The organism is Chromatiaceae bacterium (genome assembly GCA_024235395.1).
Classification (GTDB): domain Bacteria; phylum Pseudomonadota; class Gammaproteobacteria; order Chromatiales; family Chromatiaceae; genus Thiosocius.
Map to the genome: position 1 here is coordinate 1,670,113 of JACKMK010000001.1, position 57,671 is coordinate 1,727,783.

49 protein-coding genes (1 of these 49 running past the window's edge) are annotated in these 57,671 nt (G+C 61.2%); 17 read left to right on the top strand and 32 right to left on the bottom strand.

The genetic code is table 11. The annotated features are described in order from the left end of the window. Positions 1-459, bottom strand: the 5' end (the start) of a protein-coding gene (locus tag H6955_07735) for a histone deacetylase family protein (GenBank protein ID MCP5313432.1). 1,299 nt of this gene lie to the left of the window's left edge; the window shows 459 of its 1,758 coding nt (coding positions 1-459); its start codon is at positions 457-459; the stop codon falls past the left edge of the window. A gap of 135 nt (positions 460-594) precedes the next feature. Here H6955_07735 and H6955_07740 point away from each other — a divergent pair, with 135 nt between their 5' ends. The 3 genes from H6955_07740 to H6955_07750 all read left to right on the top strand — a co-directional run bounded on the left by H6955_07740 (position 595) and on the right by H6955_07750 (position 4,080). Next, on the top strand, positions 595-1,272 hold the full coding sequence (locus H6955_07740; protein MCP5313433.1) for a hypothetical protein: 678 nt from the start codon (positions 595-597) through the stop codon (positions 1,270-1,272). A 181-nt stretch (positions 1,273-1,453) separates the two neighbouring features. Beyond that, positions 1,454-2,617 carry a type III PLP-dependent enzyme gene (locus H6955_07745; GenBank protein ID MCP5313434.1) on the top strand — a complete coding sequence of 388 codons (1,164 nt, stop codon included), beginning with the start codon at positions 1,454-1,456 and terminating at the stop codon, positions 2,615-2,617. A gap of 596 nt (positions 2,618-3,213) precedes the next feature. Further along, positions 3,214-4,080: a transglutaminase family protein gene (locus tag H6955_07750; protein MCP5313435.1), complete on the top strand. Its 867-nt coding sequence runs from the start codon at positions 3,214-3,216 to the stop codon at positions 4,078-4,080. 49 nt (positions 4,081-4,129) lie between these two features. On the opposite strand, the gene H6955_07755 is transcribed toward H6955_07750, so the two are convergent. Genes H6955_07755 through H6955_07765 form a run of 3 tightly spaced genes read right to left on the bottom strand, consistent with a single transcriptional unit; the run spans position 4,130 to position 7,666 of the window. Next, positions 4,130-5,392: an SLBB domain-containing protein gene (locus H6955_07755; protein ID MCP5313436.1), complete on the bottom strand. Its 1,263-nt coding sequence runs from the start codon at positions 5,390-5,392 to the stop codon at positions 4,130-4,132. A gap of 4 nt (positions 5,393-5,396) precedes the next feature. Continuing rightward, positions 5,397-7,016, bottom strand: coding sequence for an FAD-binding protein (locus tag H6955_07760; GenBank protein MCP5313437.1), 1,620 nt, complete (start codon positions 7,014-7,016; stop codon positions 5,397-5,399). After that, positions 7,013-7,666, bottom strand: coding sequence for a (2Fe-2S)-binding protein (locus H6955_07765; GenBank protein ID MCP5313438.1), 654 nt, complete (start codon positions 7,664-7,666; stop codon positions 7,013-7,015). The genes H6955_07760 and H6955_07765 overlap by 4 nt, the downstream gene beginning before the upstream one ends. 707 nt (positions 7,667-8,373) lie before the next feature. Between H6955_07765 and H6955_07770 the strand changes: the two genes are divergently transcribed. Next, positions 8,374-9,957, top strand: a complete 1,584-nt coding sequence (locus H6955_07770) for a GNAT family N-acetyltransferase (protein ID MCP5313439.1) — start codon at positions 8,374-8,376, stop codon at positions 9,955-9,957. Positions 9,958-9,995: 38 nt separating this feature from the next. On the opposite strand, the gene H6955_07775 is transcribed toward H6955_07770, so the two are convergent. The 7 genes from H6955_07775 to H6955_07805 all read right to left on the bottom strand — a co-directional run bounded on the left by H6955_07775 (position 9,996) and on the right by H6955_07805 (position 15,927). Next, positions 9,996-10,724: a methyltransferase gene (locus tag H6955_07775; protein MCP5313440.1), complete on the bottom strand. Its 729-nt coding sequence runs from the start codon at positions 10,722-10,724 to the stop codon at positions 9,996-9,998. 212 nt (positions 10,725-10,936) lie between these two features. Continuing rightward, positions 10,937-11,695, bottom strand: coding sequence for a sulfite exporter TauE/SafE family protein (locus tag H6955_07780; protein MCP5313441.1), 759 nt, complete (start codon positions 11,693-11,695; stop codon positions 10,937-10,939). Positions 11,696-11,795: 100 nt separating this feature from the next. Then, positions 11,796-12,524, bottom strand: a complete 729-nt coding sequence (locus H6955_07785) for an amino acid ABC transporter ATP-binding protein (protein ID MCP5313442.1) — start codon at positions 12,522-12,524, stop codon at positions 11,796-11,798. Beyond that, positions 12,521-13,177 (bottom strand): ABC transporter permease subunit, encoded by a 657-nt coding sequence (locus H6955_07790; protein MCP5313443.1) that lies wholly within the window; start codon positions 13,175-13,177, stop codon positions 12,521-12,523. The genes H6955_07785 and H6955_07790 overlap by 4 nt, the downstream gene beginning before the upstream one ends. Before the next feature lie 4 nt (positions 13,178-13,181). Continuing rightward, positions 13,182-13,898, bottom strand: a complete 717-nt coding sequence (locus H6955_07795) for an amino acid ABC transporter permease (GenBank protein ID MCP5313444.1) — start codon at positions 13,896-13,898, stop codon at positions 13,182-13,184. Between the two features lie 67 nt (positions 13,899-13,965). Continuing rightward, the gene (locus H6955_07800; GenBank protein MCP5313445.1) at positions 13,966-14,838 is read right to left on the bottom strand and encodes an amino acid ABC transporter substrate-binding protein; all 873 of its coding nucleotides are present in this window, start codon (positions 14,836-14,838) and stop codon (positions 13,966-13,968) included. Positions 14,839-14,868: 30 nt separating this feature from the next. After that, positions 14,869-15,927 (bottom strand): D-cysteine desulfhydrase, encoded by a 1,059-nt coding sequence (locus H6955_07805; protein MCP5313446.1) that lies wholly within the window; start codon positions 15,925-15,927, stop codon positions 14,869-14,871. A 107-nt stretch (positions 15,928-16,034) separates the two neighbouring features. Between H6955_07805 and H6955_07810 the strand changes: the two genes are divergently transcribed. The 3 genes from H6955_07810 to H6955_07820 all read left to right on the top strand — a co-directional run bounded on the left by H6955_07810 (position 16,035) and on the right by H6955_07820 (position 20,475). Then, positions 16,035-16,913, top strand: a complete 879-nt coding sequence (locus tag H6955_07810; protein ID MCP5313447.1) for a LysR family transcriptional regulator — start codon at positions 16,035-16,037, stop codon at positions 16,911-16,913. Positions 16,914-17,286: 373 nt separating this feature from the next. Then, positions 17,287-19,092 carry an ABC transporter ATP-binding protein gene (locus H6955_07815; protein ID MCP5313448.1) on the top strand — a complete coding sequence of 602 codons (1,806 nt, stop codon included), beginning with the start codon at positions 17,287-17,289 and terminating at the stop codon, positions 19,090-19,092. Positions 19,093-19,248: 156 nt separating this feature from the next. Next, on the top strand, positions 19,249-20,475 hold the full coding sequence (locus H6955_07820) for a methyltransferase (GenBank protein ID MCP5313449.1): 1,227 nt from the start codon (positions 19,249-19,251) through the stop codon (positions 20,473-20,475). A gap of 113 nt (positions 20,476-20,588) precedes the next feature. Here the strand turns inward: H6955_07820 and H6955_07825 are convergent, their stop codons facing one another. The 5 genes from H6955_07825 to H6955_07845 all read right to left on the bottom strand — a co-directional run bounded on the left by H6955_07825 (position 20,589) and on the right by H6955_07845 (position 27,057). After that, entirely contained in the window at positions 20,589-21,785 is a 1,197-nt protein-coding gene (locus tag H6955_07825) for an ATP-grasp domain-containing protein (GenBank protein MCP5313450.1), read from the bottom strand. 369 nt (positions 21,786-22,154) lie between these two features. Next, the gene (locus tag H6955_07830) at positions 22,155-22,688 is read right to left on the bottom strand and encodes a hypothetical protein (GenBank protein MCP5313451.1); all 534 of its coding nucleotides are present in this window, start codon (positions 22,686-22,688) and stop codon (positions 22,155-22,157) included. 76 nt (positions 22,689-22,764) lie between these two features. Then, on the bottom strand, positions 22,765-23,406 hold the full coding sequence (locus H6955_07835; protein MCP5313452.1) for a hypothetical protein: 642 nt from the start codon (positions 23,404-23,406) through the stop codon (positions 22,765-22,767). Then, positions 23,403-25,352, bottom strand: coding sequence for a hypothetical protein (locus H6955_07840; protein ID MCP5313453.1), 1,950 nt, complete (start codon positions 25,350-25,352; stop codon positions 23,403-23,405). Before H6955_07840 ends, H6955_07835 begins: the two co-directional genes overlap by 4 nt. Positions 25,353-26,289: 937 nt before the next feature. After that, a complete protein-coding gene (locus H6955_07845) occupies positions 26,290-27,057 on the bottom strand; it encodes an isoprenylcysteine carboxylmethyltransferase family protein (protein MCP5313454.1) in 768 nt (255 codons plus the stop codon). A gap of 182 nt (positions 27,058-27,239) precedes the next feature. Here H6955_07845 and H6955_07850 point away from each other — a divergent pair, with 182 nt between their 5' ends. Then, the gene (locus tag H6955_07850) at positions 27,240-27,923 is read left to right on the top strand and encodes a helix-turn-helix transcriptional regulator (GenBank protein MCP5313455.1); all 684 of its coding nucleotides are present in this window, start codon (positions 27,240-27,242) and stop codon (positions 27,921-27,923) included. A 192-nt stretch (positions 27,924-28,115) separates the two neighbouring features. Here the strand turns inward: H6955_07850 and H6955_07855 are convergent, their stop codons facing one another. The 7 genes from H6955_07855 to H6955_07885 all read right to left on the bottom strand — a co-directional run bounded on the left by H6955_07855 (position 28,116) and on the right by H6955_07885 (position 38,379). Beyond that, positions 28,116-28,949, bottom strand: a complete 834-nt coding sequence (locus tag H6955_07855; GenBank protein MCP5313456.1) for a transporter — start codon at positions 28,947-28,949, stop codon at positions 28,116-28,118. Positions 28,950-29,099: 150 nt separating this feature from the next. Further along, positions 29,100-30,992, bottom strand: a complete 1,893-nt coding sequence (locus H6955_07860) for an amidohydrolase (GenBank protein ID MCP5313457.1) — start codon at positions 30,990-30,992, stop codon at positions 29,100-29,102. 128 nt (positions 30,993-31,120) lie between these two features. Next, a complete protein-coding gene (locus H6955_07865) occupies positions 31,121-32,668 on the bottom strand; it encodes an arylsulfatase (protein MCP5313458.1) in 1,548 nt (515 codons plus the stop codon). A 494-nt stretch (positions 32,669-33,162) separates the two neighbouring features. Next, a complete protein-coding gene (locus H6955_07870; GenBank protein ID MCP5313459.1) occupies positions 33,163-34,008 on the bottom strand; it encodes a hypothetical protein in 846 nt (281 codons plus the stop codon). Positions 34,009-34,045: 37 nt separating this feature from the next. Then, on the bottom strand, positions 34,046-34,240 hold the full coding sequence (locus H6955_07875; protein MCP5313460.1) for a ribbon-helix-helix protein, CopG family: 195 nt from the start codon (positions 34,238-34,240) through the stop codon (positions 34,046-34,048). An 18-nt stretch (positions 34,241-34,258) separates the two neighbouring features. Continuing rightward, positions 34,259-36,298, bottom strand: a complete 2,040-nt coding sequence (locus H6955_07880) for an alkaline phosphatase family protein (protein ID MCP5313461.1) — start codon at positions 36,296-36,298, stop codon at positions 34,259-34,261. After that, entirely contained in the window at positions 36,295-38,379 is a 2,085-nt protein-coding gene (locus H6955_07885) for an alkaline phosphatase family protein (GenBank protein ID MCP5313462.1), read from the bottom strand. Before H6955_07885 ends, H6955_07880 begins: the two co-directional genes overlap by 4 nt. 221 nt (positions 38,380-38,600) lie before the next feature. Between H6955_07885 and H6955_07890 the strand changes: the two genes are divergently transcribed. Next, the gene (locus tag H6955_07890) at positions 38,601-39,215 is read left to right on the top strand and encodes a sulfotransferase domain-containing protein (protein ID MCP5313463.1); all 615 of its coding nucleotides are present in this window, start codon (positions 38,601-38,603) and stop codon (positions 39,213-39,215) included. Positions 39,216-39,352: 137 nt separating this feature from the next. On the opposite strand, the gene H6955_07895 is transcribed toward H6955_07890, so the two are convergent. Next, the gene (locus H6955_07895) at positions 39,353-41,122 is read right to left on the bottom strand and encodes a sulfatase (GenBank protein ID MCP5313464.1); all 1,770 of its coding nucleotides are present in this window, start codon (positions 41,120-41,122) and stop codon (positions 39,353-39,355) included. A gap of 117 nt (positions 41,123-41,239) precedes the next feature. Then, entirely contained in the window at positions 41,240-41,815 is a 576-nt protein-coding gene (locus H6955_07900) for a hypothetical protein (protein ID MCP5313465.1), read from the bottom strand. 571 nt (positions 41,816-42,386) lie between these two features. On the opposite strand from H6955_07900, the gene H6955_07905 reads away from it, so the two are divergent. Both H6955_07905 and H6955_07910 read left to right on the top strand, forming a co-directional pair. Next, on the top strand, positions 42,387-44,351 hold the full coding sequence (locus H6955_07905) for a PEP-CTERM sorting domain-containing protein (protein ID MCP5313466.1): 1,965 nt from the start codon (positions 42,387-42,389) through the stop codon (positions 44,349-44,351). Between the two features lie 390 nt (positions 44,352-44,741). Next, positions 44,742-45,140, top strand: a complete 399-nt coding sequence (locus H6955_07910; GenBank protein ID MCP5313467.1) for a GFA family protein — start codon at positions 44,742-44,744, stop codon at positions 45,138-45,140. Between the two features lie 266 nt (positions 45,141-45,406). Here H6955_07910 and H6955_07915 read toward each other — a convergent pair whose 3' ends face one another. Next, positions 45,407-46,030 carry a hypothetical protein gene (locus H6955_07915; protein ID MCP5313468.1) on the bottom strand — a complete coding sequence of 208 codons (624 nt, stop codon included), beginning with the start codon at positions 46,028-46,030 and terminating at the stop codon, positions 45,407-45,409. A 163-nt stretch (positions 46,031-46,193) separates the two neighbouring features. After that, positions 46,194-46,709: a transposase gene (locus H6955_07920; GenBank protein MCP5313469.1), complete on the bottom strand. Its 516-nt coding sequence runs from the start codon at positions 46,707-46,709 to the stop codon at positions 46,194-46,196. Between the two features lie 305 nt (positions 46,710-47,014). Between H6955_07920 and H6955_07925 the strand changes: the two genes are divergently transcribed. Continuing rightward, complete coding sequence (locus H6955_07925) at positions 47,015-47,293, top strand: hypothetical protein (GenBank protein ID MCP5313470.1); 279 nt, start codon at positions 47,015-47,017, stop codon at positions 47,291-47,293. A 543-nt stretch (positions 47,294-47,836) separates the two neighbouring features. Here the strand turns inward: H6955_07925 and H6955_07930 are convergent. Next, a complete protein-coding gene (locus H6955_07930; GenBank protein ID MCP5313471.1) occupies positions 47,837-48,394 on the bottom strand; it encodes a hypothetical protein in 558 nt (185 codons plus the stop codon). Between the two features lie 16 nt (positions 48,395-48,410). Next, positions 48,411-49,097: a toll/interleukin-1 receptor domain-containing protein gene (locus tag H6955_07935; GenBank protein ID MCP5313472.1), complete on the bottom strand. Its 687-nt coding sequence runs from the start codon at positions 49,095-49,097 to the stop codon at positions 48,411-48,413. Positions 49,098-49,794: 697 nt separating this feature from the next. On the opposite strand from H6955_07935, the gene H6955_07940 reads away from it, so the two are divergent. Next, entirely contained in the window at positions 49,795-50,232 is a 438-nt protein-coding gene (locus H6955_07940) for an FKBP-type peptidyl-prolyl cis-trans isomerase (GenBank protein ID MCP5313473.1), read from the top strand. On the opposite strand, the gene H6955_07945 is transcribed toward H6955_07940, so the two are convergent. After that, entirely contained in the window at positions 50,148-50,426 is a 279-nt protein-coding gene (locus tag H6955_07945) for a transposase (protein MCP5313474.1), read from the bottom strand. The genes H6955_07940 and H6955_07945 overlap by 85 nt on opposite strands. Before the next feature lie 99 nt (positions 50,427-50,525). Continuing rightward, positions 50,526-50,816 carry a nucleotidyltransferase family protein gene (locus H6955_07950; GenBank protein MCP5313475.1) on the bottom strand — a complete coding sequence of 97 codons (291 nt, stop codon included), beginning with the start codon at positions 50,814-50,816 and terminating at the stop codon, positions 50,526-50,528. A 253-nt stretch (positions 50,817-51,069) separates the two neighbouring features. Here H6955_07950 and H6955_07955 point away from each other — a divergent pair, with 253 nt between their 5' ends. After that, positions 51,070-52,089, top strand: coding sequence for an SIR2 family protein (locus tag H6955_07955; GenBank protein ID MCP5313476.1), 1,020 nt, complete (start codon positions 51,070-51,072; stop codon positions 52,087-52,089). Here the strand turns inward: H6955_07955 and H6955_07960 are convergent. After that, entirely contained in the window at positions 52,058-53,095 is a 1,038-nt protein-coding gene (locus H6955_07960) for an IS5 family transposase (protein ID MCP5313477.1), read from the bottom strand. The genes H6955_07955 and H6955_07960 overlap by 32 nt on opposite strands. A gap of 61 nt (positions 53,096-53,156) precedes the next feature. On the opposite strand from H6955_07960, the gene H6955_07965 reads away from it, so the two are divergent. The 3 genes from H6955_07965 to H6955_07975 all read left to right on the top strand — a co-directional run bounded on the left by H6955_07965 (position 53,157) and on the right by H6955_07975 (position 57,486). Beyond that, the gene (locus H6955_07965; protein ID MCP5313478.1) at positions 53,157-55,919 is read left to right on the top strand and encodes a DUF4020 domain-containing protein; all 2,763 of its coding nucleotides are present in this window, start codon (positions 53,157-53,159) and stop codon (positions 55,917-55,919) included. A gap of 164 nt (positions 55,920-56,083) precedes the next feature. After that, positions 56,084-56,869, top strand: a complete 786-nt coding sequence (gene rsmA / locus H6955_07970) for a 16S rRNA (adenine(1518)-N(6)/adenine(1519)-N(6))-dimethyltransferase RsmA (protein ID MCP5313479.1) — start codon at positions 56,084-56,086, stop codon at positions 56,867-56,869. After that, positions 56,866-57,486: a DUF479 domain-containing protein gene (locus H6955_07975; GenBank protein ID MCP5313480.1), complete on the top strand. Its 621-nt coding sequence runs from the start codon at positions 56,866-56,868 to the stop codon at positions 57,484-57,486. The genes rsmA and H6955_07975 overlap by 4 nt, the downstream gene beginning before the upstream one ends. The last annotated feature ends 185 nt before the right edge of the window (positions 57,487-57,671 follow it).

Sequence of the window (57,671 nt, forward strand, 5' to 3'; positions counted from 1 at the left end):
GATTGGCCGGGCACCCAGCCGCTCGTAGAACGCCATCCGCTTGCGATTCGCAGCCAACAACGTCGAATCGACGTTGTCTCCAGGATCGTCCGGCAATGAATCCAGGAACAGGCGTCGCGCCCCGCGCTCCTTCATGTCTTCGCGCATGGTTTCGTACAGCGCCCCGCCGATGCCGCGTGCGGCCCGACCCGGATCGCTGGCCAGGTAGTCGAGGTAGGCTGCCTTGAGGTCGGCGAAATAGAACGTCACGGTGAAACCGATGACGTTCCCACGCGGACCGGTGGCCGCCATCAATACCGACTCGGCGCCGGAGGGATGTTGACCGGCGGCGTAGGCCTCCAGTTTATCCAGATAGGGCGCGTTGAACGGAAAGACGCGCGCGAACAGTTGCTTCACGCCATCGAGGTGCCGCTGATACTCGTTGTCGGCACCGGCAATCACGCGTACGAACTTGAACATTGCAAACTCCCACCCAATCGCCGCATCACGTCACACCTACCCGCCCGCCGCTCCAGCGGTGGCCGGAGGCGCTGCCTGTCGGTTTCGAAGATGTGGTATCGTGCCACGGTAAACCGGCCTTCACCACATGCGGCAATGAGTGCAGAAAGCGACCGCCTGGCGTTCACCCGCCACGACCTTTTCGCAACACCCATCCTCCTTTTCGATGTCAGCCGACCGGATATGAACGACCGGCTGCGCGCCTACTTCGAGTCCCACCCGCGATTCAGCCGTGACGACCAGGCGCAGACCGCTGACCAGAACGATCTGGTCGCGCTTGCTGCCGCGGAAGAACCCGCGTTTACCGAGCTGGATGCGATATTCCTGGATGGCCTCGGCACGTACTGCGAAGAGATCGGCTGGAGAGGAGAATTCGACCTGGATTACCAGCTGTTTCCCAATGTGGCGCCCAAGGGCCACTATGTGCCGTCACACAACCACGTATCGCATATCTCGGCCGTGTACTACGTTCATGCCGAGCCGTCGGATCGCCCAACCCTGGTTCGTGACGAATCCGTTTCGGAGTACTGGCGCCCCGAGGAGGGTGCGCTGATCCTGCACGACCCCCGTTTCAACGCCTCGCTGTGCGGCGGCTGGCACCAGCACGCGAAAGTGTTTCCGCGTCCCGGCACGATGATCTTCTTCCCCTCCTACCTGTGGCACGAAGTCACCCCGCACTCGTCCGAGCGCACCCGGCTCTCGGTGGCGGCCAACTTTTTCCTGACATTCCGCGACGTTCCGCCCTACCAGCGGCATCAGACGTTCCGCGTCTAGCCCCGGTCCGGTTCGCGACAGCCATCCGTCGTTTTCCACCACCGCCGCGAGGATCCAGGCTACCCGGGCCTCTCTCCCGCAGGGTTCGAAGTGCCTGATTTGCGACGAAACACTAGGAATTGGCCCGCCTTCGTCCTACTATCGCGCGTCCGTTTACCAACTCTCCGGAGCCCGCGCTTCCGTGCTACCCGTCATCACCGATTTCTACGACCAAGCCACGTTCGACCGCATCAAGGCGCTGGCCGACACGCTCCCGACGCCGTGCCTGATCGTCGATACCGCCACCATCCAGCGCCAGTATGACGAACTCGTCGCCGCGTTGCCTTTCGCCAGCGTCTACTATGCCGTGAAGGCCAATCCATCGGTGGAGGTGATCACGCTGCTACGCGACAAGGGTGCGAATTTCGATATCGCGTCGGTCTACGAACTCGACAAGGTCATGGGGCTCGGTGTAACGGCCGACCGCCTGAGCTTCGGCAACACCATCAAGAAGAGCCGCGACATCCGCCACGCCTACGAAAAGGGGGTTCGCCTGTTCGCGACCGACGCCGAGACCGACCTGCGCAACATCGCCAAGGCAGCACCGGGCTCGCGCGTCTATGTGCGGATCCTGACCGAGGGCACGCAGACCGCAGACTGGCCGTTGTCACGCAAATTCGGCTGCCAGACCGACATGGCGATGGATCTGTTGATCATGGCCAGAAACCTCGGGCTGGAACCCTACGGCGTCTCGTTCCATGTCGGTTCGCAGCAGCGTGATATCGGCACATGGGATGCTGCCATAGCCAAGGTCAAGGTCATTTTCGAACGCCTGCGCGACGAAGACGGTATCGAGTTGAAGATGATCAACATGGGTGGCGGCTTCCCGGCCAACTACACCACTCGCACCAACGATCTCGCCACCTACGCAAGTGAGATTGCGCGCTATCTGCACGAGGACTTCGGCGAAGACATGCCGCACATCATCATCGAGCCGGGTCGGTCGCTGATATCGAATGCCGGCATCCTGGTCAGCGAGATCGTGCTGATCTCACGCAAGTCGCGCACCGGACTGAATCGTTGGGTCTACACCGACGTCGGCAAATTCTCCGGCCTGATCGAGACACTCAACGAAGCGATCAAGTTTCCCGTATGGACCGACAAGAAGGGCGAGCTCGAAGAGGTCGTACTGGCCGGGCCGACCTGTGACAGCGCCGATGTCATGTACGAGGATCACAAGTACGCGCTGCCGCTCAATCTCTCGATCGAAGATCGACTGTACTGGTTTTCCACTGGCGCATACACGACGAGTTACAGTTCCGTCGAGTTCAACGGCTTTCCACCACTCGCGACCTATTACATCTGATCGGCGTCCCTATCCAACGGCGCAGGCCCAGCCAGCTTCGGCCAATCAGACGGCACCTGGGCGGCCTGCGCAATCGACCTGATCGTGCGGATCGCCCGCCGTCATCGTGGAGCATCATCTCCACCAGGCGGGTAATGGGACATCGTTCACCCTAGCTGCGGCGCGCGACGACGACCCACCTGGCGGAAGCGATCGGCCCCTGTCAGCGTCCGAGGTCAATGCCAGACGCACAGGGATGGGCGTGACCAGGCCCGTCCGGACATGGCGCCACCTGGACGCATGAGCATCGCGGCACGCATGGTCGTGGGCTGCCGGTACCCGCCAGGGCCAATGGACCCGCACGCCTGGTTCGAGGCCTGTGTGGGTGGCCGCTGGCATCCTATCGACGCGACACAGGTCGGCACGCATGGCGACTGTGTTGCAGTAGGTCAAGGCCGCGACGCTGCGGACATCGCCGTCTACAGCCAATCCGGGCCGCCGGTCTATGCACGCACGCAGACGATCGAAGTTGCGCAGCTTCGCCGCTGACCTTGCGTCAATCGAGCGGATTACCCTGTACTGTTCGAACACACCGCATACCGGGGGGCACCAGCAGAATGCGATTCAACATTCGGCATCACACGCAGTACCGCTACTCGAAGCCGGTGCGACTCAGTCCGCACGAACTGCGTTTTCATCCCCGCGATGATGGCGCACAGCGTGTCCTCGCACATCACCTGGAGATCTCTCCGACGCCGCTGGGCCGCAACGATCACATCGATCTCGAGGGCAACCGGGTGTCCCAGGTCTGGTTCGGATCCGATACCGATCACCTGGCAATCACCCTCACGATGCGAGTGGAAACCCTGCGGCGCAACCCCTTCGACTTCATCCTGAACCCTGAGGCAACGTCATTACCCATCGGTCATTCGCATGACGTGATCAGCGCACGCGCCTACCTGGAGCGCATCGAGGCCGACGACGCCGTCACAGCCTTCGCTGCCGAGCTTAGTCTGGCGGTTGACCGTGACACGCTACGTTTCATCGATCGCCTCAACCGCACACTGTTCGCCGACTTCAGCCACATCCATCGCGAAATGGGCAGCCCGCAATCCCCGGCCACCACACTGCAAACCCGCCAGGGTGCCTGCAGGGACCTGGCGATGCTATTCGTCGACTGCTGCCGAGCAGAAGGGGTCGCTGCCCGTTTTGCCAGCGGTTACCAGAAAGGCAACCTGCGAAGCGAGCGACGCCACCTGCATGCCTGGCCGGAGGTCTATCTACCAGGTGCCGGCTGGCGGGGTTTCGATCCCACGCACGGCGAAGCGATCGCCGATACCCACGTGACCGTCGCCGCTGCCGCTCATCCGCAAGACACCATGCCGGTGAGCGGCACCTTCACCGGCCAGGGCGTGAGCAGCGCGCTGGATTACGCGCTGCGCATCGAGGTAACGGACGAGGAGCTACCTGTTGCCGGTAAATGAGCGCGCCATCCTTGCAGACCGCTGCACGCGGTCCCGCAATGATTCGGGGTCAGCGGCTGTGGCGCAACTGGACCGCCTTCTCGTATTCACTGCCGAAGTGATAGAGCGAGCTGTCGACGACCTTGACCGCGCCGTCCAGCAGTTGGCAGCGGCCCGCCCCCGGCAGCAACTGGCAGAGACTGATCAGGGTTTCCAGGTCGGAACGACTGCCGTTGCCGGTATCGATGCGGCTGAGCAGGCGCGAGATGTAATAGGTGCCGGTCTTGCAGGCGGGACATTGGCCGCAGGAGTTGTCGGCGAAGAAGTTGACGTATTCGGTGACCCGCTTGACGATGCCGGTTCCTTCCGATACCACGATCATGGCGCCGGTACCCAGCGCGGAGCGCCGCTCGGCCACCGAATCGAAGTCGAGGGGCACGTCGAGAACCTTCGGCGTGAGAATGGTGTTGGAGGGCCCACCGGTGAAGATGGCCTTCAGTTTCAGGCCCACCAGCATGCCACCGCCGTGGTCGAAGATCAGTTCCTTCAACGGAGTGCCCATCGGCAGCTCATAGGCACCGGGTCGTAGCACGTCGCCGCTGAGGCAGTAGATCTTGGTGCCGGTGGCAGCGCCCAGTCCCATCCGCTGGAACCATTCCACGCCGTTGCGCATGATGTGCGAAACGTTGGCCAGTGTTTCAACGTTGTTGACCAAGGTCGGAAGGCCATGCACACCGGATTCGGCTGGATACGGGGGCTTGTGTCTGGGAAAGGGAAACTTGCCCTCCACCGACTCGATGGCAGCGGTCTCCTCGCCGCCGATGTAGTACCCGGACGATGCCATCACGCGCAGCTCCACCGGCCGCCGCAGGTGTTTGACTAGAGCGCAGTAAAGATCGGAGTCCCTCCACTGGGTGACCGCGGCGTGCATGGCGGCCAAGGCCGTCGTCAGGTCCGGGTTGATGTAGAACACGACGTGGTTGATGCCACAGGCGATGGCGCAGATCACCGCCCCTTCGATCACCTGATGGGGAGTCTCGGCCAGCAGGATGCGGTCTTTGAAGGTGCCGGGCTCATCTTCATTGCCGTTGACGATCAGGTATCTGTCACCGGTTTCGCCTTGGCCGGCGAGGAACTCCCACTTGCGAAAAGTCGGATAGCCGCTGCCGCCAAGGCCACGCAGGCCGGCGTCTCGGACCATCGCGATCATCTCCGCCGGCTCTTTGCCCAGCGCAACCCGCAGCCCCTCCCCACCACCGCCGGCCCGCCACGCATCGAAATCGGCGCCGACCCGCTGCTTCGGATGCAGCAATACCTGGTTCAGTACTGACATGGACTCATACCTTTTTCGTACGGTGCAGGCCGTCGTAGTCGGAGTCGGTATCGAACTTGGCGTACTTGGGGAACAACAGCGGGCCCTCCTCGTCCATCGGCAGGCCGGCCAGGGTCAGCGCACGGCGCAGGTCGCTCAGGTGTTCGATGGAGATCTTGGTATGAGGGCGATCGTGGGCATGTTCCGCCGCATGCCTACCGGCACGCCGGCCGAAGCTGACGATCTCCAGCAAGGAGTTGCCCATCAGACGGTTCCTGCCATGGATGCCGCCGGTGACCTCGCCGATGCAGTACAGCCCAGGCACGGTCGAGCGGCCGTGCACGTCGATCACCACACCGCCGTTCTGATAATGCAAGGTCGGATAGATCAGCATCGGTTTCTGCACCAGATCCACCTGCGCCTTGCGTCCCAGCTCTAGCAGCTTGGGGAAGCGGTCCTGCAGGATGCCGGGGTTGCGCAGTTCCAGCCCGGGGGTATCGAGCCAGACACCGACGCTGTCGTCGTTGACGCGGATGCCGCGCCCTTCGCTGCACTCGCGGATGATAGCGGCGGCGACGTGATCGCGCGGCATCAATTCATCCACGAAGCGTTCGCCGTGGGCGTTGAGCAGGTAGGCGCCGGCCGAACGCACACCCTCGGTGATCAGGGTGCCCGCCAGGTGCTGCGGGTAAGCCAGTCCGGACGGGTGGTACTGGAAAGAATCGAGGTCGCGCAACTTTGCGCCCAGGCGGTAGGCCATCACCAACCCGTCGCCAGTGGCGCCGAAGTGGTTGGACGTGGGAAAGCCGTTGAGGTGCATGCGGCCAATTCCGCCGGTAGCGAGGATCACCGCCTTGGCCTTCACCAGCGTATAGCTGCAGTTCTTCAGGGAAGAAATCACCGCGCCCGCGCAATGGCTGTTTTCGTTGGAGAGCAGCTCCACGGTGGGGCTATAGTCGAGCACCTCGATATTGCTGTTGCTCACCGCCTCGCGGAGCACCCGCATCATCTCCAGGCCGGTATAGTCGCGAAAGTGAACCACCCGTGGCGCAGAGGTGCCGCCGGCCCGCCGGGTGAGCAGGTCGCCGTACTTGTCGACGTCAAACTGCATGCCCTGCTGGATCAGCCAACGAATCACGTCGGGGCCATCCATCACCATCTGCGCGGCGAGGGGTTTGTCGACATGGTGATGGCCGCCCTTGATGGTGTCCTCGAAGTGCATCTGCGGGGTGTCACCCTTTTCCACCGAGGCCTGGATGCCACCTTCTGCCATCACCGTGTTGCTGTCGCCGAGGCGCAACTTGGTCGCGAGCATTACCCGCGCGCCGCGCTTGGCCGCGGTCAGCGCCGCAGCGCAACCGGCCCCACCACCGCCGATCACCAGCACGTCGGTCTCCACCGTTTGGGCGCCAGCCAGGTCGGCCTCATCGATGCGTCCGTCCGATTGCAGCAGCCGGGCCAGTTCAGTGTGACAGGTGTCGCCGGCATTGGGGCCGATGCGCAGTTGTGCCATGGAGCCGGCGATGTGATCGGGATGAAAGCCGCGCAGCAGCGTCTCGGTGGCGGTCGCGTCCGTACTGGGCTCACGGAACTCGCACGGCGCATAGGTCGCCAGTGCCTCGCCGTAGGGGATGCCCTGGGTCATGCTGGCTGGTCCCGGGCAGGTTGCTCGATGTCGACCTGCAGTTCGCCCTTGCGCAGTTTCTCCAGGCGGTTGATCAGGTTCGATGGACGGATGTGGAAATAGGCGCTGACCCGGCGGGAGAAAAGCCCGACGTGGTTCGGCGAGATGTGCTCCGGGCACGCGGTCATGCACAGATCGCACATCACACACTCGATGAACAGCTCGCCGGCCTCGCTGAAGCGCCCCTTGGCGGCCAGCTCCACACCGCGCTCCACCTGGATGCCCTTCGGGCAGGAGACATCACAGCCACCGCAATGGCGACAGTGGTCGGCTTCGGGAAAGATCTCGTGGAACCTCGCCTGGACCTCCCAGGAGTTCCTGATCCCGGTGAGCTCATAGGTATGGTGGGTCGGGTTCGGGAAAACCAGGAAGCTGACCTGCATACCCTCTTCCACCAGCAGCTGACAGGCCAACGCCATCTTCACCTCATGGCTGTCGGCACGGCGCACCATCACCCGGCAGGAGCCGCAGACTCCCTGCAGGCAGCCGATGCTCTTCACCCTTGGGTAGCCTGAGTGCCATAACGCCTGGATTACGGACAGGGACTCCGGAGCGGCAATCGACCTGCCGTTGATGTTCAGATTGACCCGCTTTTCGCCTGTTTCGCTCATGGCATCGAATTCCAGTTTTCGCCAAGTCTGTCTCGACCACGTAGCCGTAGGCGCGGCATATGGCCTTCCGCCCCCCGGCCTTTACACCGCGACCCAGCTTCTTTGCCAGCCCAAAAACGGCTGCATCATCGCACACTCGTGTCACCGTCATGCGGGTCGGTTCATCGATCCTGGACGCGGACTTGCGGCCAGCCAGTTCCCAGCGATCCGTCTTCTCTCTCCGCGCCAAGCTGGGCATCGCCCACCTCGGTCGTCACCGGCCAAAACAAACTTGTAACGAACTGTTTTATTTCCATATTGCTTGGTCCCCCATGTTCCACGTCCTTGTAAACGCTGCGGTCGAGACTACCGCAGGGCGAAATCCTCCCGCGGTCACGCGAGCGTTGGCGTGATGCGAACGAGTACGACAACGGCGACCACGTTGCCGACCCATGTGAAAGATTCGTGTTGTTTCTCGACATGACCGCCATCTGCACATTCAGACCCTCCCCCCGGGTTTCAGGCTTTGACCGACGAGCAGCGGTCGAGAAGAGACCGGGCGAAGCCGGGCAGCCGGGCGAACACCCCAGCGAGGATGACATCCCGGCGGCCGCCGACTCGGTCGATGTTCGCGCTGCTACTCAACAACACGGGGAAATGCTCCGTCCCTACTTGGTCCCGCGATAAACTGCAGGGCTGGGCAGACTATTCAACTCGGGAGTAAGAAAATGTCGGAAAAAGACTCGAGCAACGCGCTGGACAATCCCCGCAGCCGCCTGTGGGTCCGCAAGGCAACGGCAAGCGATATCCCGGCAATTGTTCGCCTCAACGAAAAGGTATACGGCAAGACCGGCATTGCGCCCTATACCGAAGGCCCTGTGAAGGGGCAGATCAACAACTTTCCCGACGGGCAGTTCGTTGCGGTGGTCAACGAAGACGTGGTCGGTCATTGCGCGACCTTCCGCATACGGCAGGAGATCGGTCTGAAGGCACACAACTGGGCCGAGATCACCGGCAATGGCTATGCATCGAGGCACGATCCCCAGGGCGACTGGTTGTACGGCATGGAGGTATGCGTCGATCCCGACTACCGGGGATACCGCATCGGCCAACGCCTGTACAACGAGCGCAAGGCACTCTGCCAATCGCTCGGGTTGAAGGGAATCGTCTTCGCCGGACGGCTGCCAAGCTGGTCCCGACGAGCGAAGCGATTTGCCACTATCGAGGACTATGTCGAGCAGGTGAAGCAGAAGAAACAGCGCGACCCGGTGCTGTCGTTCCAGATGCGGAACGGTTTCGAGGTCATCGGCATCCTCCGGGACTATCTGCCGGCCGATCGTGAGTCACTGGGCTTTGGCATGCACATGGTATGGCGCAATCCGAAGGTGAGGCAGGACGAGGCATCGGGCCCGGAGAAACGTTACGGTGGGCGGTCACAGGACACTGTGCGCGTTGGCGCGGTGCAGTACATGCAGCGGCGGGTCAAGTCTTTCGAGGAGTTTCTGTCGTTCGTCGAGTATTTCGTCGACGTAGTCGCCGACTACAAAGGCGATTTCGTTGTCTTCCCCGAGATGTTCGCATTGCAGCTGTTGTCGATCGAAGACCAGGAACTCAATCCGGCGGAGTCGATCGAGGCACTCAGCCGGCATACGCCCCGTTTCAAAGAGGCGCTGCGTGACATGGCGATCCGCTACAACATCAACATCATCGGTGGTTCGCATCCCACGCATATGCCCAATGGGCGGGTCGAAAACATCGCCTACGTGTTCCTGCGCGACGGTTCGATCCACGAACAGCCAAAGATCCATCCGACGCCAAACGAGGCCTACTGGTGGAACATCGAGGGCGGCAGTTCACTGAACGCGATCGAGACCGACTGCGGACCGATCGGCGTGCTGATCTGTTACGACTCCGAATTCCCCGAACTCGCGCGCCATCTCACCGACCAGGGGGTACAGATACTGTTCGTACCCTTCTGTACCGACGAGCGGCAATCGTACCTGCGAGTGCGCTATTGCTGTCAGGCGCGCGCGGTGGAGAACCAGTTCTACGTGGTCATGTCGGGAAATGTCGGCAACCTGCCGGGTGTGGCCAACATGGATATCCAATACGCGCAGAGCTGCATACTCACACCCTGCGACTTCCCGTTCTCGCGCGACGGGATCGCGGCCGATACCACGCCGAATGCCGAGATGGTGGCTTTTGCCGACCTCCGCCCAACCACGCTGCAAATGGCACGCAACGGCGGCACCGTACAGAACCTGCGCGATCGGCGGCATGATCTGTACAGCGTGGTGTGGCGCGGCAAGTAGCCGCTCCGTAGGTTCGGCCCGAGCAGTCCGAGCCGAACCTACTCGTTCGCGAACCTCAGTAGAAACGGCCTGAGGTAGTGCGTGCTTCGAGGGGTGTATTCGCGTCTTTCCCGGTAGATGACGAGCGTTTCACGCCGGGAGGTCCGGGCGTGACGGGCGAAGGTCAGGGCGCTCACCCTGATCGGGCTGTCTGCGCGATGCTGCAGGTCGGTCTGCCCCATACACTCGAGGCCACTGTGTCGACTGAGCCGTATGAACCTGTCGGTGGCGTGGCTCGGCAGCAGCACGTAGAAAAGTCCATGCGCCGACAACAGCCGCTGCACACCGTCGATCAGCTCCTCATGCGGCAGGCTGTCCGAGTGCCGCGCGTTGCGGCGGCGGGCATCGCGGGTCTTGCTGTGTCGCTCGAAAAATGGCGGATTGCTGATGACCAGGTCAAAGTGACCCGACGGACTCGTGCTGAATGCCTGGAAGGACATGGGCACACAGTCGATCTGCTCCGCCCATGGGCTGCAGGCAACGTTGTGCGCGGCCTCCGCACAGGCGTCGCGGTCGATCTCTATCGCGGTTATCCGTCCTGCACCCAGCTGCGCAGCCATCAGCGCCAGCAGTCCGGTACCCGTGCCAATATCCAAGACCCGCTCGCCACCGCGTATGGGTGCCATGGCGCCGAACAGCGTGGCCACCGTGCACACCTTCATCGCGGCGGATCTCTGGCGTACCGAGAAACGTCTGAAACGGAAGGTCTGATCGTCTGACGCGTGCATGGGATTTGACCGGGCAGGGAACCCTGCCCTGCATCGATGCGGTTGCGGCTCAGGTTGTCCGGGTGGGTCCATTATCACCCTTTACGGTTACTGCGGGGGTCGCCAAGAGGCTGCCGGAGACGCAATTTACCGGTTGATCCGCGGCCTTGCCCGGCTGTGTGCTACCGCGTGGAGAAGACACCGGCCACGAGGCGGCGACCCTGCCTGGGGGATCAGGCGAAGACCGCCCGCCTCAGCAGATTCAAGCCAAGTATCGCCAGCAGCATCAGCACGATCATGCGGAACAGGCTGGCATCCACGTGTTTCGACAGACGCCGGCCGAGCCACATCCCGGCAGCGGCCGGCGCCGCCATCAGCACCCCAATCAGCGCGAGCGGCGGCGACAGAAAGCCAATGGATGCGAAAGCCAGCGTCAGCATGAAGCCAACGACAAGGAAGAACAGGCCGAGCGCGGATCTGAATGTTTCCGGCGAGGCTTTCGCGGCGAGTAGATACATCACCAAAGGAGGGCCCGTGACAGTGGTGAGCGAGCCAAAGAAGCCGGACACGAAACCGGTCGCCAGACCCGCAGGCGAGACCTGTGCAGGAGAAAGCTGCAACCGCCACCCCGCGAACTCGCTGAGACAGAAAGCCAGGGTCACGGCACCGACCGCACCGACCAGCCAGCTGGCGTCCAACACAGCGGCGAACACCGCACCGATCGCGATGCCCATCGGCAGACCGATCAGCACGGGCGAGTATCGCTTCCAGGTCGCTGCTGCGCCCTGCGCCCCACCCATCTGCCAGAGATTGAGCACGAAAGGCGGGATGACGTTGATCGCCAGCGCGACCTCGATGGGCATGAAGGTCGACGTCAGCGAGATGACGACGAGCGGCAGCCCGAAACCTGCCACGCCCTTGACGAGGCCACCGAGCACAAACGCGGAGGCGGCAAGCAACAACATCCAACCGCTTGTGCCGTCAACGATCATTTACGGTTACGCCCGATGATATACAGGTTCGTCAACGCCGGCGGTCCGCTCCAACGGAGCATCGCCGGTCGGCACGCGGTTGATACGGTCGGGCCTGCTGTCAGTGATTGAGGATCTTGCTCAAGAAATCCTGCGCACGCGGACTCTCGGGGGCGCTGAAGAACACCTCTGTCTGCCTGTCCTCGACGATGCGGCCCCCATCCATGAACACCACGCGGTCGGCCACCTTGCGAGCGAAACCCATCTCATGGGTCACGACCATCATCGTCATGCCGTCGCTTGCCAAGCCTACCATGACGTCCAGTACCTCATTGATCATCTCGGGGTCGAGCGCCGAGGTCGGTTCATCGAACAACATGGCAACGGGATCCATCGCCAACGCACGGCAGATTGCGACGCGTTGCTGCTGCCCACCCGACAGCGCTCCCGGATGCTTGTCGATGTGGTCCGACAGACCCACCCGCTCGAGCAGTGCTTCGGCCTTGGCCGATGCTTCGTCGCGGCTGCGCTTGAGCACTTTCTGCTGCGCCAGGCAAAGATTGTCGCGCACGGTCAGGTGCGGGTAGAGCTCGAAGTGCTGAAATACCATGCCGATCCGCGCACGTAGCCTGGTCAGGTTCGTACGCCGCGCGGTGACCTCGACATCCTCCACCGTAATGGATCCCTGCTGCACAGGCTCCAGTCCGTTGACGCATTTGATCAGTGTCGACTTGCCGGATCCCGAAGGCCCGCAGACCACGACCACCTCGCCCTTTTCCACATGGGTCGTGCAGTCGGCGAGCACCTGGAAATCTCCGTACCACTTAGAGACATCTCTTATTTCAATCATGCCGGTCGAGCCTTCTGAAGCCGTCGGACGAATAGCGACCCTGCAAAGCAGATCACAAAGTAAACCAGCGCTGCGAAAACGTACATTTCGACCAATCGTCCCTCTGTCCGGGCGACGATCGAAGACACCGTCATGAAGTCCCTGAGCGAGACGACAAAGACCAGGCTGGTGTCCTGAAAAAGGATAATCCCCTGGGTTACGAGGATGGGAATCATGTTGCGGAATGCCTGCGGCAGAACGATGAAACGCTGAATCTGCCAGTAGCCGAGCCCCGTTGCCTGGCCTGCATGCACCTGGCCCTTGCGCACCGACTGGATTCCGGCCCGGATGATCTCGGAGTAGTAGGCCGCTTCGAACAATACGAACGCGATCAGCGCCGAGTAGAAACTGCCGATCGGGCGGCCGATTGCCAACGGCACCAGAAAGTAGAACCAGAAGATCACCAGGATCAGTGGAATCGAACGGATGAGGTTCACGTAGCCCGCGGCGAACAGCGACAGCGGCAGAAAGCCCGACAGGCGCATCAACGCCAGGAGTGTTCCCAGAACGATTCCGCCGAGGATCGCGAGCACCGTCAGCAGCAGGGAAAGCTGCAGCCCCTCCCAGAGGAATGGCAGGTTGTCCCAGATGACGTTGAAATCGAATCCAGACATGGCCTTACTTCGAACCCATGTAGCCCGGAATGCGGGTGTAACGTTCGAGCACCTGCATCAGCACCGTCGCCATCAGGGCAATCGCGACGTAGATCACCGTGGCGGCCGTGTAGGCCTCGAAACCCTGGAAGGTATACTCGGCGATCTGCTGACTCTGTGCCGTCAATTCGAGCAGACCGATCGTCAACGCGAGCGAGGAATTCTTGAAGATCGTCAGGAACTCGGAGGTCAGCGGCGGCACGATGAGACGGAACGCGATCGGGAGCAGCACATAGCGGTACGTCTGGGCAACTGAAAAGCCATTCGCATGGGCCGCGCTCGACAGGCCCTTCCCGACCGACTCGATGCCGGCGCGAACCTGCTCCGCCACCCGGCTCGCGGTATAGAGTCCAAGCGCGATGACCGCGGTGACGTACTCCGGATTGGGCATGTCACGCTTCATCCAGCGACCGACATCGTCGGGCACCAGCTCCGGTACGACGAAGTACCAGAGGAACATCTGCACTAGCAGCGGGACATTGCGAAACAGCTCGACATAGCCGGTCGCGAGCGCGGCGACGAATCGATTGGGCAGCGTCCGACACACGCCGACGACGACACCGACGACCAGCGCGATCACCCAGGCCGCCAGTGCCACCGCGAAGGTCCACTGCACGCCGAGCACCAGCCATTCGAAGAACGGCTCTTGGAAAAGGACGCCCCAATTCCAGTTGTAGTCCATCAGCGCGCTCCCGATGGTGTTCGGCGACGACGCAGACCATGGGGGCACACCCCCATGGCGACGCCCCTTACTTCGGCAGCGCCTGGATGCGGAATGCCGCCTTCAACAGGTCGGTCTGCTCGACCCCGAGCGGCCCAAACCACTTGTCGTAGAGGGTGTTGATCTCGCCGCTGCCGAACACCTCGGCCAATGCACGTTTGCCGACCAGTTCGAAGTCACTCTCGTTGCGCGGGACCATCAGCGCATAGGGATCGTAGGAGAGGAAGTCGCCGACCACGGCATACGCCTCGGGCGTACGCGATTTCGCGATCAGGCCGAACAACAGGATGTGATCCGTCGAATAGGCGTCCACCCGGTCGGTCTCGAGGGTGAGCATGCCCTCGGCGTGGTCGCGGACCGGCAGGATCTTGACGTCCAGACCGCGCTTTTCCACCTCCGCCTTGATGACGCGCTCGTTGGTCGTACCCTGCGCAAGTGCAATCGACTTGCCATTCAGATCGTCGATCGACGAGATGCCCGAATCCTTGCGGGTCAAGATCTTGGTGCCGGTGATGAAGGTAATGGGAAGATACTCGACCTGTTCCTGGCGGGTCAGGTTGTTGGTGGTCGACCCGCATTCGAGGTCGATCGTCCCGTTGGCCATCAGCGCGATGCGCGTCTTCGGATTGACCGGCACAAACTTCACGTCCAGATCGCGACCGACGGCTTTCTTCACCTCATCGACCACTTTCATGCACAGGTCGATGCTGTATCCCACCGGCTTCTGGTTTTCGTCGAGATAGGCGAACGGCACCGAGCTCTCGCGATGCCCCAGCACGATGGTGCCACGTTCCGCGATCTGCGCGAGCCGGCCAGTCAGGTCCTGTGCAAAGGCACTGGCAGTCGTGGCGACGGTCACTGCGGTCGCCACTAAGAGTTTCGTGACCAGTTTCATTGTCATCTCCTCATCGGTTTGTTTTTTGGCGGACTGCTAAAAAAGACTGGGGTACCCGAACAACGATGCACTGCCGCCCGTGTGCAGAAACACGACGTTTTCGGCTCCGGCGAAGTGTCCCTTACGCACAAGATCGATCAGCCCGGAAAGCCCCTTCCCGGAATAGACCGGGTCGAAGAGCAGGCCCTCGAGCCGCGCCAGCAGCTGCACGGCATCACGCATGGCATCGGTCGGCAGTCCATAGCCCGGGCCGACGTAATCGCTGTTGGCGCGCACGCTGTCGCGCGCAATCTCGACCTCCAGCCCGAGATGCTCCATCGTGCGCTTCGCCAGATCGAACACCATGGCCTCCTGCTTTTCCCGTGGCGCGCGCACACCGATGCCGAGCAGGTCGATGTCCGATCCGATCGCTGCCAAGCCCGCCACCAACCCGGCCTGGGTACCGGCGCTGCCGGTCGCGTGGACGAGTGCATCGATGCGCAGCCCCAGCGCATCGGCCTGATCGACCAGTTCGAGTGCGCAGTTGACGTACCCGAGCGCACCCACCGGCGTCGAACCACCACCGGGCATGACATAGGGGCGGCGGCCTTCGCCGCGCAAGCGTTCGGCGACCGCCTCCATCTCGGCCTGCATGTCGGCGCCGCCGGGACGATGCTCGATGGTGGCACCGTGCAGGCGGTCGAGCAGGACGTTGCCGTTGCTGAGGTAATCGGGATCCGTATAACCGGTCCGGTCCTCCAGCAGGATGTGACAGTCGAAACCGAGACGGGCCGAGGCCGCGGCCGTCTGCCGCGCGTGGTTGGATTGCGTCGCGCCCTGCGTGATCACGCAGTCCGCACCCATCTGCCGTGCCTCCGCCATCAGGAACTCGAGCTTGCGCGTCTTGTTTCCCCCGGTGGACAAACCGGTGCAGTCGTCACGCTTGACCCAGATGCGCGGGCCTCCGAGTTCTGCAGTCAGCCGGTCCAGGGGCTCGAGCGGCGTCGGCAGGTGGCCCAGCCGGATACGCGGAAAACTGTCCAGCCTCGCCTGGACGACTGCGCAGCGATCCTTAATAAGTGTATGAGTACTTGATGGATTAGTGACAGTGCCCATGCCCGACGAATCTCCGGAAAGCCGATATTTTCGCGTTATCCGCGTGTTTGCAGCGCATGTAAACTGCGGCTATCTTCGAGCAGACAAAGAAAAAGTATGAGTGACGCATGGATACCCGACTGTTTGAAGACGTCCTGGTGTTGCTCGAGGAGGGCAATCTCAGCGCCGCGGCGGCGCGCAGAAACCTGACACAACCGGCGTTTTCGCGAAGGATTCGCAGCTTCGAGGAATGGGTGGGGATTCCACTGCTCGACCGGTCAGCCAACCGCATCGCGCTGCATCCACGCCTGGCGGCGAACGCCGACGAGATCCGCGCGACCATCGGCCGGATAGAGACGCTACGGGGGCGCCTGCGCAGCTCCCCCCCGGGCAAACGCGGCTATGTCTTCGCGGTCCAGCATGCGCTGGCCACCACGGCGTTCCCCCTCGTGCTCGGCGTGTTTCACCAGGTCGACGAGACCATCTCGGCGCGGCTGCGTGCCATGGACCGCGAGGAGTGCGTTTCTCTTTTCGTTCGCGGCGAAGCCGATTTCCTGATCGTCTACGAGGCGCGCGGGCTCCCTCCTCTCCCGTTCGACGAATCCATCCGCCGGCACATCTGGACGCGCGACACGCTGATCCCGGTCTGTGGCGGCCCCCTGCGCTATCAACTCGGCCCGGACAGCCGACCGCGTGGCGGCTTTCCGCTGATCACCTACCCGACAGAAAGCCATTTCGGACGGCTTCTGCACCGCGACGGCCTGGAGACAGCGATGATCAGCGACGGCGCTTACCAGTCCGTCGAGACTGCGTTCAGCGTCGGTGTTCACCGACTCGTCGAGGCCGGCAGGGGCGTGGGCTGGCTGCCGCATTCGATGTGTTGCGACGACCTCGCCTCGGGAAACCTCGTCGACCTGGGCGATGCCTATGGCCAGGTGCCGCTCGATATCAGCATCTTCTTCATGGCCAACGACGACGAGGCACACGACCTGATCGCCAGCCTTTGAAACAGCATCGCGGCCATGGAAGCCGGCGGAGAACAGCGGATTCGACTGCCGCGAAAATGCCAGCGCACCATTCCCGGCCTTCGACAACATGCATGAACGCAACCACCTTGGGCATTCTCTACCTGCTCCGCCATAATCCGCTTAGTGTCTTCGCGACAATCAGGACAGTCCCGTGAACCTTCGCACCAGTAAGAGGCCCGGACAGCGCCGGGGCCCGACATCGCTTCTCGCGTCTCCAAAGACGAGGCATCGTTCGGATCTGCTGTCTACCGAATCGAAGACACCCTGTGGATCCTCACCAGGGGATATCCTCCGTTACGTCTGATTCGCTTCACGCGGCGATCAGGAGATCAACGCTTCGGTTTCTTGCCCAGTGGACAGAACATTTACCATCGCAGACGACGCGCCCCCGCTTTCCCGGTCACCGTTGCGGTTCGTGCTGCATTTTTACCTGAAGGCGCGGATCGCGTTGGTCGCGATCTTTCTGTTCGAGGCTGGACAGGCCGCCTGCACGATCCTGCTGCCATACGCGGTAAAGGAGATCATCGATTCGGTCACCCTGGCGAACGATACCGGCGCATCCGTGTTCGCGACCGCGCAAAACGCCCTGATACTCTTCGGCCTGTTGAACCTGGGCATCGTGCTGTTCAGTCGTGCGAGTGGTGCAGTACTGGTGATGACGGGCCCGCGTCTGCGCGCCGACATCCGCAAGTCGCTGTTCAGCTACCTGCAGCATCACTCGCATCGCTACTTCATCTCACACTTCGCCGGCTCACTGGCCAACCGCATTGCGGAGGTGTCGATGAGCAGCATGCACGCACTGTGGGCGATCACCTTCGATTTTTATCCACTGATCATAAAGTCGGCCGTGGCGTTGATCATCCTGTTCACGACCAGTTCACAACTCGCGATGGTGCTGACGGTTTGGCTGACCATCTATGTCTACGCGTCATACATTCTGGCCCGGCGCTGTCGGGTGTATGCGAAAGATTTCGCCGAGGCACGATCGCTGGTTACCGGCAAGATCGTGGACTCGGTCTCGAACGTGATGAACGCCAAGATGTTCGCACGACGCCGCTTCGAGGAAGACTATCTGACCGATTACCTGAACCACGAGGTGAACCATGCGCTGCGCACGTTCTGGTATATGGAAAAGCTGCGCTGGTTCCAGTTCAGCGCGGCGATGGTGTTGATGATCGCCATGGTCGGCTACGCGCTGAAGATCTGGTCCGACGGGGGCATGAGCGTCGGGGACTTCTCGATGGTCGCGGGCCTGGCGATCATGCTCATCGAGGCGGCGCGCGGACTCAGCCGGAGTTTCCTCGAGTTCTTCGAATACATCGGCAACATCAGTGACGGGGTGTCGACTTTCATTCAGCCCCACGAGATTGTAGACAGCGCCGGCGCCAGCGCGTTGCAGGCGACGCATGGCGAGATTGCGTTTCGCGACGTGTCGTTCGCTTACAAGGAAGGCCTGCAGGTGTTCGATCACCTGACGGTAACGATCGAGCCAGGTCAGCAGGTCGGCCTGGTGGGATTTTCCGGCTCGGGCAAATCGACCTTCGTCAATCTCATACTGCGCCTGTTCGAGCCACAGGCCGGCGTCATTGCGATCGACGGTCAGGACATCCTCGCCGTGACCCAGGACAGCCTGCGCGAGAGCGTGTCCATGATCCCGCAGGACCCGATGCTGTTCCATCGCTCGCTGATGGAGAACATTCGCTACGGTCGACTCGATGCCAGTGATGAAGAGGTTATCGAAGCGGCGAAGAAGGCGTACGCGCATGACTTCATACTTCAGACAGAACAGGGCTATGCATCACTGGTCGGTGAGCGCGGCGTCAAACTGTCCGGCGGGCAGCGCCAGCGTATCGCGATTGCACGCGCCATCCTCAAGAATGCCCCGATCCTGATCCTGGACGAAGCGACCTCGGCGCTGGATTCGGTCACCGAGAAGCAGATTCAGCAGGGGCTGGACTTCCTGATGCGAGGAAAAACCGTGGTCGTGGTGGCCCACCGCCTGTCGACGATCTCGCACATGGACCGCATCCTGGTCTTCGATGAAGGCAAGGTGGTCGAGGACGGCAGTCATACCGAACTCCTACAACGCGGCGGGCACTATGCACGCCTCTGGAACATGCAGGCCGGCGGCTTTCTACCGGAAACAAACGAGGCATGAGATCGTTCCAGCTCGTTGCTCTTGCCAGGCATTTCCGGGAGGATCCCGGGGATCACGCATCGACGCCCGCGGCAGATCGCTGGTGGAATCCCATGCAATCGCTACCGCCAGGTGTTCGGACCGAATGAAACGGATCCCATTGATTGGATTCCGGCATTGAACGCCACGCAGGCCCCGTCGTTTCGCAACCATTTTCGCGAACTGGACAAGCTTCTGTTCGCGTGGCACTGGCTGTGGCGCGAGGTGCCTTTCAAGCAGCCACACCTTTCATGGTATGACCGTCATCCGCATTGGCGGCACATACTGCGGGACATCGATGACAGTACGCTCGAGGCACTGACCGCCGATCCAGCGCTGCTGAGTGCCTTTGCGCAAGAAGAACTGGATATCCGGTTACCCGACCTTCCCGACTACTCACCACCGGACGATGGCTCACCGCCTGGTCCGTTCGATGCGCCCGACGGCGTGAAACCCCGGAAATGGGCGCAGCTTGAGCATTTCGTGACCGCGCGTGAACGGCTGTCGGACGATACAAGTGGGCAATTGGTGGAATGGTGTGCGGGCAAGGGGCATCTGAGCCGAAGGCTGCTCGCGCGCGACGGTCGTCGCGAGGCCATCGCGCTGGAGAAAGACCCGGTGCTGATTGGGCACGGGAACAAGATCGCGGCTGACCTGGGGCTGAAGATCACGTTTGAACAGCAGGATGTTCTCGCGGCCAGCGTTGCCCGCTTCTGCTCGGGCGAATCCAGTCATGTCGCGCTGCATGCCTGTGGACGGCTGCATCTCAGCATGCTGCGCCATTGCTGCGCAGGCCGCGTGGCGCAGATCGATCTGGTGCCCTGCTGTTATCACCAGACCGACGACAACCCATATCGGCCCCTGTCGGATTTCGTGCGGCAGAACACGCACCTGCGTCTGGACTACGAGGCGCTCAAACTGGCCGTGCAGGAAACCGTGAGCGCGGCGCCCAACGCGCGTCGCAACCGTACGCGACTTCAGCAATGGCGCCTCGGATTCGACAACCTGTTGCGCCTGAACTGCGGCTACCAGGACTACCTGCCGGTCCCGTCGCTGTCATCGTCCGAAGCGGGTGGGGATTTTCGGAGCTTTTGCCAGCATGCGGCGATGATCAAAGGGATCGTGCTGCCGGACGCTATCGATTACGCGTATGCGGAGCAGCTTGGGCGCCAACGTTTTGCCCAGGTCTCCCGCGAGGACCTGGTGCGCCAGCTGTTTCGCAGGCCGCTGGAACTGTGGCTGGTCCTCGACCGGTGTCTGTACCTCGAGGAACACGGCTACGCGGTCTCGTTGCGCGGGTTTTGCCCACGCCATGTCACCCCACGCAACCTCTGGATTCACGCCCGGAGATCGGTGCCGGAGTAATTGTTCTCCCGTTCGCGCGGAAAAGGTTCGGAGGCCGCCCTGGCTCGCGCCTTGCGCCAGACAACCGATCGCCTTGCATCGCGAGGCTGTTCGGCTCGACGCTTCTCGGAGACTCACGCGCTTCTTTCACCCAGCTCGATCGACAGGTTCTGGCGGAACTCATCGAGCAGCGCCAGCCGTTCCATTGGAGAGGAACTCACATGCAACAGATAGCCGACATCCTGGCCGGCGCCCTGCCGCTCACCGATCACGTCGCCCGGACGGACCTTGAGGCGGAACTCACGCGTTGCGGGATGCCCCCGCACGAACTGTTCGCCACGTACCGCCGTGACCACTCCGGTACCCGGATGCAGCACCTCGACACACGCATACCCGGAAGGCGCCTGCGGGAAATCGAACCGCTCGTTCAGCTCCATCGCGACGAATGCCGCCCAGGGGTCGAAACCGTAGGCATGGCGCATCGCGTTCATGATGTAGCCACCTGGCGGGCGCAGCGCGATCTCACCGAACAGCAGGCCGGCGTCGGTCAGGTACACCTCGAGGTGCGTGATTCCCCAGTTGATCTTCAGCGCCTTGAGGACGCGACGATTCAATTCGAGCATTGCCGCCAGGACCGCCTCGTCGAGATCGGCGGGCACGAAATTGACGTGACGTTTCTCGACGTAGCGGGTGGTGTTGACGAAGCGGATCTCACCGCCGTTCAGGTATGACTCGATGCTCGCCTCCGGCGCCGAGACGAAGCGTTCCAGGATGTTGCGGCCGTCCTTCTGCAGCACCAGGTCCTGCTCACGGTGGACGAAGCTCAGTTCCCGGCCGCCGGAAGACTTGCGCCGTTTGCGCACCACCGGGGTGCCCAGGCGCGCAAACACCTCCGCTGCCGAACGCGCCGACGACTCGGCGAGAAAGTCGGTCATCGGGATATCGAACTCGTCCAGGTACTCTTTCATTGCAAGCTTGTCACGGCAACGCAGCGCGGTGGTCGCGGGGGATAGCCTGGCGCCGAGTAGCCTGCGCGCCAGTGCGGCGGGGTACACGGCGCCTTCGACGCCTGCGATCACATGGCTGTAGCGCCCATCACCGAACGCCTCGGCGATGGTGCGCTTGAGCTTTTCCGTGGTGTTCCAGAAGGGGGCGGTCAGCACCTGCTGCGCATCCGCCAGCTCATAGCTGGCATGTTCCCGCCATACGCTGAAGGGAATGCCACGCTCGCGCAGGTGATCGATCAGGGCGCGGCGCGGGCCTATGACCAGCACACGGTAGCCAGCGCTGTCGGCGTGTTCCGAAGATGATGGGGCGGCACCGGCTGTCATGGCGTCTTGGCGTGGCGCAAGTGAACTTCAGCGAACATGCTCGACCGTGCTCCTGGTCTCAGGGTGCCGGTCGAATTCTACCGAATCGATGGGGCGTCTTTCCTCTCCCTGGCCACCCGCCACGGCAATGTGCATTGAAACACTTCGGGCGTTCCGGACATCTCAAACCCCGGGGAGGGCCCAACATGAGCACGCAGTCGACACCAGGTCACCGAACAGATCGTCCGCGTCGCCCAGATGCCGGAAACGGGGCGTCCGCATGGCCTCCGGGTCGCCAAGCGAGTCTTGCGCGTGCAGTATCATGTTAACGGCGGCGGGCGACGCCGGATCGCCCGGGGCCGAGTGGCATACCCATGCCTGCCGCCAAGACTACCGACCGTATTTCCGTTCCATCTGCGTTCCGAGTTTTTCCAGTTCCTCGTCGGACATATTCATGAGCTGCTCCATGGATTTGCCGGTCATTTCCTTGACCCCGGCCTCGATCTGCGGACGGTTCGCCTCGGTTTGCCGCATCACGGCGGCGGCGTCGCGTTGCGACTTCGCCGAGTACAGCGCCATGACCTCGTCATCGGACTTGCCGTCGGCCTCCTTGCCCAGTGCCCTGCGCATGTCGTCCATACCCTTGGCGCGCGCCTGATTCGCCGCATCCGCTCTCCGCTTGTTGGCGGCCTCGAATTCCCGGATCACCTGCTCATCGGACTTGCCGCGGGTGTCGATACCGTCGCGCTTCATCTCCCCGCGGATACCGTCCGCATATGCCCTGCGTTGCTGGGCCTTCTCCGCTGCCGCGGCGCGTTCACGCGCGGCCTGCTCACGTTTCTCGGCCGCCTCATCCCAGTCGGCGTATGCAGGCATCACAAAGTGCAGACTGACCAGGACCAACAGGACAGACAGTGTTTTCATGATTGACTCCGGAACAGGTTAACTGTGATTGCGACCGACTGGCGGGCACGCGGTAGGACAGGCGGCCCAAAAAAGATCACCTATCGACACGGCGTTGAACAAAGCGCGCACCGCTGGATTGATCGCGGGGGTTTGCCCAACCGGGGTGCCAGTTGCCTTCACCCGATCCTTGCCGCGCCCACCGAAAGTGCCCAAAGCGTCTCATGCGATGCCAACGCCAGATGGATACCAACAGACCCGCTGCCAGCAGCGCTGCAGTGGGTGGCACCGGCACGGCGCGTATCGCAGCCGCGCGCAGCTCAGCCACGCTCCAGGCCGGGTCGACACCTTCGAGCATCAGCCAGTCGGCGGGACGCGGCGAATCCGGGCTGCGCGCCAGATACGCCGCGTCGAGCAGCGTGTACGCGAGCCCGTCCATGGTTTCTGCGGCGTATGCGTCGTATTCGAGCCACACCAGGTCCGGCAGCTCAACGGCCACCCTGGACCCCAGGTCCGTCACCGCGAATGCGAACAGCCCAAGCAGAGTTATCCCGGGGTCGTGCGTGTTGTAATCGGTCCAACCGGGTGCGTATTCGGGGATCCTTGCCTGGATGGCGCTGCGCAGAAATGCGTAGTCCGCTTCATCCAGCGGCGGCGGGATCAACCCGGCATCGGCCGTGAGCGTCACCGACCAGAGTAATACCGCACCAAGGCTTCGCCGCCATACGTGCCTTGTCATATCGCCTCCCACCGTTGGCAGACCGTGTTGGGGACGCCACGGGCAATCCGCCCCCGGGGCCGTGCCAACGCGCTGGCGCCAAGACCGAAGATCAGCAGCAGAACAGTCGACGGTACCGGCACGCTGAACGGGTAATAACCGGGGAAGGGGCGATCGACGAGTACGTTCGGCGCATCGGGGACGAAGCTGTAGCGCTGCACCACCTGCGACAGCAGCGGGTCACAGGCGAAGCAAAGATCCGGCAGCTCCAGTTCATGCGCGTAGGGTGAGAAATAAAACAGCTCACCATCATCGGCGGCCACCGCAAGGGCGGTGAAATCATCCAACGACAGGCCCGTGCAGCTGATGCAGAAGATCTCGCCCAGGTTCAGGCCATCGGGAAAGAAATCGCTGTCGTAGATGACCAGTGGCTGGTCGGGCAGGAATACCACGTCGAAGTCGCTGCCGTCGCAGCCCGGACAGGTGCGCAGAAACACCTGCTCCCTGCCGGTCACCAGGTACTGCAGCGTTGCCTCGGGCAGATCGACGAGCAGGCGATAGACCGCGCTGCCGTCGCTGTTGGCACTTTCCTGCTGCCAGAGCATCTGGTTTTCCGTGACGTCACCAAACAGGTCGAACTGGAGGTCGAACCTCGATCCCAGCACGGGCGCGATGTCCACGCCGAACTGGTTCGTGTAGAAAGGAATCTGCAGCGGCGGCGGCGCCACCGTGCCGGAGAATGCGTAGCCGGTTGACTCACCGATCGCGCTCGCCGACAGCAGGCTGACGTCGAGGCGTCCGTCAATCTGCAACCCGGTGGTGTTCGCCAGCTCGTTCGGCATGGCGTAAAAGGGTGTCACGCCCAGTGTGGAGCGGAACACCGTCGGTGCAAGCGTGACGAGATCACCCGGCTCGAAGGTCAATGCCTGCACCGCACCCAATGACTGGCCATTGACCGTTGCCTTGACGTAGTCGTCGAAGATGAGCCCGATCGATGGCCTCGGCGTGAATTCCAGATCCTGATAGAGGCCGCTGGCAACGGTCGCCTTGGCATCCATCAGCGAGTAACCGATCGGTCCGAGCGTGCCGTTGATGGTTGGCAGCAGCGATGGCCGCAACACGAAGTCGTCGACGAGTCGATCCAGGTCGACGGTCGCCGAGACGATGTCCGTGTCGGTGTGCGCAACCAGGTTGCCCCCCGACAGGGTCGCAGCCTGGTTCAGTTTCGGCGCGTCGACCGTGAAGGTCGCGTAGTCGGCGATCGGGAACGTCTTCGGTAGCGACGCGGACTGGCTGAGGGCGGGCACTGTAGGCAGCAGGGTCACGCTGCCGGTGCTGTCGGCGTGCACCAGCGGCAGGTTCAGCTGACCCAGGCTCGGGAGGTCGGCCCGAAAGACATCCGTGCAGACCGAACCAACAATCGCGCCGACACAACCCTGCAGGAACGCCGAGTTGTGGTTGACGATGGACAGGCCCAGGTCCGCTGCGATCCCGGGACTGGTCGTGGTCAGGCTCGGCAGGCCCGAGCTGGGCCGGATGACCTGATCGAAGGTACCGATCAAGGCACCGCTCCCAAGCCGGTCATACGTCGTCTGCGTCGCGAGCTTGGTAAAACCCTGCGGCGCGATATCGGCCGTGCCTGCTACCGTGAACGCACTGCCGGCACGCACCGTGTACGGGTCCGGCACGGTGAGACTGGTGACGACCGGCAGGTTCAGGAACAGTTTGCCGGTACTCAGGCTGGCGCTGAAATCCAGGCTGACATCACCACCCACCGAGGCGCCGAGCTGTGCATAGGTCGGCGACCCGGCCGGCGGGATCTTCACCGTCGGCGTATTCGCCGTGGTGTCTGGCAGCGCGAAGGAGTAGCTGGTCGAGCGCGTGACCGACGGGCCGGTCTCGAACGGGTTCTGGTTCTTGGCCACGAAGTTGACATTGTTGTCGATAACCGTGGCGGACGCGCCCAAGGGACAAAGCATCGTCGCCAAGAGGGCGCCTGCCCGCCACCCCTGACGCGCTGAACCAATCGCTGGTTGGCGTGATACCGAGGTATTCTCTTCAGTCGGCGCACCCGCCGATCCCGCCACCCTGTCGCAAACGGCAGCGGCGGGTCGTGACCGGCAAGTGGAATACCCGACGGAACGTGTAGAACATTCGGTTTGGATGCACATCCCCGCTCTCCGACGATGCGGCGCGAACTGCGCGCGCCGGGTCTGTCCTGGTAACCGGTGAAGGCAGGTGAGCCGGATGGCTTGCTGACCGAGCCGCCAAGTAAGCGACCGCGGCCATGGCCGACGAGGCTGGGCGACCCATGGTCCTGGCGCACCTGTCCAGTCAGCGGCTCCGGTTAGCAGCGCAAGACCCGGTACCTCAGGCGCCAGGGAAAGGGGCGGCTCAGGCACCACGCGTCGTGGCACGCGCAGGCCGGTCGTCGCCGTAAAGGATGCTCGGGGGAAGCCTGAGGCCCGCGGCCAGAGGGCGTGTGACAAACGGCCGCCAGCGTGACTCGCTTTGAACCAAGAACGTCGCAATGGAGTGGAACTCGGCGCACAGACGATCTCGACCTCGGGTGTCTGACGACCAAGTCCATGGCATTTCCGGTGCCAACGGACAAAACATTCAAATATTCAACGCATTCCGTTTACGCCTGCCAGGATCGACTGCGAACAATGTAAAATTTGTTGACGTATTCCCCCCCTGACAGGCCTTCCGGTTCAATCCGGCAATGGTCTGGACTGCTTACAACGTTGCAGTCGACTGCTCGTCGCTGCGGGCATACGACAATCGGTCGCGAGACAGGTCTGGCGTTTCGATCCTGATTCCAGATATCCCGGCAGCCCAAAGAGAAATGCCGCCCTCGACGGTGTCGAGAGCGGCAGCATTCTGTTGCGCCGTTTGATTCGATCAGACCGGTTCGGACTTGCCGATCGCAGAGCGTTTGATAGCCGGGAGGAAGCGGCCTGTTTGGGCGCGGTAGGCCAGGTAACGGTCGCCGAAGGCGCGGATCAGATCGCGTTCCTCGTAAGCCACGCCAATCAGGATGTAGGCCGACATGCCCAGGGCGAACATCAGGTGACCGACTGTCATCACCGGAGTGAACCAGATGCCGAGGAACACGCCGGTCATGATCGGGTGGCGGATGTAGCGGTATAGGGAGCTGAGCTGGAACGGCACATGGGTATAGGGAACATCGCGGAAGTACAGCCACACCTGACGAAGCCCGAACAGATCGAAATGGTTTATCAGGAAGGTGGCATAGAACACCAGCGCCCAACCGGCGAGGCCGATCCCCAGCAGGCCGTAGTGGACCGGACCCTGCTCCAGCGCCCAGATCGGCGTCGTCATCGGCTGCCACAGGCCAATCATCAGAAACACCACCACGGCAGTGCCCAGCATGAAGGTGCTGCGCTCGGCGGCCGCCGGCAGGATTCGGGCCAGTCTTTGCTTGAAAGACCGACGCGCCATCACGCTGTGTTGCAACGCAAACAACGTGATCAGGCCGAGGTTGATCCACAGAGCCGCACCACCGGATCCACCGCTGGCGGCATCGATATTCGACAACAGTGGATTGTCGGGCAAAAAGTTGAAGATGAAGGCGATCAGCGCAACCAGCGAGGCCGATCCGATCAGGTAGTTGGTAACGCCATACAACAGGACCGCATTTTTTTTCATGACTTCCTCCAGGGGTTGAGATCGGCGCACCGTGGGGTACGGCGGGCCGTTGGAGAAAGCTTAGGGAGGGCCGGATTCCGCCTCTACGACATCAAATGGAGCTACCCGCTACATTTTCTGTAGTATCCAACTACACAAGTCGGCATTCACCGCGGATACGCCCGCGACCGCGAGGCAAGTGCATGGAATATGGTCAGTTTTGCCCAATTGCCAAGGCCACCGAGATCCTCGGGGAAAAGTGGACCATTCTTATCGTGCGCGAGCTTCTGATGGGCGCGCGCCGCTTCAGCGATCTTCAGCGGGGCCTCACCCTGATCTCCCCCACGCTGTTGTCGAAACGCCTGGATGCCCTGACGCAGAACGGCCTGGTGATGAAACGCCGCATCGCCGGACAGAAGGGCCACGAGTACACGCCGACCCGTTCCTGTCACGAGCTACTGCCCATATTGGTCTCGCTGGGCGAATGGGGCATGCGCTGGGCGCAGTCGAACGTGACGGGCGACGACTACGACGTGGAACTGCTGATGCTCTACCTGCAACGCAGCATCAAACCGGATGCCCTTCCCGGCGGCGAGACCGCAATCCGCTTCCGTTTCACTGACGTTCGGGAATATCCCGACTGGTGGTTGCTCGTGCAAGACGCGCGCGTGGATATCTGCGTCAACGACCCGGGGCGCGAGATCGATGTGTACTTCACCACCACGGTGAAGGTCATGGCGGACGTCTGGATGGGCAAGGTGAGTTACCGCAAGGCGATCGCCGAAAAGTCGCTGACCCTGGTCGGCCAGAAGGCCCTGATCAATGATGTGAGCGCCTGGATGAGCGACAGCATCTTCGCTGGCATCGAGCCGGTGGCAACGGCCTGATTGGTCGGAAAGACGCGTGATCCGCCGCGGCACTGGTGGAGCAGTCAATCGACCGGACGGTTGGTATTGAGCGCGACGCTTCAGCCCACCCGCCCAGGCCCCATTGAACCGCCGCGAGTTCGCTGCATCTTGCCGCTTGGTGAGACGCGAACGAGGGCCGTCGACGGACTCGACGGGCAGCTCAGCGTCGGTTCACTTCGGGAAGAGCAGCGTGAACACCAAACGTGCGCCCCAGCCCTCGGGTCCGCCGTCCGGACCTTCCGCCCAATAGCGGGCCCCGGCACCGATGCTCACCAGCTGGCTACCGATCCTGGTCACCTTGGTCACGATGCCGTTGACCGGCACAGACCACTGCTCACTTTCCCAATCATAGGTGCTCTCCGTGTTGAGGGAGAAGGTCCAGGCCTGGGGCGTGGTGTAGGACAGGAAAGGCTGCAGGAAGGTCGCGTTGACATCGGCGCGATCGTCGTCGCCGGCGAACGACCAGATATGGTTGGCCAGGGCGCCATAGGTCCAGGGACCCTGCTGCTTCAGCGCCACGGCGGTCGGGCCCGCACCCCACTTGTCGGCGGTGAGCAGTTCGTCCGATCCGGTCGGCAACAGGATCACCGGCCCGGCGCCCCAGATCCAGCCGCTGGCCGTGGGCGCCTTGGGTGAAAAGAACAGGCTCTGCACGATGTCACCGACGCCGGACTGGCTCCCGGCACCGGCAATGACGTCGTCCTGCCAGACGACCGGTACGATGGTGCGCGAGATCAGGTTCCAGTCTTCTGAAATCGAGATCGGTACGACCGGCTGGATGTTCAAGACCCAGCGGTCACCGGTGTCATCGGGGCCGATGCCTTCATCGTAGTTGAGCTGCAACGGCACGCTGATCAGTGCGGCGACCGGGTTGGCGAGCTGCTTGGCGAGATCCGCCGAAGACTGCGGCTGCCCCGCCCGTACGTTCGCCGCCTCGTCGGCGCTGGCCTGCGCACCCAGTCCCAGGACGATGGCAGTGGACAGGCTGGTGATGCATTTCTTCATGGATGAAATCCCGAGCGAGTGCGTGAATTTTCGGTGGTAACCGCGGCGTTCGGTCTCGTGACCATGGCCCTGTCTCGGAACGCGCGTCGAGTCACTGCATTCACGGCGGATGCACAGGCCAGCCGCCGGTTACGACGATTTGCTCTCGCTTCAGCGCATGGGCGCCGAGGCCATGGCATCGGACAAGGCAAGGAAGAGGTCAGACAGGCACGCCGACGACGTACCGTCTGGCTGCATGCCGATGGCGCTTGACGAGGCGCCGGGCCGGATCGTGCGCGGCGCCTCACCGAGGTCTGCGAGCGCCGCCATCGCGCGTGTGAAGCCCGGGTTCTCGTTCACCCCGGCGGTCTTCGCATCCAGGCGGAATACCGTCCGCCCCTCCTTCACCGTCTCCGTGACCTTCAGGCCATCGAGCGTCTCGGGATCCACGGCGGTGGGGTCGGCCGAGAGGATCACGAAATCGGCCAGTTTGCCCACCTCTAGCGAGCCTTTCCGCGATTCCTCGAAATGCTGATAGGCCGGCCAGATGGTCATGGCCTTCAGTGCGGTGATCACATCGACCCGCTGCTCCGGGCCGACGACCACGCCCGAGCCTCGCGCACGCCGGGTAACCGTCGCATCGAGCACCCGCATGGAGTCCGGGAACGCAACCGGGGCATCGTGGTGGCTGGTGAAGATCATGCCGCGTTCCAACACCCACCCGGTCGGCGAGATGTTCTGGCCCTTGTCCGGTCCGACCGTGTGCTGCAGGTGCCAGTCACCCCAGTAGAAGGTGTGCATCGGAAACAGCGAGGGAATGACCCCCAGGGCCTTGAAGTCGTCGAGCTGGTCGGCGCGGACGAACTGGCCATGGATAAGCACCGGCCGCAGCGCCTGTGCCTCGGGATACTGGACCTGGGCCGCGCGGTGGGCCGCGACCAGCAAGTCCATCGCGCGCTCGCCGTTGGCATGGGTGAGCAGCTGGATCTTGTTTGCCGCGGCCCAGAGCGCGGCATCGAAGACCTGTTCTGCGGTGGCCGCCGCATAGCCCGAGTATCCCGTCGGATAGTTGCCGACCGGCTTGTAGTAGGGCTGGTCACGCCAGGCGGTGAAACCCTGCGGACTGCCGTCGATGGTCAGCTTGGCGCCGCCGATGCGCAGGCGCTTGTCGTAGTCGGCGCTGACCCCGGCCTTGATCATGTCCCGGTCGATGAGCACGTCCGGGTAGGTGACCACGTCGATGGCGAAGCCACCCTCGGCGGCGACCGACTGCATCACGCGAACCACGTCCGGGGACGATCGTCCCTCCTGAGCCGTCGTGTAGCCGAAACGCGCCCAGAGCTCGCTTCCCGCGCGCGCGAACGCCTTGAAACCCTCCGGCCCGATGGCGGGCAGGATCTTCAACAGCGCGCTGAACATCGCGAGTTCTTCCAGGACCCCGTTCGGCTCCTGGCTGTCGTCGCGGCGCCGGATGACGCCACCCTCCGGGTTCTTGCTCGCAGCCGAGATCCCGGCCACCTCCAGTGCCTTGCTGTTGAGTACCGCGAGATGACCCGACTGGTGGATGATGAAGATCGGGTACTCGCTGGACACCGCATCGAGATCATCGCGCGTGGGGTGGCGCAGTTCCTTGAGCTGGGCATTGTCGTAACCGAAGCCGACGATGAGTTTCACCTTGCTCACGACTTCCTGATTGGCGGCCACCCAGTCGCGCAGTGTCCGCTGCAGCGAGGCGATGTCGACGACATCGCCGTCGGGCGGGGCCAGCAGGTTGGCCGACAGCGCCTGGAGCCCACCCATGACCATGTGTCCGTGGGCGTCGACGAAGCCCGGGAGCAGCGCGCGTCCGTTCAGGTCGATCAGCTCGGTACCGTCACCCCGCAGCCTCATCACCTCGGCCTGGCTGCCCACCGCGACGATCCGGCCATCGCGCTCGGCGATCGCTTCCGCGCGCATCGCCTCGTCGTTCATCGTCAGAATGGGTCCACCGGACCAGATTCGATCGGCACTCTCCTGCGCATGCACAGGCGACCAAGACGCCACGCAGGCGATAGCTGTTGCCATCAATGCGGTCATCGATTTCATTGTCTTCATTCCTTTAGGACGCACACTGCATTCGATTCATGTATGCATGGGGATGCTGGCGCCCCGCCACCGGCAGTGGCGGGGCATCGGTCGGCCAAATGCGTTCGTCAGTTCTCCATGCGCGACATCTCCTCGACCCGCTTCTTCACGGAATCGAGGTTGAAAGATCCCGGCGTCTGACTGGGCGGATAATCCTTCATGGTGCCAATAAATTGCGCAGCGAGCTTGTTGGCCCCAAACAGTATGAAGACGCGATCCAGCGCCCAATCTTCGTAGACGTTTGCATTGTGTTGCGCCCGCTCATAGGGATCGCGACGCAGGTTGAACAGCAGCGGCACACGGACCTCGGTAAAGGGTTCGCGCCAGACACCAAACGCCTTACCGCGATTCTCCTTGTAGACGACCTTCCAGTCTTTCCAGCGGACAGCGACGATATCGCCGTCGTCGTTCACGTACACAAACCCCTTGCGCGGTGACTCCTGGGTCTTGCCGCCCAGATAGTCCAGTAGATCGTAACCGTCGATGTAGTTCCTGTAGGTACGACCATTCAGGTCGACACCTTTCAGCAATCGGTCTTTGATGTCCGATGCGCCCGCTACAGCCGCGAACGTTGGCAGCCAGTCCTGGTGTGACACGATGCCATTGAGTGTCTCACCGGCGGGGAAGTGCCCGGGCCATCGAACGAAGGCCGGTACGCGGTAGGCACCTTCCCAGTTCGAGTTCTTCTCCGACCGGTAGGGCGTATTGGCCGCGTCCGGCCAGGTGTTGTAGTGCGGGCCGTTGTCGGTCGAGTAAAGCACGATGGTGTTGTCCGCGATCCCGAGCTCATCGAGCAACTGCAGCAACTGGCCCACGTGCATATCGTGCTCGATCATGCCGTCGGTATATTCGTCGTTGCCCTGGTGGCGCCGCTCGGCCCTGACGTGCGTCCTGAAGTGCATCCGCGTTCCGTTCCACCAACAGAAGAACGACTTCCCCGCCTTGGCATTGCGGGTGATGAAATCCTTCGCGGCCTCTATCGTTTCATCGTCGATTGTTTCCATGCGTTTCTTCGTCAGCGGCCCGGTGTCGACGATGGTCTGACCGCCCTTGCCATCCGCCGAGGCCTTGATCACGCCGCGCGGGCCGAATTCCTGCCGAAACGCCGGTTCCTGCGGATAGTCTTCGTTCTCCGGTTCCTCCTCGGCGTTCAAATGGTAGAGGTTGCCGAAGAACTCGTCGAAGCCGTGCATCGTGGGCAGATGCGCGTCGCGATCGCCCTGGTGGTTCTTGCCAAACTGCCCGGTCGCGTACCCCTGGCTTTTCAGCACGGTGGCGATCGTGACATCGCTCTTCTGCCAACCCTCGAGCGCACCCGGCACGCCGACCTTGGTCATGCCAGTGCGCAGTGGGTTGTTGCCGCCGAGGAATGCAGCCCGTCCGGCGGTACAGGATTGTTGACCGTAGTAGTCGGTGAATGACACGCCTTCCCGGGCGATGCGATCGATATTGGGGGTTTGATAGCCCATCAGCCCACGGTTGTTGAAGCTGATATTGCTCGTCCCGATATCGTCACCCCAGATCACGAGGATGTTCGGCTTCGGCTGCGCGATCGCAACGCCCGAAAGAAGGGCCAGAATTGCGAAGGTGAGACCGGAACGCTGGCAATGATTCATGGCAATTCCCTTTTCAGAAGGTTGGTCGTTCGCCCGAGCGAGGGTTGTTCGGCCACCGCCCCGCTTGCCGGGTCGTGTCCACCTCGGGCTGCAATCTTGCGCGGACCCTTTCACCCGAAAGCACCGGTCGTGGTCCGCAACCGGCATCTGAACCATCCCATGTAGCCGGTTTCGCTCAACGCGGGCGCAAAGCCTGGGAAGAATTGACATCCAGTTCTGCATCGTCAAGGCAGTTCCCGAAACGAATGTCCAGGACAAACAGGTCACGCCCCCCGCATATCGCGTCTGATGTCCAGATTGCTCGTTACTGAATTGCGAAGCCCTCGATAGCGAACCCGCTTACGCCAGCGTTGCGGTGCTTTCGTGCTGAGGCGTTTCGCTGCGATCTGCCAGCACGCGTCCGACTTTGACTAGCTCGCCCCATCGAAAGTCCCCGTTGCAGGGAAGCGCTGCCGTTGCAAAGCCGACGCGCTGGCATTTTCGACTTTCGACGATCAGATCTGGACGCCAAAGCTTCTGCGCAACACCAACACGAATACCAGCGTCAGCACCAGAAAGGCGGTCGTCCAATGCCAGGACCAACCCAGGATTGGAATCCTCAGTTGTGCATCCTGTAGCTGCACGTCGATAGACTGCACAGGGCTGTCGCTGGGCAGTGGTGGCTCGGTTGGGTTCAGCAACTGATCGAGCAGCTTGCTCCCGGGCCGGTGCGGCGATCGACTGACGATGTCCGAACGGGCATCGAAGGACTTCGCCAAGGTGGCACCTTCGTAGCTCAGCGAAAGGCGATAGTCTCCGGGCGAGTGCAGGGCGATGCGCCAGGCAAGCCGCCGCTCGGTCGGGATCCACACCGCGGGTGTCTGCACCTGCAGACCCGGGTCGATACTCTGCAAGCTGGCGCTCGGGCGCCGTCCTGAGAGCGCCGAAGCAGCGGCTTCGGTGATCTGCGCCTGCACGACGAAGGTCTGGCCGGGCTGCGGGCTCTGATATCCATAGTGCGATTGCAGCTGTGTCGTCAGAAGTAGCAACGGCGCAGCCAACCAGACCATCGGCCACAGGCTCAGTTTCATGTAGGCGATGCTGTGGCGCAGGATCTCGAACTGCGCATGCAGCATGGTGCGCGGGTCGTCGTTGAACAGCCGGATCTCGAACAGACGCGCATGAATCTTCTGCTTGGTCCGCGCCACGGCCTGTTGATCCGACGCGTACTTGTAAACCAGCAGAACAACCGCGGCGGTGAGCATCGAGACCAGTGTCAGGCCAACCAGCGGATGCAGCTCGCGCAGCGGGTAAAGCACCCCGTCCAACAACCTTGTCAGGATTCCATTGATAAAGGACAAGTCGGCCCTCGTGGACTGAATGTTGCCAGGTGATGGTTCAGGCGAGGTAACCGAGTCCGCGCAGGCGTTTCTTGATCTCCTCTTCCGATTTCGCACCCTCGAGTTTCGCGAGTTCCCGTTCGAGCGCATGGGTGACGAATTCGGATACCGATGAATAGCCCGCGATGCGGGATATCTTCTCCACCTTTGCGACCAGCTCGCTGTCCAGCCGAACATTGCGTGAGCCAAACATCAGCGCTTTCTCCTCCGGTTATTTGTCGGCAATCTGTTGCGGCCCGGGCGTTTGCCTGTGCGGAAAACCCGCAACGCCGAATTCCGCCAGCAATGCGCCGGCCAGCTGCTGCAGGTTCGCGACCGGCTGTTGTAACGGACGGTTGCTGAACAGTACCCCCGGTACCAGTTCATGGTCCATCGCGTGGTTGCCGCTCCATTGATCGCGATTGTCGGACAGCACCTTGCCACCGACCTTGCCGATCGCCGATCCCTGTGCACACTGCAGGTGCGGACCGTAGCCGACCTGCAGGTCCGGGCCGATCTGCAGCTGACCCTGGTCGTTATAGATCTGGTCACGCTGATACATGCGGGTGACGACGGGGAGCCCGGTAGCCGGGTCATTCGTATCCAGTAGCGCCTGCGAGATCTCATCAATCAGCGCCTGGCGCTGCGTGGGTGCTACGATGCCATCGCGCTCGCGCCCCTGCAGGTTCAGATACAGGCCATTCAGGCCGAGGCCGTAAGCGCGGGTGCGGGTCCAATCCACGTTCAGCAACAAGCCTGGATCCTCCTCCAGGTAAGGGTCGATCACGGCCAGGTAGCCACGCTGCCTGAGCCAGGCATTCAGATCGAACTCGCGACGGATACTGGTAAATCCATGGTCGGACATCACCACCAGGGTGGTGTCCGGCGGCATACGCGCCAATGTTGCGCCAACGACCCCATCGAGCTCGGCATAAACATTCGGGATGACATCGGCAAAGGGTGCGTCCAACTGCTCGTCATAGGCCGGGTGATCAGGGTCGAGCGGCCGGAACATCATGTGCGATATCTGATCGAGGTTACCGAAGTAGTAGAACAACAGCCCTCGATCGAAATCCTCGAGCACCTGCTGGTACTGGCGGATCAACTCGCGACCTGCCAGGTGCGCCTGCTCAAGGAACTGCTCGCGGCTGAGGATGCCGCTCTCCAGGGCATTGGTATCTTCGGGCATGCCCTGGGTGTAGAAGCGACCACTTGCCTGGGCCAGGTCGCGGGCATAGGTCGGCGGGGTAGAAATCGGCATCGCCGGCGCCACGGGATCCATGTTCAGGGGACTGACATAGAGCGTGAATTCCGGCCGCACCGATTTGAGGAAGAAACGCGCCTCGGCCTGCAGGCGCTGGGTGGGGACCATGGCGAAACTGAAGGGCACCCAGTCGCTCCATTCCCCTACCTGGATCACCCGCTGCTGTTCGTCGACCGTCAGCAGCACCGCCGGCTGATCGGGATCGACATCCACGGTGAAACCGGTGCGCAGCTGGTGCGGTTCGCGCAGAAACGGATTGTCGGGGCCATGCAGGCTGCCTTCGACCCTGCCATCGGTGACGTGTACCGGGTAGATACGGCCGCCGTTGAGTGGCCTGCCCTGGTAGCGCAGCGGTTCGGAGGTGTACAAGGACGAGATGCCATAGGTGCCGAGAATATCGGGTGTTCCCATGCCCGAGATTTCACGCGTCGCGCTGCCCGATGGGGGGAAATTGGTCGGCATGCGGATGATCGAGGTCTCCACCCCATGGGCCTCGAGCACCTCCCAGAATGTCTCGCCGTCGCGCAGGAGTTCGACGCTGCCACTGGACAAGGGGATGCGGTAGCGCCCCAGCCCGATGCTGCTGGACGTGGGCGTCGCCCGACTGGTGGACAGATAGGGAAGCAACTGCAGTGGGTCACGGTGCATGAAATCAAAGATCCCGTGGCCGCCGGAATCCAGACCGGTGATGAAGTTGGACCAGGCGACCGGGCTCTGTGGCGGCACCGAGGTGGCCAGCGACTGAAAGTGTCCTGTCTCTGCGAGTCGCTTGAGGTTCGGCATCCGGCCCTCCTCCATGAAGCGTCGCGTGAGGCCGTAGTCCATGCCGTCGAACCCCAGTACGATCATGCGCTTGGCATCCGGGTGTGGTGCGACTCCGGGGGACAGCTCCGATGCCGTCTGTTCGCAGCCGGGTAACACCAGCAAGAGGACCGCAAGGAGCAGCGTCGTCGATGGCCAACGGCGCAGTGCGCCGACAACCGCCGCAGGGCCCGGCGTTGCGCTCATCGGGCGTCGTCCGCCGGGTCGCCGTCCGCCTGCCCCCGGGTGGCGAAGGGGTCGCGGTGGAACAGCGGCCGGCCCTCCATGTAGTGTTCGGATGGCAGGCCGAACAGCTGCAGCACCGTGGGGGCCATATCGATCAACCCCGGATCCGGCTCGTCGATGGCGCAGCTACTGAACAGGATGCCCGGCACCAGGCGCGGATCGACACAATGATCCGCGCTCCAGGCCTTGCGATTGTCCTCGAATACCTCACCGGCGATGATGCCCGACGTACAGTCCCAGGAGTGCCGGTAACCGTGGTTGTAACCAACGATCAGGTCGGGTCCGCGTTCCAGGTAGGGCCCGTCGTGGATCTCTGAGGTCTCGAACACCTCATTGATCGCGCGCTCCTGCTTCTCCTCGTCGACCAGCCCGCCCAATCGCTGCATCAATTCCCGTTTCAACGCCCGGGCAGGTTCACCCGCTTCGACGATGCCGGCAGACTCACGCCCCCGGATATTGAGAAAGATCCCGGTCAGGCCGATGACGTAGGCGCGGGTGCGCGTCCAGTCGACATCGCGCAGCCAGGGCGTCTTGCCGTCGGCGCCTTCCTTGAGCGCCAGATAGCCGTTGTCATGCAGCCAGCGGTTGAGGTTGCAGCCGCGCCGGAACGAGGTCATGCCGTGGTCGGAGACGACCATCAACAGGTCTTTGTCGCCCAAGCGACCGAGCAGCTTGCCGACCAGCCGGTCATTGCGCCGGTACATCTGCTCGATGGCATCGGCATGACGGGCGCCGGGCTCGCGCACCGCCGGATGCCCCTCCTCGGTGTAGCGCCAGAACATGTGCTGCACCCGGTCGGTGGCGTCGAACACACAGGCGAGGCTGCCGCGACGCAGGCGATCGAAGGCACGCCAGAACATGCGTTCGCGTTCGTCTTCGACGTCCAGGGCCATCTTCAGGAAGGTCGCGTCATCGATCACCCCCTCGTTGAGTGCCCAGGTATCCTCGGCCAGACCCAGGGTCGAGTAAGGCCCGATCATCTTGGCGAGGTAGCTTGCGTAATACGGCGGGTGGGAAATGGGCATCGCCGGTCGCTCCGGATCGATGCTGATCGGGCTGACATAGAGCGAGAATTCCTCGTCCGCCTCGCTCACCAGCATCCGGCACAGTCCCGAGATGGTCACCCCTGGCGCGGCTCGAAACTTCAATGTCACCCAGGGACTGAGTTGACCGGTGACCAGCTCGAAGTCGTCACCGTCGATGCCGATGCGCGTGCGCTGGCCGGCCCGGTCGGCGGCGATACGCAGCGCCGTCTCGACCGGCGGGTTGCCCTCGCGGAAGGCGTTGTCGGGTCCCTGGATCACCGTCTCATAGCGATGCAGCCCGCCTTGCACGCGCGGCAGGCCGATACGAATACCCCCCTCCTGGATCTGCCCGCGCGCGGGACGCGTGGTGTACAGCAGGAAGGTCCCCTGGGTGCCGAGCAGGTCGGGGGTGCACATCGCGCTCAGCTGGGCGCCGCGAAAAGGCTCCGGCGGGAAGGAGACGGGCATGCGCAGGATGGTGCTCCAGATCCGATGTTCGGCCAGCACCTTCCAGTAAGGCTTGGACTTGCGCATCAAGCGGATCGCCGGCCTGTGCAGCGGCAGCCGCCAGCGACCGATCTTCAGGCTGCGCTCGACGGCATCGATCTGTACCGAAGACAGCAGTGGCAGGTAGGAGCGTCGGTCGCGCTCGAGGAAGTCGAAGATGCCGTGTCGACCGGGGCCGGTGCCGGTACTGAAGGTCGACCAGGCGACCGGGGTGATCGACGGATAGGTGGAGCGCAGGCGGCTATAGCAACCCGTCGTTGCCAGACGGGTGAAGTTGGGTAGTTTGCCCTCGGCCATGAAACGCTCGGTGAGGGCCGCGTCCTGGCCGTCGAAGCCGACCACGATCAGGCGTCTGACCCATGCGCGTGCGCGCCTGCCGCGGAACGCCACCCGCCATACCGAGCGCAGTGGCCAGAGCAGCAGCGACAACAGTGCCAACAGCACCGTCACCAATAGGACCCCGACCGAGGACACAAGCGCGAAGCCGGCGCCCGGGCCGATATACGCCAGTGCCGGGTGCACGATACCGATGGTCATTGCGATGACCAAAGTTGCAGCCAGTCCGGGGGCCAGGTGGGGCAGCTTCAAACGACTCGTCGCTCGTGAGTGTTGGGTTGATTCGGGCCGCCAACGGTCGGAGTCCGGTGAGACAGGCCGATTATACAGCGGTGAGGCGGACGGAAAGGTCCGCTGCGCCGGCGATCGCGCCGGGCTGTGACAGAATCGGGCCCATGAATCGGTTGATCTGGCACTTGCGTCGTCTCGTCTATGGCGAACCCGTGATCGTCGTCTCGGGGCTGCCCCGCTCCGGCACGTCGATGCTGATGCAGATGCTAGCTGCCGGTGGGTTGGCACTGCTGACCGATGCCAGGCGCGCCGCCGACGAGGACAATCCGCAGGGCTATTTCGAGCTTGAGCAGGTCAGGCATCTGCCCGATGGTGACCGACGCTGGCTGCGTGACGCCCGTGGCAAAGCGGTCAAGGTGGTCTCCACGCTGCTGCGTGAACTACCGGACAGGTACAACTACAAGGTGATACTGATGCGCCGCGATCTTGGAGAAGTGCTTGCGTCGCAGGCCAGGATGCTGGCGCGTCGCGGGCAGGTGCACGACATCGACCAGGCCCGGATGCGGCGACTGTTCGAGGACGATCTGTGGCGCGCAACCTACCTGCTCAGACACGCCAGTCACTTCGATCATCTGGAGGTCGACTATGCGCAGGTGATCGAGGATCCGCAGTTGCAGGCGGGACGCATCGCCGATTTCGTCGCGGCAGGCCTGAATGTCGACAACATGGCTGGCGCGGTCGATAGCGCGCTGTACCGCAACCGCTGTCGCCCCGGTTGAGCGGCTCGCCTGCCTGCTGCACCAGTATCCGGGATGATCGCGCCGGACCGGTGCACTTCGATAACGGTTGTCGCCCGATCGATCCTGCGCCCGTCGCGTCCGCCCCGATCGACGGGTGCTGCATGCAGGCTGGAGCCCTACTGCGCATCGTCGTCGCCGCCCAGGTAACCGAGGGAACGCAGGCGTTCGAGCAGCTCCCTGGATGGCTTGGCGGCGTTTGCGGCCGGTGGTCTGATCACGCCCAGGAAGACTCCGGGTCTGTCATCGCCGGAGGTTGCGCCGGCGTCGGCGAGCAGATCGTCGATGTCGCGGATGCGCCAGGCATCATCGCTGGCCTGAAACGCAAACGGCACCGCTTGGGCCTGTTCCCCGTCACCCACCCTCAGCCTGGCCTCGCCGGCCTCGCCGATCTCCAGCTGTTGTACGACAATCCTGGCATCCGGCGGCGTCACCTGGAATCGGATGCCATCTTCGTCGGGCACCAGGCGTTTGCCCCTGTTGAGCTCCTGGTAGCGGTTCTCCAGCCGCCAGCTCAGGCGCAGTTGCCGGCGGTCTTCCGAAAGATCGAAACCGTCTCCCTGCTCCAGGCGAATCCCCATCACCTCGGTGAAGTCCCCGCTGGTCTGGATCAGTGCCTCGGCCCGTTGCGGTTCGCCTGCCGCCGCATTGACGATGCGCAGTTGAACGCCGCTTGATCGCTGCGCCAGATGGGCATTCAAAGATTTTGCCAGGCGGGCCTGGAGCGGCTGTTCGTCAGCCGAGATATCTTTCGATTCCGTCGGATCCTGCACCAGATCGAACAGCGCCTCGTTCGCCTCCGGTCGGGTACGCTTCAGGTACTTGAACGGACCGCTGAGCACACCACGTACCCGGTGGCCACCCTGGCCGCTGGTTCGGAGCGAAAGAAACAGGTCGCGTTCCGCCGTGTCCGTCACGCTGCCTTGTATCAACGGGGCGAGATCGCGACCATCCAGCCGCTCGCCAGGCGACTCACCGAGCGCGTGCAACACGGTGGGAAACACATCGGTGAGCGAGGTGCGGGCAGCAACCCGGATGCCGGCAAAGCGGCCCTGCGGGAAACGGATCAGCAACGGGACCCGCACCACCTCCTCGTACAGCGTGCTGCCATGACCCAATCTGCCACGCTCCCACAGCTCCTCACCATGGTCGGAGGTGAATATCGTCATGCTGCGATCGTTGAGTCCGCGCTGCCCCAGCAGCTCAGTGATCCGCCCGAACTGGGCATCGACGAAGGCGATCTCGCCGTCGTACCGGCCAACCGACATGTTGGCGGGAACCGCGCGCGAGCGCGGAAAGCGGCTGTCGAACGGTGGCGGTGGCTGGTAAGGGAAGTGGGGGTCGACGACGTGCAGATACAGAAAGAACGGCTGACTTTGCTCAAGCCGGTCCAGGTGTTCCTCGACGAACTCGGTGACGCGGTTGGCAGGGGTGCCGTTGCCGGCCGAATCGAGGTCCCGGTAGACGTCGAAACCCCGGTCGAATCCCCAGTGCGCCAGGACGTTGGGGTTGGTCACGGCGCCGAAGGTCGAGTAACCAAGCGCTTTCAGGCGTTCGGCCAGCAGCGGTACATCGGCGGGGATTCTGTCCAAACGGTCTTCGGCACCATGGCTGATCGCATCCAGTCCGCTGAACAGCGTGACCATGCTGGGCTTGGTCCAGGAACTGGGCGCATAGGTGTTGTCGAACACGGTGCTGCCGCTGGCCCAGCGATCGAGCACCGGCGAGGTATCCCGGTCATACCCGTACACACCCAGGTGATCGGCGCGCAACGTGTCGACCAGGAAGACAATGACGTTGGGTCGCGGCGGATCCGCCGCAGCGGCCGGCTCGCCGCTATTCGCCGGCTGCTGATATCCGGACCAGAACAAAGCGCCGATGCCAGCCATCGCAGCCACAACAACGGCTGTAACAGCCGGCCATCGACGCATCTGCTCCGTCCCCGAGGTTAGACCGCCCGTCGCAGACCTGATGGCATCGTCCAGGTACCGCGTTCGGGCGCCGACTCAGCGCTGGCTGCAGGCCAGGTTGCCGGCGGACCTCGAATAATTCGGCATCAGCGCGAACGGCATCGGAGTGACGGAGCCGTCCCCTCCCTCGGGCAGGTAACTGCCACTACCGATCAAGGCGCATCCGGGCCTTGTCGGTCCGACATTCAGGCTGAAGCCGATGATGTCGGCACCGGACAGGCTGTCGCCGGCACTGGAAGCGTCGTTCGGCAGCCGTACATTCGACACGGCTGTCCGCCCCACACTCCAGGGGTCGAGCGTCAGAACCTCTCCCGGCATCACCTCAATCGCGCCTTTGCCCGCGTCGTAGAAAGTGTCGATGCGGTACTTGACCGGTCGACATTCCAGCGGTCGGCCACGCCGCAGTTCATTGCTGCCGAAATAGGCCACCGAAACCTCGTACTTGCCCCGCAATCCGGACATCAACAAGCCCCCAAGGCGGGTACTCTCGACCGGGTTCAGCGCACTCATCCCTATCGGTCCGATATCGCAGTCTTCACTCTGGCTGGCACCAGAGAACGCCAGTCCCATGACCGCAGCGGCGCCTACCAAACCAACTTTGAACTGTGACATTTGTTATCTCCCTTATTCGATATTTGCTTCCGATGAACTTGGAGCGAGGGTCAACGAGTTGCCGGTGGCTGCGAATGTCATCATTCAGCAGCGGTTCGACAGGGTTTGCTCGGTCATACGGCGCCGCACGCTATCGTCCATCGCTCGGGTTTTGTCAGACCTCGACACGACTGCCGGGAATCGTAATCAGATCCTGCACCCACCCGACTACGATGCGATCCCCCGATTTTTCAGTCTATGTCGATTGTTACGGAATTACCGGCGACATTTCTACGGGAAAGGGGCGCAATCGGTGTATTCACAACATAGATTCCCCGGCGGGGGAAAGTTCAGGTGCGCCCCTTGCGCCGTGCCGTTGCATATCTCAGCGCGGATATTGCGCGCTGCCTATGGCTTAGGCGTTCCTGACCGGCGCATCGTTGTCAGCCTATTTGACACATGAGCCACCAACCTCCCACCCGCATCACAATAAGCCTTTGAAAAAACTGATCAATATGCAATGCGGATCGAATATTGCCTGCCTTTCACGAGATATCAAAAAAACTGATAGTCAAATCTTATGAGATCTTCGATGGTGTCACTGGGCCGGTTCTTTCTACTTTCCACTTCGCTCGCGCTGTCCACCTGGGCGACAACAGTCGGCGCTGCGCTGCTGACCTGGCAGGACCCGGGTGTCGATGACTGGTTCGACGGCACCAACTGGGATGCCGGCGGCGCCATTCCCACCGCGGTCGACGTGGCCCGGATACGAAATGGGGGCACCGCTGCGGCCAACGCCTCCATCGAGGTCCAGACCCTGAATCTGGGTTCCACCGCGGACACCACCGCCGCCTCGGGCCATCTGGTGGTTTCTCCCGGCGACCTGACCGTGAACGGCGACCTGCAGGTGGGCAACACCACCAGCCTCTCGGCCACCGGCACCAGCGCCCAGGGCGCCTTGAGTGTCGATGGCGCCATCGTCAGCGGCGCCACCGGGGTATTCCAGCTGGGATCGAATCGCGGGGCCGGCAGCACCGCCGAGGGCACGATCACGGCTGACTCCTTCACCGGAGACTACGACTTCTTCGCCGTTGGGCGCGACGATGCCGGCGGCTCGGGTACCGGTTCGATGACGCTGACCAATGCCCTGAACCTGACCCGGAACCTCACCTTCTTCGAGGTCGGCTTCACCTTTTTGGACGGAACGCAGGCCGATGGCCAGTTCAGCGCCGCCAGCGGTGACGTCACGGCGGGGCACGCATATGTAGGCGCTCACCTGGGCAGCGAAACATCCCCGGGTGATGTGAGCGGCATCGCCAGCCTGGGCAGCGGCAGCCTGAGTAGCGACCTGAGCGGCGCCTTCGCGGTGGGCCAGTTGCAGAACAACCACAGCGGCAACGCCCTTGGTGAACTGTCCCTCAACGGCGTGTCCGGCTATGGCGTCCATTCGGTGGGCGTTGCCGGCGGTGGCACCACCAGCGGCTCAAGCACGGGCACCCTGATCGTCGGCACGGGTGGCATAACGGGTGGCAACACCATGTCTATCGGCACAGCCGGCAATGGTACGGCGAATGCCACCGGCCTGGTGGAGGTGACTGGCGGCAACGTGGTGCTCTCGTCCAATCTGAACATCGGCACCAATTCCGGCAGCTTGGACTCGGTTGCCGATGGTACCTTGCGGATCAGCAATGGCGACCTGAACGTGGGCGGGCTGGTCACCGTGGGCCTGATATCGGGTGTCGCCGGGACCAAACAGGCCAATGCAAGTTTGCAGATGAGCAACGGTCAAATTTCAACTGGGCTGCTGCGCGTCGGCAACGTCGTGGGTGCGGGTTCAACCAACGCCAGCGCCACGTTCGACCATGTCAGCGGCCAGGTCGAGGCGTTGCAGGTCGGCGAATCCTTCAACCCCGCAGGCAACCCCAACGGACATGTCGAGCTGACCCATAGCGACCTGGATGCCAGAGAATTCGTCGCGATAGGTTTCAGCAGCAGCGGCACCGGGAACGGCTCCATGACGCTGACCGACAGCCGCCTGAATGTCGGCGTCGGCACCGATACCGGCGGCCTGTTCGGGCGGGTATTCGTTGGAGCCGCCCCCGGCGATATTGCGCTACTAGACCTGGAGCGTAGCCTGATCGATGCGGCAGGGGCCCTGACGATGGGCGATGGTGCACGCCTGAGCATGTCCATCGGGGGCGGCGTGCGTGTCGACGAATACGCAGCCATCGATGCGCAATCGGCGTTTCTCGGTGGTCAGCTTTTCATCGATTTCGATTTCACACCGATGCTCGACAGCATGGTTTTCGACCTGATCGTTTCCGAGTCGATCGACGGAATCTTCGACGATTTCTACAGCGTCGACATCTCCGGCCTGGTTGCGGGTTACAGCGCCAGCACCGGGGTCGAGTTGATCAATGTCGGCGGCAGCCAGGTCGAAGCCTATCGGCTCCGAATCACGCGCGACGTACCGGAGCCCGGCTCGCTGTGGCTGATGGCGATCGCACTGCTCGGCTACGCCCTGTATCCAATTTCTGGCCGTCGACTGGAAGTTTGAGCCCGGAAATCTGACCCTTTGGCGTGCTTCCACATCTGCAAGGCAGACGCGAGATATAACCCGCTCAACTAAAGTATGGGCTGGCCATGGACCCGATTGGCCACACGCAACAAGCACCGCCGCGAGAATCGAAGCGCCCCCCCCACACCCCTCTCGCATACGCCTATCCGTTCGGAGTCGACGGTGGGAGATCCGGATGGCGCGGATTTGTCGAGGAGTCGAGCTCGGGAACCGGGATGCCGCATGCTCAGTTCATGCGTCCTGTGGCCTTGCAACATCCCCGCAAGCTATTGTTCGTTGCGCCCGACCCGCGTACCGCAGCATCATCGTCTTGGACGCGGAAAGGCGCCGCGGTTGTTGCTGGGCTCGCCCCACGATGAGGAGGAAGCAATGGCGATCCGGGGAGGCTGTCACTGTCAGGCCATTCGCTACGTCATTGCACAGGAGACGCTACACGACGTAGCCAATTGCCATTGCAGCATCTGCAGACGTACCACCGGTGGTACTTTCGTGACCTGGGCAACGGTCCCGCTTGCGTCGTTCCGGTGGGAGAACGGCGTACCGACCGTGTACCGGCCGACTCCGCAATCCGAGCGGTATCTCTGTTCGTCCTGTGGTGCACAGCTCGCGATATATACGCAGTTCGCGCCGACCACATTGGACGTGACGGTGGCGACTTTGGACCAGCCCGAACGGTTTGCACCGAACCGGAACATATGGGTGGGGAGTAAACTCGCCTGGGTGGTGCTTGAGCCGGAACTTCCGGCGGAAATCGAAGAGGTCTTGTAGCCCGCGTACGCGAACAGCGTCGTGCGACTGCGAAATCCGTGCGCCCGGGTCGGCCGCTGCCCAGCGGACTTCGCGACGAGTGAAGCCACCCGTTGAGGCGGCTTTTCCTCTCTGAGGTCGGCCAAACCCGGACTACGGCAACCATTCATGGAGGCGGCGCTGCACCCCGAAAGTGGACGAAGTTCTCGCAAGGACTGATTGCTACTTCCGACACCAAGCGATCAGACCAATAGATCCGATCGACCTGGTTCATTCGCCGTTCTCAGCTAGCTTGGCGCGCCGGTTTTGCGAAACCGTATACCAAAACCCGCTACGCCAATGAGGATCAGCGCCAGACTGGCAGGCGTCGGTACTGTCTGCAGGGACAAGCTGGCGAAAGAGACTATCGCGTCGTCTTCATAGATCATACTCAACTGACCGGCCGATGGATTGCCCAGCTCCGTCAGTATGGAAGCCGATGAATAATAGTCGAGTAAATCAAACGTGATTGTTCCGTTGAAACCGCCAGCAAGACTTCTTATTTCCGTAGCGGCTCTGGCTCCCAGACCGACGATTTCAATCGTGTCAGAAACGACGCCGCCGGTTGTCTGAAGTGTCAATGTCAGCATCGCTGAGGCCAAGGTCCCCCCAATGACCTTGTCGGCGCTCGCGCCGAAATCAAAGATCCAAGCGGTATCATCGTTGTTGCCATCCCCTAGAAGGGTTGAACAACAAGAAAGCGGATCTTGCGTGATTACGAAGTCTCCATTCGTGAGACTGTTGGTTGCGGTCGCAATAATCGGATCCGGGTTTGCACTGCCTGATGCTTCGGCATAAATGACCGTCGCGGACGACGACCCCATAGCCAAAACCCCAAGTATGAGTGCCGCGGCAAGATTCAATGTTCTCATCAAACTTCTCTAACGCTTGGCAAGCAATCTGGTGATGTGCCTATAAATGCATAGGCATAGACCATGCCTGTCAAGAATTAGCGAATCGAATGAATGGCTTACTTTCCCAAAAAACCGAGCAATCTCCTGGGGATGTAAAGAAACTGGACTCTTGGCGTCATTGTCAAAGGCAGTTTCTGACCTTTCCCCAGCAGGGTAGCCATCGCATGCTGCGTGGCAAAGACATGCTCCACGCGACAACGGTGTTTTGAGCGCTGGCGATTGGCGCGCTGCTGAGACGCCGAGATCGGTCTGTTCGCCTGGCCCTTGGTGTGGATGTGGCTGCGGTAGCCGGCATCCTCGAGTGGCTGCCCGCAAGCACCGGACGACAGGCCGCATCGGTCCAGACATGCGCACCGGTGTTTGTCGGATCGAGCAGGGCATCGAACACCGTGTTGTCGGCCACCGACGCCGACGTGGCTTCAAAATGGCGAATCAGCTTGTGCTTACGGTCGATGCTGATGTGGTACTTGCAGCCACAATGGGTTTGTCCGTGATTCTTCGTCCAGCGCGCGCCCGGCACCTGGCCTTCTGGGGTCATGCCCAGGAAGCGGCAAAAGGAATGGCGGTCACGGATCTGGCATTCGGTCTGCTCGTCAGCCAGGTTATACGGGTGCTGCAAAACCAACCCCTTGAACATCACGAAAAAAGGGTCGGTGACCGATAGCGCCTTATCGTCCTGCCGGCCCCTTCGCATGCGAAGCGACAGATCCGCCGGACACCGGCTGGGCATTCGTACTCGTCGCCTTCGGCGATGCAGTGAAAGGCGTTTCGACCAAACGGGCTTTGCCCCGTAACAACTTGAAACATTACGGATACAAAGCGGCAATAGGGCGAAAAATCAGGGAAACACGTGGTTCCCAGAATAAAACCAACTGAAGAGAACGACTCCCTGTGAATCAAGTTCACTTCAATCACCTGGCAGCTTCAGAGAAGGAACCACTCATGAACAAGGCACTACTCAAGACTGCGGTGTTTGCCACGATCGCCTCCTTTGCAGTGACCGGGGCAGTTTGGGCTCACCACCCTTCCGAAGACACGAACCCGAATTTTGATTTCGTAGATGAACAGATCAGTGAAATGCATATCGAGATCATCGATGAAATGCTGGAAGACGACGACTCGATGATGAACTCGATGCGCAACACGGACGGCAGCTTGTCGCGATCTCGGAATCTCTCTGGTTCAGCCACATCATCAGGCCCGGCTGCAGGCCGCCGGTGAGATAATTGCCGGCCAGCGGCGATACAACTGAAAGCCCGGGCTTCCGCGGGCTTTCGGTTTTCATGGCCCAGAACCAAATGCGCACAGGCCGCCGTACTCAATCAGATCAAGCACTTCAGTTTCAGCGCAACCGAAATCCTACCGCGCGGCGCAGGCCCAGACCTGGCCCGATGCCCTCCTGGACGTAGCTCGGGCTATTCCAACCACCGCGAAAACCGAAGAGAGTTCAATTCTCTCCCTGCGGACGTTTGACATCCAGATCTGCGCAACCCCTCGGTTTTCCCCGCAACTTCACGCACCCATTTGACGCGCAGACCCCAGGACAACCCTCGAGTCACCGTCCCAGGCAAAGGTTCGGCCAGAAGTGTTGTCTGATGTGGTTTTGCTGCAGATTTCGCACAGTTGGAGCGGTGGCAATGAATGCTGTCGACGATTTCGCCGACAAATGTCGGCAAACGAAATGAAGGCCGCAAGACAGCATGCCTGGATAACGTCGTTGACGACATCATGTCTGCGCTACGCGGGGATCTCGTGCTGCAATGGTTATTGTGCCCGCACCAGCAGCTCGTAGGGCATGTTTTTGCCGCACAGTTGCCAGCAGTTGATCGTGATGAAGTACTGCGCCGCGGGGCTGACTTCGAGTGGCACCGAAAGCGTCGTGTTGATCGTCGCACCGGGTTTCAGGACGATCGTTTCGGTGTCGTCGTAGACCTTGACCCGTGGATAGAACCCCGTCGTGTCGGTCTGCCGCAGTATGATTCTGACGTTCGCGGCAGATTCCGGGGCGACGAAGGTGAACATGTCGATGTCGCTGCCATCCTTGAGCCTGCCGGTCACCGTGGTGCCGAGTGTAATCCGGTTGGCCTCGCCTATCCGGTTGTTCGGCTCCGATTCTTCGCCATAGACCGCTACCTGCGTCGAGGTCACCAGCGGGCCGCCACCAGCACCGGTCTTCGCTTCGATGCAGTCGAGGATCTTGTTCAGGTCATCGAAGTTATCCCCGGTTTCGAGACGCTCACAGCGAGCCGAGTTGGCTGCGTGGCTGGTAGAAATCAGCACACCGAGCAGGCTCAGCGCCAGCCGGAAAAACTTTTGCTTCATCGATTCCGCTCCTCGCTCACTGGAACAGGCAGGATGCCGGTGGGTTGGACGCCGCACAGGGGTCTGTTTCCTCAATTTGCGGGACCGCAGTGGGACTGTCCTGCTGAAAAAGATAGCCGATCACGGCCAGTAAGAGCGTGAGCACAGCCAGCGCGGCCAATAGCGCACCCCGTGCGCGTGGCCCCATGCGTGCCGGCGCCGGTTCTGGCGTGTTCGCCTTACCAGCGGCCGCCACCGGCGATGCCAGGATGCTCTCCAACGCCCGGATCAGGCGTTGCATGTCGCTGGCGAAGTCCGGGTCGGCCCGGAGCGCGATCGCATTTCGGTATACGAGTGGATGCAGGGATTCGGGGAGGTTCTCACGCTTTGGCATCGCCGCGCCGCCGACGAGAACGGGAATGACCGCGACATCCCGCTCGAGGCCCGCCTCCACCTCGATGCGCACGAAATCATCCGGGTCGAGCAGGCGCGAGCGGCCCTGCCCATCACGCGCATGCTCCCAATCGGGGCCGATGACGACGAGTACTACATCGCAGGATCCGACCGCATCGGCGATGACTGCCCTGAAGTCCAGACCCAAACCGATCGAATCGACGTCCTTGAACAGATCGTCGCGCGCGAAATGGGCCGCCAGGTGGTCGAACATCCGACCGCAAACGTCCGCGGCGTCCTGGCGGCGATACGAAATGAAGATCCGACTCATTGCCCGGGACTATAGCGCAAATGCCATCATTTCCGCGGTTCGGATCCCGTGGCGCGAAAGATCAGGTCCAATATCGGGGCGCCATACTCAGAGGCCTTGAGGTCGGATTTGAAGTGTAGATTGTCGGCAGCAGACCAGTGGCAGGACGCCCTGGCTTCCCGGATGTCGAATCTCAACCGCTGCGAAAACCGAAGAGAGTTCGAATCTCTCCCTCGCATCCCTAACACCCTGATTTGCGCAACCCTTTGCTTTCAACCGCAACTTAACGCCTTCATTTCTCGTGTATTCACCAGGACAACCCCTTGAGCCACCGTCCCAGGAAAAGGTCCGGCCAGGAGTGTTGCCCGGCATGGTTTTTCTGCGGATTGCGCGGAGTTCGCGAGTCAGAGGATCAAGCCCGTCGACGATTTCGGTGACTGGACTCCAATCGCAGACCGTCGTCAACCGAGAAACAGAGTGCTCGCACAGTCACTGCAGCTATTGAACTGAGCCTACTGCTCACCCTGATCGAGCCAAACAACGATGGCTACAGCGTCTGGAACAACTTCCAAGACCTCGGGCGGGATAAGCGATGGCTACCCAATGGTGGAAGCGCGGCTCTGGGTTAGCACCAGCTGGGTTAAACTCCTGCGCCAACGCCAATTCCCGGAGCCGCCCGTTGAAGTACATCTTCGCCATACTGCTCGTGATCGCATTGATGCTGGTGTATCAAATGCTCACCCGCAACAAGCAATCCGCCACGGCAAACGTCCAGCAGGGCCAGGCCTTTCTGGCAGAGAATGCCAAGGCCGAGGGTGTCGTCACCACTGCGTCCGGTCTGCAATACAAGGTACTGCAAACAGGCGATGGCAACGTATCTCCCGGGCCGAACGATCGCGTCAAGGTGCACTATCACGGCACGCTAATCGATGGCACGGTTTTCGATAGCTCAGTGGACCGGGGAGAGCCGATCTCTTTTGGTTTGAACCAGGTCATCAAGGGCTGGACGGAAGGCCTGCAGCTGATGGTTGTCGGGCAGAAGAATCGCCTCTTCATCCCCAGTGACCTCGCCTACGGCGACCGCGGTGCAGGCGGCGTAATCGGCCCGGGCAGCACCCTGGTCTTCGATGTGGAACTACTCGGTATCAACGAGTAGGCCGAGCGCCATATTGACCCAGCGGGCAGCCGCCTTGTTTCGGAGACCTCCATGCAGCCGTATTTCGGCTTCCAGTGGTAGATCGTGTTTTCGACGACACTGTGGCGGCGGGCCAGGTCAGGCGCTGAGGCACCGGCCTGGTGCTCCTTCAGGATCGAAATGATCTGTTCCTCTATGTAGCGCTTGCGCTTCATCTAGGGGCCTCCTTGGGGCCCCTCAAATACAAGGCATTCCCACATCCCGCATGGCTCGGATTACGGGGGTACCGTCAGATATAGAAACTTCGCTCTCGGTCAGACATTCACCGCCTCGCGCTCGATATAAGGCTTGAGTTCTGCCCGCAACGCCTTTTCGGTCACCAAATCAACGGCACAACCGAGTTCATCTTCCGAATAAAACTGCACGCCGAAGTAACGGGCCGAAGCAGCCGGCCCATCGAAGCCGACGACAATATTCACGTCACTATCCAGCCGCGCTTCGTCCCGGGCGGTCGAGCCGAACAACGCGAGCCGCGTGACACCGTAGCGCTCGGCGAGCGCCGGTTTAGCCGCACTCAACGCCTGTAAGACCTGCTGTCTGTTCATCTCGCCACCTCCAATACCCAGCGTCCAGCACGTCACAATCACGAGTACCGCGCCACGCATCCCTAACACTCTGACCCCCGTGGGTATTCTGTTTCAGACCGTTCATAATCGCCTGAATTGATTTGTAATTTGTAGGTTGTCCCCTTGAACCACCGTCCCTGGAAAAGGTTCGGCCAGAAGTGTTGCCCGGTGTGGTTTTTCTGCGGATTACGCGGAGTTAGATAGGTAGGGATGAGGGCTGTCGACACTTTCGATGGCGGCGTTGAAAACCAATATCGTGTTAAATGGTTCGCAATTAGGCATGAAAATCGACCAAATACGTTTTCCCGATGAACTGATGCGAAGCATGCGCGATAAGACGTGCGTGGTTTTTGCTGGCGCGGGCGTGTCGATGGGCGAACCGGCCAAACTCCCAAGTTTCTTCAAGTTAGCTGAACAATTGGCAGCAGGAACAGGGGAGACCAGAGGAGATGGCGAACCAGTCGACCGATTTCTCGGGCGAATCCATAGAAAGGGAGTTCGTATACACGAACGAAGCTGCACGGCATTAAACCCGGTAGCTGGCTCTCATACCCCCCTTCATCGTGACTTGCTCCGACTGTTTCCTGAAACCACCGACATAAAAGTTGTTACCACAAACTTCGATACCCTATTTGAAGAAGCCTGCGCTGAAATCACGGATGACATCGTTAGTGTTTACCGAGCCCCAGCACTACCTCTCGGCCATGACTTTTCTGGCATCGTGCATGTCCACGGGAGTCGAGAATTTTCAAAAGGGATTGTGCTTACAGATTCAGACTTTGGACGAGCCTACCTCACCGAAGGCTGGGCAAGGCGTTTCCTTGTCGATCTCTTTCAAAACTACTCAGTATTGTTTATCGGTTACAGCCACGATGATGTTGTTATGGACTACCTGGCGCGAGCGCTGCCAAGCCGAGATGGAAACAGATACGTACTCATTGCCGAAGGCAGCGACGAGAGCGATTGGAAAGCGCGTGGGATCACCCCTATTTGGTTTCCGAAACCAGCACCAAGTGATTATTCTTTTCTGAATAGCGGCATTGCCAAGCTTGCGGACTATTTAAGGGCACCTCGATCAATTCGTTCTAACGCCACCATCGGCGTGATCAATGTAGCGACCGTGCCATTTCGCCGCGCTGATAGTCTTCTTCCGAATCCAGCGGCCCGGTTTTCTCACCTTGTTGGCCGTTGCGCGCCGCCCTCGGCGGCTTTCCGGCCCTTCAGGCCGTGCAGAAGGCGGATTGCGGCCTGAGTAAGAATTCCAAGCGTCGCATGTTGTAGGTCAGGTTCATCAGCCCGATCTTCACTGCCGCTCGGACCTTGCCCTTGGTTCGTACCAGGATGTTGCCCTGGCGTGTGCGTTGATCACCGAAGACATGCTCGACGCGGGCGCGGACCTTTGAGCGCCGATGGTTGGTCGCCTGCTCCTGTTTGTTCAACGCACGCCGACTGCTGCCCTTGCGGTGGATTCGGCTCTTGTAGCCCTGTTCGCGAAGCTGTTCTTCGCGCGCTTGTGATCGGTAGGCGGAATCGGCCCAGATGGAACGGTCGCTGTTCTCGTCGTCCAGCACCTCATCGAAGACCTGGCTGTCGTGCACGCTGGCGTCGGTCACCGCATAGCGCCGGATCAGCTTGTGCTCTTTGTCGATGTTGATGTGGTTCTTGTAGCCGTAGTGGCTCTTGCCGTGCTTCTTCGTCCAGCGTGCATCCTCGTCCTTTTGCCGCTTCATGTTCGGCTTGTCATCCCATCCGTCAGGCATCTTGCCTTCCTTGATCTGCTTGTTCTCGTCACGCGTGTTCCGGTTCTTCGGCACGTTGACCAGGCTGGCATCGATGATCTGGCCACCCTTGGGCATCAGGCCCGATTGCCACAACTGCTCATCGAAGCGCGCAAACAGCTTGTCAATCAAGCCGTGACGCACCAGTTGCTCGCGGAACAACCACAACGTCTTGGCGTCCGGCACGGTGTCCTCCGGCGACAGCCCGAGGAAGCGCTGGAACGACAACCGGTCACGGACCTGGAACTCGGTCTGATCGTCCGAGAGGTTGTACAAGGCCTGCAGCACCAGCATCTTGAACATCAACGTGACGTCATGCGGCTTGCGTCCGGCATTGCTCTTGCGCTGCTTCTGGTGGATCACCTTCAGCAACGGCCGGAATGCTTGCCAGTCCACGATGCTGTCCAGCCGTGGCAGTGGATCACCCAGTTTCTCCAGCTTCGCCAGCCGATCCTCATCGTCGAAAAACCCTGGTTGCATCCGATCTACCCTTTGCCTGTTTGATCGCTGTTATTCTGCCCGAATCGGGGGATTATTCGAGATGCCCTTAAATCGCACACAGCTCGATTGGAAGCAGGAACTCACGGCCCTAGCGTCAAGCCCACCACCCCAAGACGAAGAAAGCGAGCACCAAATCCTGGACGCTGTTCGCAACCGCAATACCATTCGATTTTTCACAAATGTAGCCAAAGACAAGAGCTGGCCAGCCTGGCTAGATGGCAAGGGCGCTCTTGATGATTTGTTCGCTGGTAATATTTTGACTGAAGAGCAACGCATATTGGCAGCGTGGATCTCAGAGCACTATACACACGAATACCCTGAGGAAGTAATTCTCATTGTAGGCAAGCATGGTCTTCGATTGAATTCGCTATTCTGGTGGATTCTTGGTCGCGAAATTGGGTTGGCAAAGGATGGCGAGAACACTCCAGACTCTGCCATCTCCCTTTCAAGATGGGTGACACTCCTCATTGCAACAGCCCCGCCCCACGGCGACACCACAATCCTGGAATGGCTGGCGGAACGGTGCGCAAGATATGATCTCGACAAAGAGCTTCTTCAACTCTTCTCGAAAATGGCTGAACCCCAATTGCAGATTAAAAAAGGGATTAATTGGTATGACGAGAATGACGAGCGAGAGGATAAAACCAACCTCGATATCAATTACCAATTATTTGCTGATCACTGGCATCTCAATGAGTTCTATCAGAAGTACCTCAAATCCCATCTCGAACGCATTTCAACCGAGATCTTTGAACTTGCCATCAGCACACTGAGTACGATTCATAGCCACTTAGCTGCCTGGGATCGCGCAAACGAAAAATCAGACACACTGTCATACATGCGCTCAGCGATTGAGCCGCACGAGCAAGATGATCTGCATCACCGGGAAGATGTGCTGATAGATGCAGCGAGAGATGCCTGGGAGCAACTTGCCATCAGCCAACCAGGATACGCTCACAGCCTTTTCCTCAGACACGCTAGATCCGAGGCGCCAATCATTCGCCGACTATGTGTTCACTATCTAACTCAACGAGCGGACGTGGACGCAAATGAAAAACTACAGATTTTTCTTCAACATTTTAATCTTCACGACATTGCGACGCATCACGAGACCTACCAGTTTGGTGCCCACATATACGGGTTGTTGACCCCCACCTCCAGAGTAGAACTCCTAGACGAAGTATTGAAGTACCGATGGCCCCTTGATGATGGCGAGGCTGAACATCACGCGGCAAGGGAAAAATATAGTTGGCTTGAGTGGCTAAAAAGGTCCGACCCAAGCTGTGAATTGTTGAATGAATCCATATCCAGGTTGACGAGTGAATTTCCCGATCTTCAGTCTCGTGAGCATCCAGACCTTACTCACTGGCATTCCGGCGCAGAATGGGTTGGACATAAAAGCCCTTATAGCGCCGGGGAGCTTCTCACAAAGTCTCCAAACGATTGGCTGGAAACACTACAGGGCTTTAAGGGTGATGAGTTTCGTGGACCAGATGTGCGTGGTCTACAAGGCGCAATCACAGAAGCTGCGAGAACAAACGCCCCTTGGGGTTTTGAACTTGCCGAAGCTCTTGCGAAGACTGGAGCCTGGGATTCGGACTTCTGGGCGGCGTTGATCGATGCCTGGAAGGAATGGCCCGATAACGAAGAACAGTGTCAGCGTATCCTTTTCTGGCTGAAGGATCAGAGGCTATACCCTAGAGCGACATATGACATCTCCCGAGCACTCCTCATTCTTGTTGAAAAAGAAGGAAAGACCTCTGCGCTCTCCTGTTTGGATGACACAAACCGTATCGCGAAAGGGCTCTGGGCACATGTAACGGTCGAGGACTTTCCAGAGGCCAAAGAAGACTGGCTTGGGTTTGCGATCAACAACTCTGCCGGCGTGCTTGCCCAGTACTGGCTCCACGCGCTGAGCTTGTGGTGGAAAGCACAAGAGAAGAAACCGTCTTCGATTCCTGATGCTTTCAGACTTCCGATAGAAAGCATCATTCAAGAAGGTAGTTCGGCTAGCGGTGTAGCCCTCGCAGTTTTCGCCAGCCAGTTCCCTTATTTCCTATCGATTGACGAAGACTGGACGAAGGAACAACTCCTTCCTTGGTTCGAGCACGAAAAAGACCCGACAAGAATGCAGCAAAGCTGGGATGGCTTTTTGACCTGGGGAAGCTTGAACCCTCGTGTATTCGATGCTTTGGCCCCAATGTTTTTGAAAGCCTGCTCGCAACTCGGGAATCAACTTGCATCGCATCGTGACCGTTTTGCCGAGTTTTTTGTGGTGATGGTCATGTACTACGCCAAAAAACCACTGGACGAAGCAATCCCAACTTTTTTTCTGAATGGCGACGAGACGGACAGGCGAAATTTTGCGTTTAGCGTCGACCGAATGCTTCGTGGCCTCAACGAAGAGCAACAGAAAGAACAGTGGGATAAGTGGCTACGTGCGTACTGGAACAACCGGCTTCAAGGAATACCCGCTGTGCTGGACGAGGTGGAAACCAATGAGATGTTGGAATGGACGACTCAGCTCACCGCAGTGTACGGGGAAGCTGTGAATATTGCGGTTCAGATGCCTCCCACGCCGTTCAAACACCTGTCGATCGGGTATGACCTAAAAAACAGCGATTTACCCGAGCGATTCCCTTATGCAGTAGCGAAGCTGCTCATCTACATTATGGAATCTGGAGCTGATCCTCAGGTCTTTTATGGATTCAAGGAAATTATCCAAAGAATTCCCCAGGAAGGGATTGATCCCGGCTTTTGGAACAAGGTGCAGGGGTTGTCGGAGGGGCTCGGACTGGCCTAGCTCACTCAACAACTAGCCAATGAGCCGTCGTTTCCGACCGCCGCGAAAATCGAAGAGAGTTCGAATCTCCACCACCACAAACCTAACCCCCTGATTTGCGCAGCCCTTTGGTTTTGCCCGAAACTCAACGCATTCATTTCTCAGACTTTTGAAAGGCTAACCCCTTGAGCCACCGTCCCAGGAAAAGGTTCGGCCAAAACTTTCTGCACGACCAGGCGGTGATCGCGCGGATCCTCGACTGCATCGATCCGCGGCCGGGGCAACGCCTGGTGGAGATCGGTCCGGGCCAGGGGGCGCTGACCAAGGGGCTGCTGCAACGTGCCGGCAGGCTGGACGCGATCGAACTCGACCGCGACCTGCTCGAACCGCTGCGCCACATGTGCGCACCGATCGGCGAGTTGAACCTGCACAACGCGGACGCGCTGAAGTTCGACTTCCGCAGCCTGCATCCAGGTGAACAGAAGCTTCGTCTGGTCGGTAACCTGCCCTACAACATCTCGACGCCGTTGTTGTTCCACCTGCTCGAACAGGCCGACGTGATCGAGGACATGCATTTCATGCTGCAGAAAGAGGTCGTCGAACGCATGGCCGCCGCGCCGGGCTCCAAGGCCTTCGGACGCCTGTCGGTGATGTTGCAGGTGAGCTGCGAGGTGACGCCGTTGTTCGACATCGGTCCGGGGTCGTTCGACCCGCCGCCGAAGGTCGATTCCAGTGTCGTGCGCCTGCGTCCGCTGGCCGAATCACGCGTGCCGGTCGCGCAGATCGGCACCTTCGGTGCCTTCGTCGCGCAGGCCTTTGCACATCGCCGCAAGACCCTGCGCAACAACCTCAAAGGCCTGCTCGACGGCGAGCAGATCGCCGCGGTCGGGGTCGATCCGGGCGCGCGCAGCGAGACCCTGGCGATCGACGAGCTGATCCGGCTCCATCGGGCGACCCTCGCGACGCCGTGAACTACCTGGCCCACCTTTACCTCGCCGGGGACGACAGCGAATTGCTGATCGGCGGCCTGATGGGCGACTTCGTCAAGGGCCGGGTCGACCCGGCACGACCGGCTGCCGTGCGCGCCGGCATCCTGCTGCACCGACGGGTCGACTCGTTCACCGACCAGCACCCGGTGGTCCGGCGCAGCAAGGCGCGCATCGACCCCGAGTTCCGCCGTTACGCGGGCATCCTCGTCGACCTGTTCTTCGACCATTTCCTGGCCTGCGACTGGCCGGCGTACTCGCGCCAGCCGCTGCCGCAGTACGCGCGCCGGATCTACCGCATCCTGAACCGGCAGCTGCCCAGTCTGCCGCCGCGCATGCAGCACAGCGTGCTGTACATGGTGCGCAACGATCTGCTCGTCTCCTACCGCGAGATCGATGGTATCCGGCGCGCATTGTCCGGCATCGAGCGGCGCCTGAGTCGCCCCAGCCAGCTCGCCGAAGCGGTCGCCGAACTGGAAGCGAATTACGCCAGTTTTCGCGAGGATTTTGCCGAATTCTTCCCCGAACTCAGTCACTTCGCACGGCAGCAAAGGGATACCTGCACGGAAGAGACAATGAGCCGCCAGGCACTAAACGACTAAAGTGTTCGGCCGGCTTTACAATAGCCCATGGTACCGGTCGTCACGACAGCATTAACGCATTGAATTTATTCGTATTGAGACAGTTGGCACCGGTCGTGCTTCGCAATAGACAGGTTGCGCATCCACCGGCCGACAGAACATCTGCCCCCGCCTGTGCCGAGTCGGAGAAAAACATCCTGGCAGAG

Bases quoted from the DNA above. Each gene is read 5' to 3' on its own strand.
- H6955_07930 (MCP5313471.1), bottom strand. From the start codon at position 48,394: ATGAAGCAAAAGTTTTTCCGGCTGGCGCTGAGCCTGCTCGGTGTGCTG.
- H6955_07900 (MCP5313465.1), bottom strand. From the start codon at position 41,815: ATGTCACAGTTCAAAGTTGGTTTGGTAGGCGCCGCTGCGGTCATGGGA.
- H6955_07740 (MCP5313433.1), top strand. From the start codon at position 595: ATGAGTGCAGAAAGCGACCGCCTGGCGTTCACCCGCCACGACCTTTTC.
- H6955_07765 (MCP5313438.1), bottom strand. From the start codon at position 7,666: ATGAGCGAAACAGGCGAAAAGCGGGTCAATCTGAACATCAACGGCAGG.
- H6955_07935 (MCP5313472.1), bottom strand. From the start codon at position 49,097: ATGAGTCGGATCTTCATTTCGTATCGCCGCCAGGACGCCGCGGACGTT.
- H6955_07750 (MCP5313435.1), top strand. From the start codon at position 3,214: ATGCGATTCAACATTCGGCATCACACGCAGTACCGCTACTCGAAGCCG.
- H6955_07945 (MCP5313474.1), bottom strand. From the start codon at position 50,426: ATGAAGCGCAAGCGCTACATAGAGGAACAGATCATTTCGATCCTGAAG.
- H6955_07915 (MCP5313468.1), bottom strand. From the start codon at position 46,030: ATGAGAACATTGAATCTTGCCGCGGCACTCATACTTGGGGTTTTGGCT.
- H6955_07775 (MCP5313440.1), bottom strand. From the start codon at position 10,724: ATGCACGCGTCAGACGATCAGACCTTCCGTTTCAGACGTTTCTCGGTA.
- H6955_07760 (MCP5313437.1), bottom strand. From the start codon at position 7,016: ATGACCCAGGGCATCCCCTACGGCGAGGCACTGGCGACCTATGCGCCG.
- H6955_07830 (MCP5313451.1), bottom strand. From the start codon at position 22,688: ATGAAAACACTGTCTGTCCTGTTGGTCCTGGTCAGTCTGCACTTTGTG.
- H6955_07855 (MCP5313456.1), bottom strand. From the start codon at position 28,949: ATGAAGAAATGCATCACCAGCCTGTCCACTGCCATCGTCCTGGGACTG.
- H6955_07810 (MCP5313447.1), top strand. From the start codon at position 16,035: ATGGATACCCGACTGTTTGAAGACGTCCTGGTGTTGCTCGAGGAGGGC.
- H6955_07905 (MCP5313466.1), top strand. From the start codon at position 42,387: ATGGTGTCACTGGGCCGGTTCTTTCTACTTTCCACTTCGCTCGCGCTG.
- H6955_07880 (MCP5313461.1), bottom strand. From the start codon at position 36,298: ATGAGCGCAACGCCGGGCCCTGCGGCGGTTGTCGGCGCACTGCGCCGT.
- H6955_07950 (MCP5313475.1), bottom strand. From the start codon at position 50,816: ATGAACAGACAGCAGGTCTTACAGGCGTTGAGTGCGGCTAAACCGGCG.
- H6955_07825 (MCP5313450.1), bottom strand. From the start codon at position 21,785: ATGACAGCCGGTGCCGCCCCATCATCTTCGGAACACGCCGACAGCGCT.
- H6955_07770 (MCP5313439.1), top strand. From the start codon at position 8,374: ATGTCGGAAAAAGACTCGAGCAACGCGCTGGACAATCCCCGCAGCCGC.
- H6955_07925 (MCP5313470.1), top strand. From the start codon at position 47,015: ATGAACAAGGCACTACTCAAGACTGCGGTGTTTGCCACGATCGCCTCC.
- H6955_07890 (MCP5313463.1), top strand. From the start codon at position 38,601: ATGAATCGGTTGATCTGGCACTTGCGTCGTCTCGTCTATGGCGAACCC.
- H6955_07860 (MCP5313457.1), bottom strand. From the start codon at position 30,992: ATGGCAACAGCTATCGCCTGCGTGGCGTCTTGGTCGCCTGTGCATGCG.
- H6955_07960 (MCP5313477.1), bottom strand. From the start codon at position 53,095: ATGCAACCAGGGTTTTTCGACGATGAGGATCGGCTGGCGAAGCTGGAG.
- H6955_07795 (MCP5313444.1), bottom strand. From the start codon at position 13,898: ATGGACTACAACTGGAATTGGGGCGTCCTTTTCCAAGAGCCGTTCTTC.
- H6955_07955 (MCP5313476.1), top strand. From the start codon at position 51,070: ATGGCGGCGTTGAAAACCAATATCGTGTTAAATGGTTCGCAATTAGGC.
- H6955_07845 (MCP5313454.1), bottom strand. From the start codon at position 27,057: ATGAAAAAAAATGCGGTCCTGTTGTATGGCGTTACCAACTACCTGATC.
- H6955_07785 (MCP5313442.1), bottom strand. From the start codon at position 12,524: ATGATTGAAATAAGAGATGTCTCTAAGTGGTACGGAGATTTCCAGGTG.
- H6955_07940 (MCP5313473.1), top strand. From the start codon at position 49,795: ATGCTGGTGTATCAAATGCTCACCCGCAACAAGCAATCCGCCACGGCA.
- H6955_07875 (MCP5313460.1), bottom strand. From the start codon at position 34,240: ATGTTTGGCTCACGCAATGTTCGGCTGGACAGCGAGCTGGTCGCAAAG.
- H6955_07800 (MCP5313445.1), bottom strand. From the start codon at position 14,838: ATGACAATGAAACTGGTCACGAAACTCTTAGTGGCGACCGCAGTGACC.
- H6955_07790 (MCP5313443.1), bottom strand. From the start codon at position 13,177: ATGTCTGGATTCGATTTCAACGTCATCTGGGACAACCTGCCATTCCTC.
- H6955_07895 (MCP5313464.1), bottom strand. From the start codon at position 41,122: ATGGCTGGCATCGGCGCTTTGTTCTGGTCCGGATATCAGCAGCCGGCG.
- H6955_07780 (MCP5313441.1), bottom strand. From the start codon at position 11,695: ATGATCGTTGACGGCACAAGCGGTTGGATGTTGTTGCTTGCCGCCTCC.
- H6955_07805 (MCP5313446.1), bottom strand. From the start codon at position 15,927: ATGGGCACTGTCACTAATCCATCAAGTACTCATACACTTATTAAGGAT.
- H6955_07920 (MCP5313469.1), bottom strand. From the start codon at position 46,709: ATGTTCAAGGGGTTGGTTTTGCAGCACCCGTATAACCTGGCTGACGAG.
- H6955_07835 (MCP5313452.1), bottom strand. From the start codon at position 23,406: ATGACAAGGCACGTATGGCGGCGAAGCCTTGGTGCGGTATTACTCTGG.
- H6955_07850 (MCP5313455.1), top strand. From the start codon at position 27,240: ATGGAATATGGTCAGTTTTGCCCAATTGCCAAGGCCACCGAGATCCTC.
- H6955_07755 (MCP5313436.1), bottom strand. From the start codon at position 5,392: ATGTCAGTACTGAACCAGGTATTGCTGCATCCGAAGCAGCGGGTCGGC.
- H6955_07865 (MCP5313458.1), bottom strand. From the start codon at position 32,668: ATGAATCATTGCCAGCGTTCCGGTCTCACCTTCGCAATTCTGGCCCTT.
- H6955_07965 (MCP5313478.1), top strand. From the start codon at position 53,157: ATGCCCTTAAATCGCACACAGCTCGATTGGAAGCAGGAACTCACGGCC.
- H6955_07910 (MCP5313467.1), top strand. From the start codon at position 44,742: ATGGCGATCCGGGGAGGCTGTCACTGTCAGGCCATTCGCTACGTCATT.